At 65.7% G+C, this 53,504-nt stretch carries 54 protein-coding genes and 1 tRNA gene; 34 read left to right on the top strand and 21 right to left on the bottom strand.

Features of this window, described 5'->3' with window-relative positions; translation table 11 throughout:
• Both ACQKIE_RS18550 and ACQKIE_RS18545 read left to right on the top strand, forming a co-directional pair.
• Positions 1–199 (top strand): DUF1801 domain-containing protein (locus ACQKIE_RS18550; RefSeq protein ID WP_427461922.1); only part of this gene is annotated, 199 nt, incomplete at its 5' end.
• Positions 200–622: 423 nt separating this feature from the next.
• Positions 623–943: a hypothetical protein gene (locus ACQKIE_RS18545; RefSeq protein ID WP_427461920.1), complete on the top strand. Its 321-nt coding sequence runs from the start codon at positions 623–625 to the stop codon at positions 941–943.
• A gap of 323 nt (positions 944–1,266) precedes the next feature.
• On the opposite strand, the gene ACQKIE_RS18540 is transcribed toward ACQKIE_RS18545, so the two are convergent.
• The 4 genes from ACQKIE_RS18540 to ACQKIE_RS18525 all read right to left on the bottom strand — a co-directional run bounded on the left by ACQKIE_RS18540 (position 1,267) and on the right by ACQKIE_RS18525 (position 4,392).
• Complete coding sequence (locus tag ACQKIE_RS18540; RefSeq protein ID WP_427461918.1) at positions 1,267–1,638, bottom strand: VOC family protein; 372 nt, start codon at positions 1,636–1,638, stop codon at positions 1,267–1,269.
• 34 nt (positions 1,639–1,672) lie between these two features.
• Positions 1,673–3,196, bottom strand: coding sequence for a glycosyltransferase family 39 protein (locus tag ACQKIE_RS18535; RefSeq protein WP_427461916.1), 1,524 nt, complete (start codon positions 3,194–3,196; stop codon positions 1,673–1,675).
• 119 nt (positions 3,197–3,315) lie between these two features.
• Positions 3,316–3,945, bottom strand: coding sequence for a response regulator transcription factor (locus ACQKIE_RS18530; protein ID WP_427461914.1), 630 nt, complete (start codon positions 3,943–3,945; stop codon positions 3,316–3,318).
• A 75-nt stretch (positions 3,946–4,020) separates the two neighbouring features.
• Entirely contained in the window at positions 4,021–4,392 is a 372-nt protein-coding gene (locus tag ACQKIE_RS18525; protein ID WP_427461912.1) for a response regulator transcription factor, read from the bottom strand.
• A gap of 255 nt (positions 4,393–4,647) precedes the next feature.
• On the opposite strand from ACQKIE_RS18525, the gene ACQKIE_RS18520 reads away from it, so the two are divergent.
• The 6 genes from ACQKIE_RS18520 (at position 4,648) to ACQKIE_RS18495 (ending at position 14,642) form a co-directional block, all read left to right on the top strand.
• The gene (locus tag ACQKIE_RS18520) at positions 4,648–10,182 is read left to right on the top strand and encodes a trifunctional serine/threonine-protein kinase/ATP-binding protein/sensor histidine kinase (protein ID WP_427461910.1); all 5,535 of its coding nucleotides are present in this window, start codon (positions 4,648–4,650) and stop codon (positions 10,180–10,182) included.
• Positions 10,183–10,358: 176 nt separating this feature from the next.
• Entirely contained in the window at positions 10,359–11,735 is a 1,377-nt protein-coding gene (locus ACQKIE_RS18515; protein ID WP_427461907.1) for an epoxide hydrolase family protein, read from the top strand.
• Positions 11,736–11,790: 55 nt separating this feature from the next.
• Complete coding sequence (locus ACQKIE_RS18510) at positions 11,791–12,732, top strand: enoyl-CoA hydratase/isomerase family protein (protein WP_427461905.1); 942 nt, start codon at positions 11,791–11,793, stop codon at positions 12,730–12,732.
• 34 nt (positions 12,733–12,766) lie between these two features.
• Positions 12,767–13,570, top strand: coding sequence for an SDR family NAD(P)-dependent oxidoreductase (locus ACQKIE_RS18505; RefSeq protein WP_427461903.1), 804 nt, complete (start codon positions 12,767–12,769; stop codon positions 13,568–13,570).
• A 62-nt stretch (positions 13,571–13,632) separates the two neighbouring features.
• Positions 13,633–14,343, top strand: a complete 711-nt coding sequence (locus tag ACQKIE_RS18500; RefSeq protein ID WP_427461901.1) for an SDR family NAD(P)-dependent oxidoreductase — start codon at positions 13,633–13,635, stop codon at positions 14,341–14,343.
• A 26-nt stretch (positions 14,344–14,369) separates the two neighbouring features.
• Positions 14,370–14,642: a tautomerase family protein gene (locus ACQKIE_RS18495; RefSeq protein ID WP_427461899.1), complete on the top strand. Its 273-nt coding sequence runs from the start codon at positions 14,370–14,372 to the stop codon at positions 14,640–14,642.
• Here the strand turns inward: ACQKIE_RS18495 and ACQKIE_RS18490 are convergent.
• The gene (locus ACQKIE_RS18490; protein ID WP_427461897.1) at positions 14,602–15,492 is read right to left on the bottom strand and encodes a LysR substrate-binding domain-containing protein; all 891 of its coding nucleotides are present in this window, start codon (positions 15,490–15,492) and stop codon (positions 14,602–14,604) included. The genes ACQKIE_RS18495 and ACQKIE_RS18490 overlap by 41 nt on opposite strands.
• Before the next feature lie 86 nt (positions 15,493–15,578).
• Between ACQKIE_RS18490 and ACQKIE_RS18485 the strand changes: the two genes are divergently transcribed.
• The 8 genes from ACQKIE_RS18485 to ACQKIE_RS18450 all read left to right on the top strand — a co-directional run bounded on the left by ACQKIE_RS18485 (position 15,579) and on the right by ACQKIE_RS18450 (position 21,603).
• A complete protein-coding gene (locus ACQKIE_RS18485; protein ID WP_427461895.1) occupies positions 15,579–16,163 on the top strand; it encodes a LysE family translocator in 585 nt (194 codons plus the stop codon).
• A gap of 20 nt (positions 16,164–16,183) precedes the next feature.
• Complete coding sequence (locus ACQKIE_RS18480) at positions 16,184–16,816, top strand: NADPH-dependent FMN reductase (protein ID WP_427461893.1); 633 nt, start codon at positions 16,184–16,186, stop codon at positions 16,814–16,816.
• A 37-nt stretch (positions 16,817–16,853) separates the two neighbouring features.
• Positions 16,854–17,279, top strand: a complete 426-nt coding sequence (locus tag ACQKIE_RS18475; RefSeq protein ID WP_427461891.1) for a helix-turn-helix transcriptional regulator — start codon at positions 16,854–16,856, stop codon at positions 17,277–17,279.
• Positions 17,280–17,502: 223 nt separating this feature from the next.
• Positions 17,503–18,483 (top strand): tRNA dihydrouridine(20/20a) synthase DusA, encoded by a 981-nt coding sequence (gene dusA / locus ACQKIE_RS18470; protein WP_427461889.1) that lies wholly within the window; start codon positions 17,503–17,505, stop codon positions 18,481–18,483.
• Between the two features lie 27 nt (positions 18,484–18,510).
• Positions 18,511–19,017 carry a GNAT family N-acetyltransferase gene (locus tag ACQKIE_RS18465; RefSeq protein ID WP_427461887.1) on the top strand — a complete coding sequence of 169 codons (507 nt, stop codon included), beginning with the start codon at positions 18,511–18,513 and terminating at the stop codon, positions 19,015–19,017.
• Between the two features lie 168 nt (positions 19,018–19,185).
• Positions 19,186–19,473 (top strand): PepSY domain-containing protein, encoded by a 288-nt coding sequence (locus ACQKIE_RS18460; protein ID WP_427461886.1) that lies wholly within the window; start codon positions 19,186–19,188, stop codon positions 19,471–19,473.
• On the top strand, positions 19,473–20,165 hold the full coding sequence (locus tag ACQKIE_RS18455; protein WP_072321955.1) for a response regulator transcription factor: 693 nt from the start codon (positions 19,473–19,475) through the stop codon (positions 20,163–20,165). Before ACQKIE_RS18460 ends, ACQKIE_RS18455 begins: the two co-directional genes overlap by 1 nt.
• 52 nt (positions 20,166–20,217) lie before the next feature.
• On the top strand, positions 20,218–21,603 hold the full coding sequence (locus ACQKIE_RS18450) for an ATP-binding protein (RefSeq protein WP_427461883.1): 1,386 nt from the start codon (positions 20,218–20,220) through the stop codon (positions 21,601–21,603).
• Here the strand turns inward: ACQKIE_RS18450 and ACQKIE_RS18445 are convergent.
• Together ACQKIE_RS18445 and ACQKIE_RS18440 are read right to left on the bottom strand one after the other, a co-directional pair.
• A complete protein-coding gene (locus tag ACQKIE_RS18445) occupies positions 21,600–22,382 on the bottom strand; it encodes a zinc-dependent peptidase (protein ID WP_427461881.1) in 783 nt (260 codons plus the stop codon). The two genes, ACQKIE_RS18450 and ACQKIE_RS18445, sit on opposite strands and share 4 nt — an antisense overlap.
• 19 nt (positions 22,383–22,401) lie before the next feature.
• On the bottom strand, positions 22,402–22,734 hold the full coding sequence (locus ACQKIE_RS18440) for a hypothetical protein (RefSeq protein ID WP_427461879.1): 333 nt from the start codon (positions 22,732–22,734) through the stop codon (positions 22,402–22,404).
• Positions 22,735–22,936: 202 nt separating this feature from the next.
• Here ACQKIE_RS18440 and ACQKIE_RS18435 point away from each other — a divergent pair, with 202 nt between their 5' ends.
• From ACQKIE_RS18435 to ACQKIE_RS18420, 4 genes are all read left to right on the top strand, one after another.
• On the top strand, positions 22,937–23,917 hold the full coding sequence (locus ACQKIE_RS18435) for a biotin--[acetyl-CoA-carboxylase] ligase (RefSeq protein ID WP_427461877.1): 981 nt from the start codon (positions 22,937–22,939) through the stop codon (positions 23,915–23,917).
• Positions 23,914–24,672: a type III pantothenate kinase gene (locus ACQKIE_RS18430; protein WP_427461875.1), complete on the top strand. Its 759-nt coding sequence runs from the start codon at positions 23,914–23,916 to the stop codon at positions 24,670–24,672. The genes ACQKIE_RS18435 and ACQKIE_RS18430 overlap by 4 nt, the downstream gene beginning before the upstream one ends.
• Positions 24,673–24,738: 66 nt before the next feature.
• Positions 24,739–25,575, top strand: coding sequence for an SPOR domain-containing protein (locus ACQKIE_RS18425; RefSeq protein WP_427461873.1), 837 nt, complete (start codon positions 24,739–24,741; stop codon positions 25,573–25,575).
• A gap of 16 nt (positions 25,576–25,591) precedes the next feature.
• Positions 25,592–25,667, top strand: a tRNA-Thr gene (locus ACQKIE_RS18420).
• A gap of 39 nt (positions 25,668–25,706) precedes the next feature.
• Here the strand turns inward: ACQKIE_RS18420 and ACQKIE_RS18415 are convergent.
• Positions 25,707–26,603: a LysR substrate-binding domain-containing protein gene (locus ACQKIE_RS18415; RefSeq protein WP_427461871.1), complete on the bottom strand. Its 897-nt coding sequence runs from the start codon at positions 26,601–26,603 to the stop codon at positions 25,707–25,709.
• Between the two features lie 100 nt (positions 26,604–26,703).
• On the opposite strand from ACQKIE_RS18415, the gene ACQKIE_RS18410 reads away from it, so the two are divergent.
• The 4 genes from ACQKIE_RS18410 to ACQKIE_RS18395 all read left to right on the top strand — a co-directional run bounded on the left by ACQKIE_RS18410 (position 26,704) and on the right by ACQKIE_RS18395 (position 29,851).
• Positions 26,704–27,096 (top strand): rhodanese-like domain-containing protein, encoded by a 393-nt coding sequence (locus ACQKIE_RS18410; RefSeq protein ID WP_427461869.1) that lies wholly within the window; start codon positions 26,704–26,706, stop codon positions 27,094–27,096.
• A gap of 10 nt (positions 27,097–27,106) precedes the next feature.
• Positions 27,107–28,027, top strand: a complete 921-nt coding sequence (gene rocF / locus ACQKIE_RS18405) for an arginase (RefSeq protein ID WP_427461867.1) — start codon at positions 27,107–27,109, stop codon at positions 28,025–28,027.
• Positions 28,028–28,119: 92 nt separating this feature from the next.
• A complete protein-coding gene (locus tag ACQKIE_RS18400) occupies positions 28,120–29,523 on the top strand; it encodes a tryptophan--tRNA ligase (protein WP_427461865.1) in 1,404 nt (467 codons plus the stop codon).
• 1 nt (position 29,524) lies between these two features.
• Positions 29,525–29,851 carry a hypothetical protein gene (locus tag ACQKIE_RS18395; protein WP_427461863.1) on the top strand — a complete coding sequence of 109 codons (327 nt, stop codon included), beginning with the start codon at positions 29,525–29,527 and terminating at the stop codon, positions 29,849–29,851.
• 32 nt (positions 29,852–29,883) lie between these two features.
• On the opposite strand, the gene ACQKIE_RS18390 is transcribed toward ACQKIE_RS18395, so the two are convergent.
• The 5 genes from ACQKIE_RS18390 to pdhA form a co-directional block, all read right to left on the bottom strand.
• A complete protein-coding gene (locus ACQKIE_RS18390; protein WP_427461861.1) occupies positions 29,884–30,264 on the bottom strand; it encodes a VOC family protein in 381 nt (126 codons plus the stop codon).
• A 96-nt stretch (positions 30,265–30,360) separates the two neighbouring features.
• Positions 30,361–30,825 (bottom strand): DUF1456 family protein, encoded by a 465-nt coding sequence (locus ACQKIE_RS18385; protein ID WP_167031738.1) that lies wholly within the window; start codon positions 30,823–30,825, stop codon positions 30,361–30,363.
• Between the two features lie 101 nt (positions 30,826–30,926).
• Positions 30,927–32,315 (bottom strand): dihydrolipoamide acetyltransferase family protein, encoded by a 1,389-nt coding sequence (locus ACQKIE_RS18380; protein WP_427461859.1) that lies wholly within the window; start codon positions 32,313–32,315, stop codon positions 30,927–30,929.
• A 13-nt stretch (positions 32,316–32,328) separates the two neighbouring features.
• Positions 32,329–33,309 (bottom strand): alpha-ketoacid dehydrogenase subunit beta, encoded by a 981-nt coding sequence (locus tag ACQKIE_RS18375; protein ID WP_427461857.1) that lies wholly within the window; start codon positions 33,307–33,309, stop codon positions 32,329–32,331.
• Positions 33,310–33,321: 12 nt separating this feature from the next.
• Positions 33,322–34,401 (bottom strand): pyruvate dehydrogenase (acetyl-transferring) E1 component subunit alpha, encoded by a 1,080-nt coding sequence (gene pdhA, locus ACQKIE_RS18370; protein WP_427461855.1) that lies wholly within the window; start codon positions 34,399–34,401, stop codon positions 33,322–33,324.
• Positions 34,402–34,622: 221 nt separating this feature from the next.
• On the opposite strand from pdhA, the gene ACQKIE_RS18365 reads away from it, so the two are divergent.
• Positions 34,623–35,477: a tryptophan 2,3-dioxygenase gene (locus ACQKIE_RS18365; RefSeq protein WP_427461853.1), complete on the top strand. Its 855-nt coding sequence runs from the start codon at positions 34,623–34,625 to the stop codon at positions 35,475–35,477.
• A gap of 71 nt (positions 35,478–35,548) precedes the next feature.
• A complete protein-coding gene (locus ACQKIE_RS18360) occupies positions 35,549–37,054 on the top strand; it encodes a peptide MFS transporter (RefSeq protein ID WP_427461850.1) in 1,506 nt (501 codons plus the stop codon).
• Between the two features lie 37 nt (positions 37,055–37,091).
• Here the strand turns inward: ACQKIE_RS18360 and ACQKIE_RS18355 are convergent, their stop codons facing one another.
• On the bottom strand, positions 37,092–37,541 hold the full coding sequence (locus tag ACQKIE_RS18355) for a MarR family winged helix-turn-helix transcriptional regulator (RefSeq protein WP_427461848.1): 450 nt from the start codon (positions 37,539–37,541) through the stop codon (positions 37,092–37,094).
• Between the two features lie 91 nt (positions 37,542–37,632).
• On the opposite strand from ACQKIE_RS18355, the gene hppD reads away from it, so the two are divergent.
• The 3 genes from hppD (at position 37,633) to ACQKIE_RS18340 (ending at position 41,105) form a co-directional block, all read left to right on the top strand.
• Positions 37,633–38,721, top strand: coding sequence for a 4-hydroxyphenylpyruvate dioxygenase (hppD, locus tag ACQKIE_RS18350; RefSeq protein ID WP_427461846.1), 1,089 nt, complete (start codon positions 37,633–37,635; stop codon positions 38,719–38,721).
• Between the two features lie 78 nt (positions 38,722–38,799).
• Positions 38,800–40,110: a homogentisate 1,2-dioxygenase gene (gene hmgA / locus ACQKIE_RS18345; RefSeq protein ID WP_427461844.1), complete on the top strand. Its 1,311-nt coding sequence runs from the start codon at positions 38,800–38,802 to the stop codon at positions 40,108–40,110.
• Between the two features lie 14 nt (positions 40,111–40,124).
• Entirely contained in the window at positions 40,125–41,105 is a 981-nt protein-coding gene (locus tag ACQKIE_RS18340) for a fumarylacetoacetate hydrolase family protein (protein WP_427461842.1), read from the top strand.
• A 3-nt stretch (positions 41,106–41,108) separates the two neighbouring features.
• Here the strand turns inward: ACQKIE_RS18340 and ACQKIE_RS18335 are convergent, their stop codons facing one another.
• Positions 41,109–41,660: a hypothetical protein gene (locus ACQKIE_RS18335; RefSeq protein WP_427461840.1), complete on the bottom strand. Its 552-nt coding sequence runs from the start codon at positions 41,658–41,660 to the stop codon at positions 41,109–41,111.
• Positions 41,661–41,742: 82 nt separating this feature from the next.
• The gene (gene gap, locus ACQKIE_RS18330; RefSeq protein ID WP_427461838.1) at positions 41,743–42,759 is read right to left on the bottom strand and encodes a type I glyceraldehyde-3-phosphate dehydrogenase; all 1,017 of its coding nucleotides are present in this window, start codon (positions 42,757–42,759) and stop codon (positions 41,743–41,745) included.
• Between the two features lie 171 nt (positions 42,760–42,930).
• On the opposite strand from gap, the gene ACQKIE_RS18325 reads away from it, so the two are divergent.
• The 4 genes from ACQKIE_RS18325 to ACQKIE_RS18310 all read left to right on the top strand — a co-directional run bounded on the left by ACQKIE_RS18325 (position 42,931) and on the right by ACQKIE_RS18310 (position 46,899).
• On the top strand, positions 42,931–43,755 hold the full coding sequence (locus tag ACQKIE_RS18325) for a S1/P1 nuclease (RefSeq protein ID WP_427461836.1): 825 nt from the start codon (positions 42,931–42,933) through the stop codon (positions 43,753–43,755).
• Between the two features lie 31 nt (positions 43,756–43,786).
• The gene (gene pyk, locus ACQKIE_RS18320) at positions 43,787–45,256 is read left to right on the top strand and encodes a pyruvate kinase (protein WP_427461835.1); all 1,470 of its coding nucleotides are present in this window, start codon (positions 43,787–43,789) and stop codon (positions 45,254–45,256) included.
• A 73-nt stretch (positions 45,257–45,329) separates the two neighbouring features.
• Positions 45,330–45,770 (top strand): energy transducer TonB, encoded by a 441-nt coding sequence (locus ACQKIE_RS18315; protein ID WP_427461834.1) that lies wholly within the window; start codon positions 45,330–45,332, stop codon positions 45,768–45,770.
• A 106-nt stretch (positions 45,771–45,876) separates the two neighbouring features.
• Entirely contained in the window at positions 45,877–46,899 is a 1,023-nt protein-coding gene (locus tag ACQKIE_RS18310) for a class I fructose-bisphosphate aldolase (RefSeq protein ID WP_427461831.1), read from the top strand.
• Positions 46,900–46,998: 99 nt separating this feature from the next.
• Here the strand turns inward: ACQKIE_RS18310 and ACQKIE_RS18305 are convergent, their stop codons facing one another.
• Together ACQKIE_RS18305 and ACQKIE_RS18300 are read right to left on the bottom strand one after the other, a co-directional pair.
• Positions 46,999–47,583 (bottom strand): porin family protein, encoded by a 585-nt coding sequence (locus ACQKIE_RS18305; RefSeq protein ID WP_427461829.1) that lies wholly within the window; start codon positions 47,581–47,583, stop codon positions 46,999–47,001.
• Between the two features lie 204 nt (positions 47,584–47,787).
• A complete protein-coding gene (locus ACQKIE_RS18300) occupies positions 47,788–48,519 on the bottom strand; it encodes a porin family protein (protein ID WP_427461827.1) in 732 nt (243 codons plus the stop codon).
• 226 nt (positions 48,520–48,745) lie between these two features.
• On the opposite strand from ACQKIE_RS18300, the gene tkt reads away from it, so the two are divergent.
• On the top strand, positions 48,746–50,758 hold the full coding sequence (gene tkt, locus ACQKIE_RS18295) for a transketolase (RefSeq protein WP_427461825.1): 2,013 nt from the start codon (positions 48,746–48,748) through the stop codon (positions 50,756–50,758).
• A gap of 68 nt (positions 50,759–50,826) precedes the next feature.
• Here tkt and ACQKIE_RS18290 read toward each other — a convergent pair whose 3' ends face one another.
• From ACQKIE_RS18290 to ACQKIE_RS18280, 3 genes are all read right to left on the bottom strand, one after another.
• Complete coding sequence (locus ACQKIE_RS18290) at positions 50,827–51,348, bottom strand: hypothetical protein (protein WP_427461823.1); 522 nt, start codon at positions 51,346–51,348, stop codon at positions 50,827–50,829.
• Positions 51,349–51,488: 140 nt separating this feature from the next.
• Positions 51,489–52,139, bottom strand: a complete 651-nt coding sequence (locus tag ACQKIE_RS18285; RefSeq protein WP_427461821.1) for an HAD hydrolase-like protein — start codon at positions 52,137–52,139, stop codon at positions 51,489–51,491.
• Positions 52,139–53,320, bottom strand: coding sequence for a phosphoglycerate kinase (locus ACQKIE_RS18280; protein ID WP_427461819.1), 1,182 nt, complete (start codon positions 53,318–53,320; stop codon positions 52,139–52,141). The genes ACQKIE_RS18285 and ACQKIE_RS18280 overlap by 1 nt, the downstream gene beginning before the upstream one ends.
• Between the last annotated feature and the right edge of the window lie 184 nt (positions 53,321–53,504).

The following is a 53,504-nucleotide window of genomic DNA, read 5'->3' as shown; positions in this document are numbered from 1 at the left end:
AGTGAAGTTGACCTTCGCCAAGGGTGCCGCCTTGAAAGATCCCGCCAAGCTTTTCAACTCGAGTCTCGATGGAAACGTACGTCGCGCCATCGACATCGGGGAAGGCGAAACCATCGACGCCAAGGCGTTCAAGGCGCTGGTTCGCGCGGCTATCGAACTCAACGCGTCGGGGAAGAAGGCGTCGATCGAGCGAAAGTAATCGTCGTCTATCGACGCTCCGTTGGGACGGTGTGTTGTCGGGCGGGGGCCATTCCGCGGCCACGTCCCGTGCGGCGTGCGTCATATTTCGGAGCGACGGCCCGCGAACATGAAAGCGCCGAAGGTACGCCGTCGCGTCGTTGGTGACGTGAGTCGGGTCATGGCCGCTAAGACACCCGTGAGCAAGTCTTGGCCGGCCATTCATCCGCTCGCCAGACAGCCACCACAATTACAACTTGCGCCGCTTCCGCGCGCGTGCACCGCCGGCCATCAGCTGCTGCGCTCACCCCTACCCGACAATATGTCCGGATACGGATATAGGAAAAATACCTATACTAATTACCTGTCATGTAAGTTATTCGGTTGGCGCCGATCTATCCGTGTGGATGGATGGCGGTCAACTATTACGACAACGGAGAGTCTCATGAAACAGCTGATCAAGTTCGCTTTTGCTCTTGTTGCCTGCTGCTTCTTCAACGCGGCGATTGCGCAATATGCCCCCGACACGCTGCAGACGCAGGGTTCTGTTCCTCTCACCATCAAAAAGGTGAGTGGCACCGAAAACGTGTATCGCGATGACGCGGGGAACGCCTATGAGGTGAATGTCCAACCGCTGAACTCCACGAGCTGCGACAGCGGCGGTTGCACCGTGAAAGTTTGCCAGGGCGGGGCCGACACCTCGCCGTGCGTTTTCTACCGCTGCACCACTACGGGTGGTTGTGTGCGCCTGAGTCAATCCAGCTGATCGGTCACAACGATAATTTGAAGGAGGGAAGGTACGTGTCTATCAAATTTTCGATGGGAATGATGGGTCTTCTGATCGGCCTCGCTACCGCATCGTCACCGGCGATCGCGGATGGTAGCGGGACCTGCTCCACTACCGGTTGTGTTGTCACGGTGTGCGACAAGACAGCTTGTACGACCTACTGGTGTACTACCTCAGGTTGTACTAGAACACCCTCTCAGCCGGCGGGTTAGTTCGTCCGTGCAAGAAGGGGCAGCCGATGCAACGCATTGGCTGCCCTTTGACAGCATCGTTGTCTCTCCAGCCCAAGATACTTACAGCTATCAGTCATGAGCGAGGTTGCTCCCGATGCGCCAGAGTACGCCCGACGGATCGTGCAACGTAAAGTCCCTCATGCCCCAGGGACGGTTCTCTGGCGCCGACGCCGTCACATCATATCGATCGGATAGCCCTTGTGCCTGGACGTGTGCCCACCACGCATCCACGTCGGCGACGAGAAGGTGCATCATGAGGTTTTCAGCCAGCGCCTTCTCGTAGAAGTCCTGCAGCAGGAAACTACAGTCGCCGGCATGGAGGTAAGCCACGCCGTGCTCGGAGGACGCGAGGCGAAAGCCGAGGTCGATATAAAAGCGCTTCGATCGTTCGAAATTCTTGGCGGGAACGAAGGCCTTGAGCTCGATGGTTTCAAGCGACATTGAATATTCCAAGCAGTCCGGGTTCGTAGCTATTTCAACCGAAATCGGGCCCATGTTTCCAAAGCTCGTCCCATGGTTTGCGCGCCGGGCCGCAAACGTAGATATCCGGATGATCCCGGCTCTCCTCGTTGTCGACGCCCCAGGAATTGACCGTGTGTCCTGCAACTCGGCAATCGGTGAATAGCGCATCCGCGCGTTCTCGCGAATTCCCTAGCACGATGAGCGTGGTCGGTGGATTCTGGGGATAGCCCCTCAGCCATCCGGAATTAATGGTTGTTATCGGTGTAGGCAGGCGGTAGCGCGGGCCAAGCATGTTGATGGCGCCGTACTCGCCATAGTTGCCCACCGCAATCCCCACCGTCGCTTGTTGCGAGACGGGCAGCGTATCGCGGATCGTCGCTACCTGAGCGACGAGTTCCTCCCAGCCGATCTCTTCGCGAAGGTCGCCGTTGTTCGCGAGTGCGAAGTCCCGGAGCGGGCCGCTCGAGGCGATCGGGACGATGCGAAGCGACGCATATGTTCCGATGGCGACGACGCCGGCGAATACAAACACGGTCATCGCGAGTCGCCAAGCGGGGCGCTTGGTGCGCAACCAGCGTTCGCCTACGACCGAACCCATGGCAAGGAGCATCGGATAGGCGCCGCACGGGTAATAGAAGCGCCCCTTCGCGAGCAGGAAGAGAAGCACTGGCACCAGGTACATCCAGCCGAGCATGCGATAGCGCCGATCGCGGAAGCAGGCGACCGCGCCGAGCAGCCAGACGGGGGCCGCAAACAGATTGGCGTTCAGCAGGAACTGGTCACGGAGGAAGCCGTGCGCGCGCCCGAGACCCACATCGCGCGCATGGATTGCCTGCAGGAAATCATATGAGATGAAGTCGTGTCGTATGAGCCAGGCGAGGTTGGGAGCGAAGATGGCCAGGGCAATTGCACCCCCGGTCCAGAACCAACGACTGGTCATGTATCGCCGGGCGTCGGTGAGCAAGACCCCTGCCAGCACACCTGCGAGCTCGAACACAATGGAATACTTGGTTTGCAAGCCCAACCCCGCGACGATGCCAATGGCCACCCACCAACGTGGTTCGTCGTCGCGTAACAGGCGAACCGCGCACCAGGCGATAAGGACCCACCACAGCAGGTCGAAGGAGGAGTATTGGAACTCCGTCGACTCGAACATTGGCAACGGCGACAGGGCCACCGCGATGGCAGTAAAAACCTGTGCGAGACGCCCGCCGCCAAGATCGCGGGCCATGAGGCCGCCGGCGACGACGACTGCTGCTTGCGCAAGCACGGAAAACAAGCGAAGCCCCACGAGTGAGAGGCCGAACATCTTGAGACCAAGGTACTCAAGGGCCACGGTCAGGGGTGGGTAAGGCACGAAACCCCAGTCCATGTGCCGCGTGTCGCTCAGGAACTGCCATTCATCCCGGTGGAAGCCGTACTGCCCGTTGGTCGCAACGTGGCCTATCGCGACGAGCAAGGCAATGACGATGACCGGCACGGCGCTGTCTCGGTCACCTGGCCTGCCGCTCGGAATCGAATCATGGATGGCAAGCATGGGCGAATCCTTCAGGAGGAATAAGTGTCATCGAATTGACATGCCGAATCGTGGGCGGCTCCTGCGTCCATATCCGGCGACGCCGCCGTGCTGGTCCTTGGCCCATTCGGTCAGGACGCTCACCGCGGTGGCGGCGATTCAGCGTCCAGCACGGCGGCCATTTTCACAAGGTCCGGCACCGACTTGGCCCCCATCTTCTGCATCACCCGGCCGCGGTGCGCCTTGACTGTGATCTCGCTGATGCCCAGGTGTCCGCCGATCTGCTTGTTGAGCAAGCCCGACACCACCAACGCCATGACCTCGCGCTCGCGCCTTGTCAGTGCTCCGTGCGACTCGCGCAACGTACGCGTCCGCACGGCACCGCGAAGCGCGGCTGCGCTGTGCGCGATGGCTGCTCGGATAGCCTGCAGCAGCAGTTCGTCGTCAATCGGCTTGGTCAGGAATTCGATGGCGCCCGCGCGCATGGCGCGCACGGTCATCGGAATGTCGCCGTGGCCGGAGATGAAGATGATCGGCATGTCCGTGCGATCCGTCGCGATCAGTGCCTGCAGGTCCAGTCCGTTGATGTCGGGCAGGGTCACGTCGAGAACCAGGCATGACGGCCCCGGCTCGCGCGGGTGTGCGAGGAACTCGCCGGCGGTGGCGAATGTCCGGGTGGTCCAACCGGCGAACCACAGCAGCGAGCCCAGCGATTCCCTGACCGATATGTCGTCGTCCACGACGAAAACGATAGGCGCGGCTGGGTTCACGGAGGCCACCTCATGGGACGTCAGGCGTACATACGGTGAATAATCCTTTCGATGCGACGATGCAAGCGCCGGCCGTCAACGTCCAGCGATGGCTGCAGCGATCGCATCCAGAAGCGCATCGCCGTCGAAGGGCTTGAAGAGGCAAGCAACGGCACCGTGCGCGATAACCTCACGGCACACGCCGGCATCCATGTGAGCGCTCATGAAAATCAAGGGAAGCGGGTTACCTCGCCGCTCGAGTTCTTCCTGTAGTGCCGGGCCCGACATGCCGGGCATGTACACGTCGACCACCAGGCACGCAGCGCGCTCGGCGGCACCGGATGCAAGGAAGTCCTCGGCCGAGGCATAAGCGACGGTCGCGTAGCCACCTGTCTTCAACAGGTCCGGGAGCGATTCGCGCACCGACTCGTCGTCGTCCACGACCGCCACCAGGGGGGGCGCACTCATGGACGGTGGTCCCCGACGGGTGAACGGATGCCGCGGCGTATATCCCTGTCCATGCGGCGCCCTCCGAGGTGTGCCTGATACAAGGATGCAACGGCGGCCAGCGGCTGGACATGATACTTAAGTGTCGGTTTCGCGCGTTACCTGCGGCGCGTCGGACACGATTGCCCGCCATGGGGCCCGATAGTATCGTCACGGCACGCGTCACCCCCTGCTCGACACCCGGTAATTCCTTGGCGATCCTGGCCGGAGGCTTCGATGGTGCACACGCCCGCGTTGGAGCTGGACGGTTCGCTCGAGCGCTACGAGCTGCTCTGGGACGATGGCGAGCGTGGTTTCCATCGCGTCCACCACCGACAGGGCGACGGGCCGGCGCGCGAACACATTGCCGTGGTGCCGTTGGCGGAGCGTCCGCCCTCGTCCGTGCTGGAGGGGTTCCGGCACGAGTACGCCCTGAGGGATCACCTCGATGGCGAATGGGCGCTGCGTCCCACGGGGCTCATCCGGGATCGCGGACACACGGTGCTGTTGTTGGAGCATCGGCCGGTGGTGCCATTGGAAACCCTGCTTGACCCCAAACCCATGCCGCAGCGGCGGTTCCTCGCGCTTGCGATCTCCTTGGCCGATGCCCTCGCGAGCCTGCACGAGCGCGGCGTGGTGCATCGCGACATCAAACCAGCAAATGTGCTTGTGTTGCAGGGCCTCGACAGCGTGGTGCTTTCAGGCTTCGGCATCGCCTCTCGCCTGCCTCGGGAACGACAGGCGCCCGAGCCACCCGAATTCATCGCGGGCACCCTGGCGTACATGGCACCGGAGCAGACGGGGCGCATGAACCGCTCTGTGGATTCGCGCAGCGATCTCTATGCCCTTGGGGTACTGCTTTATCGCATGGCGACGGGGAGCCTGCCCTTCGCTGCCTCCGAACCGATGGAATGGGTGCATTGCCATATTGCGCGGACCCCGGCGCCCCCGGTGGAACGGGTGGCGGAAATACCTTCCGCGGTGTCCCGGATCATCCTGCGCCTGCTCGCCAAGACGCCGGAGCAGCGCTACCAGACGGCGCGCGGTGTCGCCCACGACCTCAGGCAATGCGTGGGCGCGCTCGATCGCGATGACCCCGCGGTGACCTTCGAGTTGGGCCGGCAGGACCGTAGCGACCGCCTCGTGATTCCTGAAAAACTCTACGGACGCGACGCGGAGATCACCGCGCTGGTTGCCGCGTTCAACGACATGGTCCAAGCCGCGGCGCCGGTCCTTGTCCTGGTGGCCGGCTATTCGGGCATCGGCAAGTCATCGGTGGTGAATGAACTGCACAAGGTGCTGGTGCCGCCACGCGGACTGTTCGCCGCGGGCAAGTTCGACCAGTACAAGGCCGACATTCCGTACGCCACCTTCGCCCAGGCGTTCCAACAACTGCTCAGACCGCTGCTGGGCAAGACGGAGGAGGAGCTGACGCATTGGCGCGAGGCGTTCGCCGAGGCGCTCGGGCCCAACGCCGCCCTGCTGTTGGAACTGGCGCCCGAGCTCCGGCTGATCATCGGCGAGCAGGCGCCAGTGGCCGAGCTTCCTGCGCAAGAGGCGCAGCGGCGCTTCCACCTCATCGTACGACGCTTCATTTCGGTCTTCGCACGGCCCGAGCACCCGCTGGCGCTGTTCCTGGACGACCTGCAATGGCTCGATTCAGCCACCCTGGACCTGCTTGTCGATCTACTCACCGCGAACGACGTGGGCCATCTCCTGCTGATAGGCGCCTATCGCGACAACGAGGTCACCGCGCGGCATCCGCTCATGCGCAAGCTCAACGAGCTCACGCAGAAAGGGGCGGACGTGCGGACGCTCAGGCTGAAAGCGCTGCAACCGGGCGACCTGCAGCAACTGGTCGCCGAGTCGCTTAACGAGCCACTCGCCGATGTCGCGCCGCTCGCGGAACTGATCCATGCCAAGACGGGCGGGAACCCGTTCTTCGGAATCCAGTTCCTCCAGGCGTTGGTCGACGAGCACATGCTTGCGTTCGATCGCGCAGCGATGCAATGGTCATGGGATCGACACCTCACGCTCGCGAAGAGCTACAGCGACAACATTGTCGACCTGATGGTGCGCAAGATATCGCGCTTGGCGCCGGCGGCGCGTGCCGCCCTTCAGACGTTCGCGTGCCTTGGCAACGAGAGCGACGTGCACGCGCTGAGCGTGGCGTGCGAAACTTCTGCCGAGCAACTCGAGGCGGACCTCTGGGAAGCGCTCAGCCACGAATTGGTCCTGAGGCATGAAGACGCTTATCGCTTCGCCCATGACCGTGTCCAGGAAGCAGCGTACTCGCAACTTCCGCCGGACACCCGCGCCGCGAGGCATCTGCGCATCGGCCGGCTTCTCCTCGAGCACACGCCACCGCACAGGCAGGAGGAGCAGATCTTCGAGATCGTCAGCCAGTTCAACCGCGCCGGCGGCCTGTTCGACACCCTGGGCGAACGGGAGCGCGTGGCTCGGCTGAACCTGTTGGCTGCGCAACGGGCCCGCGCGTCATCGGCGTACGTATCGGCACTGAGCTACCTGCGCGTCGGTCGTGCGCTTTTGGGGGACGAAAGCTGGGAACGCGAGTACACCCTTGTGTTCGCCATCGAATCGCTCATGGCTGAATGCGAATTGATGTCCGCCGAACTAGAGGTGGCCGAGGTGCGGCTGGCGACGCTCGCACGCCATGCGCGTAGTCCCCACGAGCGCGCCGTGGTGACGCGGCTTCGGCTCACGCTCTACACGGCGCGCTCGCGGGGCGATCTCTGCGTGGAAGTGTTCCTCGACTACCTGCGCCAAAGCGGGACGGACTGGCCGTCTCGACCGACGCGCGAACAAGTCATGCGGGAATACGATTGCATTTGGACATTGCTGGGCCAGCGCCGCATCGAGGACCTGATCGACTTGCCGCTGGCCAGCGATCCGGACGTGCTCGACATGCTGGACGTATTCACCGAAATCGTGACGCCAGCCTTCTTCTTCGACGAGAACCTGTCTTCGCTCGTGCTGTGCCGCTTGATCAACCTGAGCCTGGAGCATGGCCACGGGGACGGGTCCTGCTTCGGCTATGTGTTCTTCGCCACCATTGCCGGGCCCCGGTTTGGCAACTACCGGGACGGATACCGTTTCGGTCGCCTGGGCTATGACCTGGTGGAGATGCGTCACCTGACGCGTTACCAGGCGCGTACGTATATCGTCTTCGGTAACATGGTGATGCCTTGGTTCGAGCCATTCGCCAACGGGCGCGAGCTGATCCGGCGCGCCTTTGATGCCGCGTATGGTGTGGGCGATCTGACCTTCGCCGCCTACAGCTGGGATGCACTGATCACCAACTGCCTGGCGGCCGGTGACGAGTTGGCTGGCATCCAGAACGATGCCGAGAGCGGGTTGGCCTTCGCGCGCGATGCCGGCTTCGGCATGGTCGTTGACCTGTGCGCAGCGCAAATCGGGTTGATCCGTACCCTGCGCGGCCTGACTGCCACCTTCGGCTGCTTCGATGCAGCGGACTATGACGAAGCCAGCGCCGAGGCGCACCTCACCGGCAGTCCTGTCCTGGCGTTGGCGACGTTCTTCTACTGGACGCGTAAGTTGCAGGGGCGCTACTTCTGCGGCGACCTGGCTGAGGCCATACGGGCCTCGGACAACGCCGAGCGGCTGCTGTGGACCTCGCCGTCGCAGCTGGAAACGGCAGACTTCTTCTTTTACGGGGCCTTGGCGCACACCGGGCGCTGGCACACGGCGGCGGACAGGGAGCGGCCGCGGCATCTCGAAGTCGCCAGGCGCTACCAGCACCAGCTGGACATCTGGGCTGCTTGCTCGGAAGGGAACTTCGGCAATCGGGCCGCCCTGGTCGCCGCGGAGATTGCGCACATCGAGGGGCGCACGCTGGATGCGGAGCAGCTTTACGAAAGGGCGATCACGTCGGCGCAAGACAATGGGTACATCCACAACCAGGCGGTCGCCAACGAATGTGCCGCGCGGTTCTTCCTCGCACGCGGACTGGGCAAGGCAGCGCGGGCCTATCTGGACGAAGCGCAGGATGGTTATCTGCGATGGGGCGCGCAGGGCAAGGTCCACCAACTGCGGGAGCAACACCCCCACCTGGCCCAGGCGGCGCGGCGGCAGGACGCCAACGGCACGATGCTGGCGTCGGTGGAACAGCTTGACCTTGCGACGGTGATCCGCGTTTCCCAGGCGATCTCTTCGGAGATTGAACTCGATCGCCTGATCGACACGATCATGCACCTGGCTGTCGAGCACGCGGGCGCTCAGCGTGGCTTGCTCGTCCTGCCTAACGGCCCGGGCTACCGCATCGAAGCCGAGGCGACCACGCGGGGCGACGCCGTCGATGTTTCCGTGGCGCCGGCGTCGCTCAGTGGCGACTTGCTGCCGCTGTCGGTGTTCCATTTCGTGGTCCGTACCCAGGAGGCGCTGGTGCTGGGCGACGCCTCGCGGGAGGCGCCTGCTTCGTCCGATCCCTATCTGGCGGGACGCGCGGCGCGGTCCCTGCTCTGTTTGCCGCTGCTCAAGCAGGCTCGCCTGATCGGTGTGCTGTACCTGGAGAACGGTCTCGCAGTGGGCGTCTTTACGCCTGCGCGGCTGGCGGTGCTCAAGCTGCTGGCGTCGGAAGCGGCCATCTCCCTCGAGAACACCCGACTATACCGCGAGCTGCACGAGCGCGAGACGAGGGTGCGGCGGCTGTTCAACTCCAACATCATCGGCATCTTCACCTGGCACCTGGACGGGCGCATCCTGGACGGCAACGACGCGTTCCTCAGGATCATCGGGTACGACAGCGACGACGTCGCCGCTGGACGCATGCAGTGGAAGGCATTGCTGCCACCGGAGTGGAACGCGGACGACGACAGCATCATGGAAGCGATGCTGGCTACGGGCGTGGCTCCCCCGTTCGAAGGTGCCTACATGCGCAAGGATGGGACGCGAGTGCCGGTGCTGATCGGCGCGGCCCTGTTCGAAGGCACACCCTCCGAAGGCGTGTCCTTCGTGCTGGACCTGTCCGATCGCGTCGCCGCCGAGTCGGCGGCCAGCGATAGCCTGCGTCGTTTCCATGAGGTCCAGTTGCGCCTGGCCGACGCCAATCGCGTCGCCAGCATCGGGCAGTTGTCCGCGTCCATCGCACATGAATTGAACCAACCGCTCGCGGGGATCATGACCAACGCTTCGACCTGCCTGCGCATGCTCGCCGCCGATCCACCCGTGGTGAGCGGCGCGATCGACACGGCGCGGCGAACGATTCGCGATGCCAATCGTGCGTCGGAGGTGATAAAGCGCCTGCGCCAGTTGTTCACCGGCAGGGAGACCAGCGCGGAAAGCGTCGACTTGAACGAAGCGGCTGAAGAAGTGGTGGCGCTCGCGTCCAACGCGCTCGTGCGCAATCGCGTCAGGCTGCGCGCGGAGTACGCCGAGGATTTGCCTCAGATCACCGGCGACCGCGTGCAACTGCAACAGGTGATCCTCAACCTGCTGACAAATGCCTCGGAAGCCATGAGCTCGCTGTCGCAGGAACAGCCGCGCGAGCTCACGATCCGCACACAGCGCGCTGCCGACGGTGGGATCTGCCTGAGCGTGCGCGACTCAGGCACCGGCATCGATCCGAAAAAGCTGGAGCAGTACTTCGAATCGTTCTACACGACGAAGGAGGACGGCATGGGCGTGGGCCTGTCAGTCAGCCGAACGATCATCGAAAGTCACCGCGGTCGGCTTTGGGCGGAGCCGAACGCGTCCGGCGGCGCCACTTTCTTGTTCACGCTCCCTTGCGTGTGACCGCGAGGCGATCCGCGCGTCGCATTCATACCAAGGTATGGAGCGACACCTTCGTGTAATCGACGGCGGCAACGGCGCTTGGTGTGATGGCTCACGCGCACCGCTGACGGACGGCGATCGAACGACCGTCGATGGTGCTCCTGACCCGGACCCGAGCCACCGACCGAGGAACCGCCATGATCGCTCCCCATCCCACGCGTGCAGCGCAGGGCAACTCGTCGGTGATAGCCGTGCGCGCCGCGTCGGGCCGCCTGTGCGCGCTCGCCGTGCCGATGGCTGCCTTGCTCGTGTGTCGGGCCGTGTATGCATCACCCCTGCCGGAGTCCCCCATGAAAGCCACCCGCTCCGCTGCGTCGGCCGCCAATGCCACTATCGCCGATACGTCCATCCAGCCTTTCCGATTCCACGCGACACAGGCGCAGCTTGATGACCTCCGTCGCCGTATCGAAGCGACGAAATGGCCTGAGAAAGAGACGGTGGGCGACCAGTCCCAAGGCGTGCAGCTCGCCACGCTCAAGGCTTTGGCTACGTATTGGGCGAAGGATTACGACTGGCACCGATTCCAGGCCAGGCTCGATGCCACGCCGCAGTTCGTGACCAATATCGACGGCGTGGACATCCATTTCATCCATGTTCGTTCCAAACATGCCAACGCACTGCCCATCATCGTCACCCATGGTTGGCCTGGTTCGATCGCCGAGCAGATGAAAATCATCGGGCCCCTAACGGATCCCACCGCCCATGGCGGCACCGCCGCGGATGCCTTCGACGTCGTGATTCCGTCCCTGCCGGGGTATGGGTTCTCGGGAAAACCGACGCAGGTCGGATGGGACCCGGTTCGCATTGCCCGCGCCTGGGTCGTCCTGATGAAGCGGCTGGGTTACCACCGCTTCGTGGCCCAGGGTGGTGATTGGGGTAACGCGGTGACGGAACAGATGGCCCTGCTGAAGGCGCCGGAGCTGATAGGTATCCACACCAACATGCCGGCCGCGGTGCCACCGGACATCGATGCCGCTCTGGCCGCGCGCCAGCCGGCTCCCGCGAACTTGTCGCCCGACGAGAAGCGCGCCTACGAGCAGCTCGACTTCTTCTATCGCCACGGGCTGGGTTACGCCCAGGAAATGGCCGGCCGTCCGCAGACGCTTTATGCCCTCGCTGATTCCCCTGTGGGTCTCGCCGCGTGGATGCTCGATCACGACGCGCGCAGCTACGCGTTGATCGCCCGGGTCTTCGACGGGCAGTCAGAGGGCTTGTCACGGGACGACGTCCTCGACAACGTGACGCTGTACTGGCTGAGCAACACGGCCGTTTCGTCCGCGCGCTTGTATTGGGAAAGCAAGCTGGCTTTTTTTGCGCCGAAGGGCGTTCAGATCCCTGTAGGCGTCAGCGCGTTCCCGGATGAGCTGTACCAGGCGCCCAAGAGCTGGGCGGAGCGCGCCTATCCGAAGCTCATCCACTACAACCGCCTAGAAAAGGGCGGCCACTTCGTTGCGTGGGAGCAGCCGGACGTGTTTGTCGAGGAACTGCGAGAGACCTTCAAGCCACTGCGTTGAGTGCGCCCCAGGCACCGCAACGATCGACCTCCACCCTCAGCGTCATGGAGCCATCGTGAACCATCACTTTCTCGCCCGAACGATACTCGCGGTCGGCGTCGCGCTGGCCATGCCCACCTGGGCGCAGCAGGTGCCGTCGAACGTTGCGCCTCGGTCGGCCAGCGATGCCGACGGCCAGGTCCGCCTCACGCGCGTGACGCCGGAGTACTGGCGCGTGACTTTCCACAATCCGCCGTACAATATTTTCGGGCCGGTGACGATACCGCAGTTGAACAAGATCGTCTCCGAGATCGAGACCGATCCGCGCGTGCGCGTGGTTGTTTTCGAAAGTGACGTGCCGGACTTCTTCCTCACGCACTACGACTTCGTGCCACCCCTGACGGACACGACCGGATTGCCTCGCGGTGCTACCGGACTGCCGCCGCTCCCCGACATGCTCGTACGCATCAGCAAGGCGCCGGTGGTGTCTATTGCCATGATCCGTGGCCGCGCGACCGGCGTAGGCAGCGAACTCTCGCTGGCTAGCGACATGCGCTTCGCCAGCCGCGAGAAAGCGGTGCTGTCGCAGTGGGAAATCGGCGCGGGCCTGGTGCCTGGGGGCGGTCCGATGTCGCGCCTGCCGCGGCTGATGGGCCGTGGACGCGCCCTCGAGGTCTTGCTTACCGGAAACGACATCGACGGCCCGACCGCGGAGCGCTACGGCTATGTCAATCGTGCCTTGCCCGACGCCGAACTCGATGCCTTCGTCGACACGATGGCGCGCCGTATCGCGCGCTTCGACAAGCAGGCGATTGCCGATATCAAACGCATCGTGGACGAGAGCAGCCTGCCTTCGAACGAGCAGATCGGCGCGGAGTGGGACGGCTTTATCGGGTCCGTGCAGCGCGCCGCGGCGCAGCGCCGCGTCAAGCAACTGATGGAGCTCGGCCTGCAGGTGAAACCCGATGTCGAGAAGCGCCTCCCCGTATACACCGGCAGCCTCGGTGGCGCGGACTGAGCGGGTCGCACCGACCCCTGAACAGGAGACTTCCATGATCATCAACGATAGTGGCACTGCCCTGATCACCGGCGCGTCTTCCGGACTCGGTGCGATCTATGCCGACCGGCTCGCCCGCCAGGGATACGATCTCGTGCTCGTGGCGCGCAACATCGCCAAGCTGGAGATGCTGGGCGAGCGAATCGCGAGCGATACCGGGCGAACCGTGCGAACCATCGGTGCGGACCTCACGGATGGCGGAGCGCTGCAACGCGTCGAAGATGCGCTACTTACCGATCACTCGGTGCGCATGCTGGTCAACAATGCCGGTGCGGGATCTACCGTGCCTTTGCAGGACCTCGATGTCGTTAGCATAGAGCGCATCGTCGCCCTCAATGTCACCGCGCTGACGCGCTTGGCGCGCGCCGCCGCGACCGCTTTCCTCGAGCGGGGTGGTGGCACCATCGTCAATATGGGCTCCATCCTTGCACTGGCCCCGGAGGTGTTGAGCGGCGGGGTATACAGCGGCAGCAAGGCCTATGTGCTGGCCTTTTCACAGGCGCTTCGCAACGACTTCGGCGATCGCGGGGTTCGCGTGCAGGTCGTGATGCCCGGAGCAACGGCGACGGACTTCTGGGAATTGTCCGGCATGCCGGTCGAAGCGTTGCCCGCGAACATCGTCATGACGGCGGAAGACGTGGTGGATGCCGCGCTGTCGGGGCTCGCCCAAGGCGAGTTCGCGACCCTTCCGTCGCTGCCGGACATAGACCAATGGGACGCGTGGGAGGCGGCGCGGCGGGCGCTGCTGCCGGGCCTTTCCCGAACATCCCCCGCGTCGCGCTATCACATGGGCTCGTGACCAGTGCCCCCCCCGGGCGCGACGTCCTGTTGAGTTCTATCCCTTTCTCCCGGAGCCATACCATGAGCAGTTACCGCAAAGTCGTCATCATCACGGGTGCGTCGCAAGGCATCGGCGCCGGTCTCGTCCAGGCGTTTCGCGACCGCGATTATCGCGTCGTCGCCAACTCTCGCAACATCCGACCTTCGGGCGATCCCGACGTACTTGCCGTGGCGGGCGACATTTCCGATCGCGCGGTGGCCCAGCACGTCATGGAAGAGACCCTCACGCACTTCGGTCGTGTCGACACGCTGGTGAACAATGCCGGCATCTTCACGGCCAAGCCCTTCACCCAATTGAGTGCCAATGACTACGCGAGCAATATCTCCGTCAATCTGACCGGATTCTTCTTCCTCACACAGCTCGCGATCGAGCATATGGAGAAGCAGGGCAGCGGCCATGTCGTCAGCATCACGACCAGCCTGACGGACCACGCGATCGAGGGCGTTCCCTCCGTGCTGGCATCGCTGACCAAGGGCGGGTTGAACGCCGCGACCAAGTCGCTTGCCATCGAGTACGCCAAGCGCGGCATCCGCGTCAACGCGGTTTCCCCCGGGGTGATCCGGACGCCGCTGCACGCACCGGAAACGCACGAATGGCTGGCGGCGCTCCATCCTGTCGGGCGCATGGGTGACGTTTCCGATGTCGCGCAGGCCGTACTGTTCCTGGAGTCGGCAGGTTTTGTCACCGGCGAGATCCTCCACGTGGACGGCGGCCAGAGTGCGGGCCATTAAAGGCGATACTCGAACAGGAACACACCATGCCTATCGTGACCATACAAATCACCCGGGAAGGTTCCGGGGCCGGTCGTGACGCGGCCACCGCCGACGAGAAGGCCGCGCTGATACACGGCGTCAGTCAGCTGTTGCTCGATGTCCTGCACAAGCCGCTCGATTCGACGTTCGTCGTGATCGAGGAGGTGCCGCTGGAGAATTGGGGCTGGTACGGGATGCCCGTGCCGGAACTGCGGCGGCAGCGCGACGAGCGTTCGTTCAACCCGCCTGATCCTTCAGCCACGCCACCACAGCCGTGACGGCGTGGCGTTGCGATGGCGACGCCGCTTTCCGTTTCGGCCGCACAAGCCAGTACGCCTTGGGAAGATGGACAGCTTTGTCGCCAAACGGTCGTATCAGCGTACCGGCGACGAGTGCGTCCTCCGCCAGTCGGCCTCGCGCGAGGGCAATGCCTTGCCCCAATTCAGCGGCGCGCAGGACAAGGTCGGAGGACGTCAATCGCGCGCCGTGATCCAGCGGCAATGACGCAGGACCATGCACGCGCCGCCAGTGCTCCCAACTGGCGGACGGATCGCGATCGTGCAGCAGGCGTAGCCCGAGCAGGCTTTCTACGGCGTCGCTGCCGTTTGCCGCTCGCCAGAAGTCCGTGTTCACCACCGGGTACAGGTGGTCGTCCATCAGCGGTTCGCAGTCCAGGCCGGCCCACGGGCCGCTTCCCATCCGCACCGCCAGGTCCACGCCCTCGGACAGCGTGTCGAGCTGCTGGTTGACCAGCACCGACAACCCAATGCGTGGGTGCGCGCGCTCCAGTGTCGGCAGGCGGGGCAGCAGCCACCTGCTTGCGAACGACGGGGCCACGCCGATCGTCACGGTGAATGGCGAAGGCGCCTCGCGCGCGGCGGCTGTCGCTTCCGCCATGCCTTGAAGCAATTCGTGCACGCGCCGGGCCAGTGCCACTCCCTGCGGTGACGGTGTCCATGTGGCGGCACCGCGCTCGAATAGCGGGACGCCGATCCAGGTTTCCAGTTCGGCGAGGTGCCGGCTGACGGACGAATGAGCGACGCCGAGCTCTCGCGCGGCCGCGCGGACGCCACCATGCTCATGTGTCATGGCAAAAGCCCGGAGGGCATTGAGCGGGAGCGACTTCATGGCCTTGATAGTAGACCAGAGCGGTGCGTGAGCGCACCAGGGGCAGGCGGCAGAATCGCCGGGTCCTACTCGACTCGTGCCCCCACATGACCTCAACCCCCTTGCTGGCGGCCGGCACCCTGCTGCTGGTCGCATCGCTGACGCCGGGACCGAACAACCTGGTGGTGCTTCGTACCGCCGCCACGAGCACTTCGACCGCTTTGTCGCTTGCCATGGGCGGCATCGTGCTAGGCGGCATGACGATGCTTGCGCTGGTGGTCGCGGCGGGGTCCCTGATGCGGGACTTGCCCTTCCTGCGCACCATGATCGCGGTGGCCGGAGCCGTCTACCTGGCTTGGTTGGGGTGGTCGATGCTGCGCAGCCCGGTAACCCATGAACACGGGGCGGCGCTCCCGGCAGGTTTCGTCGGCCTGTTCGCGTTCCAGTTCTGCAACCCCAAGAGCTGGGTCATGGTGCTATCGCTGGTGGCGTCATTCCCGCAGCGGGACGCGACGACGATCCTCGTCTGGCTGGCTCCGCTCTTCCTGGCGATTCCCTCCACCTGCCTGCTGCTTTGGGCGCTCGCGGGCCGCCATCTCGCGCGGCATCTGCAGGCACCCGGCGCGAGGCGTCGGTTCGACCGGATCATGGGCCTGTCGTTGATCGCCAGCGCGGTGCTTTTGTTGCTTTGACCCTACCAAGGAAACCACCGATGTCCGAACCACAAGCTCCCCTCCGCATACTGGCATTCGCCGGCAGCTTGCGCAGGAACAGTCACAACGGGCGATTGCTCGATACGGCCGCCCAGATCGCGCCACCCGGCATGGTGCTGACGGTGCACGACACGATCGCCGATGTGCCGCTCTTCGACGAGGACGTGGAAGCGAGTACCCCTAGCCCCGACGGCGTAACGCGCCTGCGCATCGCCGTTGCGGCGGCGGATGGGGTGCTGATCGCTACACCCGAATACAACCAGTCCTTGCCCGGCGTGCTCAAGAACACCCTCGATTGGCTGTCTCGCGACGACGCCGAGCTTGGGGAAGTCCTGTCGGGCAAGCCCGTTGCGATTTTCGGCGCCACCCCTGGCAAATGGGGGACGCGGCTGGCGCAGTCGCAGCTCCGTCACGCGCTGGCTGCCATGGGCGCGCTCACGATGCCGGCGCCGCAGTTGTACATGGCCGAGATCGCATCCTCTTATGACGCCGCGTCGGACACGTTCGACGCCGCGACCCGGAAGCGTCTCCTGGCGTTTCTGGAGGGGTTTGAGGCATGGGTCGGCAAGCGGCTGGGACGCGCTCGAGCACCCTGCAGCTTGAGGCTGGTAAGCGGCGAAATCCAATATTAACTTGTTTTTCCCGCCGGGAACTGTAATTTAATTTGGTATGGCGAAGCGAATCCCCCCGACCCATCCCCGCGTACAGCGCCAGATCGAGGCGCTGAGCCAGCGCCTGCGCGCCGCCCGTATGCGTCGTTCGATGACCCAGAAGGTGATGGCGGAGCGCGTGGGAGTCAGTGTCCCGACCATCGCCAAGCTTGAGAATGGCGACCCGTCGACCAGTCTGGCAACCGTTCTGCGAGCGCTGACGGTGCTTGGTCTGGCCGGCGACATCGACCTGATTGCCGCGCACGACACCCTCGGTCGCGAACTGCAGGACGCCGCACTCCGGCGCACCAATGCCCCGGCCCGCACTAGGATCATCCCCGCGCCGCGGCCGGCGCCCATTGCCCAAACCCCGCCTGCGCCTGCCTTGCTTCCCACTCCGTCAGTGCCGCCGAAACCGCCACGACCGCGGAAGCCCAAGCCGTGAATCGTTTGGAAGTCTGGATCGACGACGAGTCTCTCGGCGGCTCGGCCTTTGTCGGTCACCTGTCGAAGACGGCAACGCTCGCGCGCTGGGTGCATCTGTTAGCGAGATCTCGCTGATGCAGGCAGTCATCGATCCGGACCGGTAAGCGGCCCAACGATGGCGTCACTTGATCCTCTGGCCGGAACCGCGAGCGCGCCGCCACAGGGGTTGCTAAAATCGTCCGATGCTTTCTGTCGATCCCAACGCCTTCCGCCTCACCGTCGCCCCGATGATGGACTGGACGGACCGCCACTGCCGGTACTTCCACCGGCTGCTGTCGCCCCACGCCCGGCTCTATACCGAGATGGTGACGAGCGCCGCCCTGGTGCGCGGGAACCAGCTGCGGCTGCTGGAGCACAGCCACGAGGAACACCCGGTGGCCCTCCAACTGGGCGGCAGCGACCCCATCGAACTTGCCAAGGCCGCGGTACTCGGTGCCCAGGCGGGGTACGACGAGATCAACCTCAATGTCGGGTGCCCCTCGGATCGGGTCCAGTCCGGCAAGTTCGGCGCGTGCCTGATGCGCGAGCCGGACCTGGTGGGGGAGTGCGTCCGGGCGATGGCCGATGCGGTCGACATACCCGTCACGGTGAAATGCCGCATCGGTGTCGACGACCAGGACGAGTACGCGGACTTGCAGCGCTTCACCACGACGATGATCGAGGCGGGCGTGCGCATCCTCGTGGTCCATGCGCGCAAGGCGTGGCTTGAGGGACTCAGCCCGAAGGAAAACCGGGAGATCCCGCCGCTCGACTACGAGCGGGTCTACCGCCTGAAGCGCGAGTTCCCCGAGCTCACCATCGTGATCAACGGTGGCATCACCACGGTCGAGGCGGTGCGCGAGCACCTGGCTCAGGTGGATGGGGTGATGCTGGGCCGCGCCGCCTATCACGATCCCTACGTGCTGGCCCGGATCGAGGCCGACCTCTACGGCGTGCCGCTGCCGGATCGCGCCGACGTCCTGGAGCGGATGCGCATCTACATCGACGCGGAGCTGGCTCGCGGCACGCAGTTGAAGCACATCACCCGGCATATCCTCGGCCTTTACCAGGGCGAACCAGGCGCGCGAGGATTCCGCCGCCAGCTTTCGGAAGGGGCGCACCTTCCCGGCGCCGACTGGCGCCTTATCGAAAGTGCGCTTTCCGCCTTCCGTCAGGCCGCCTGATCCCGCCCTCGCATAAGGTCGCAACGCATGATCGTTACAGAACGGTTGGTCCTCACGCCCAGTGCCATCTCCGACTTCGATGACTGCAATGCGATGAGGACCGATCCGAAGGTGATGGAATTCATCGGCGGTAGCTCCCTTCCCGAAGACACGTGGATCAAGCTGCTGCGCAACGTCGGACATTGGGCCGCCTTCGGCTATGGCATCTTCACGTTGCGCGAGAAGGACGGCGGCCGCTTCGTCGGCGAGGTGGGACTGGCTCATTTCCATCGCGGCATGGGCGAACGCTTCGATGACTTTCCGGAGGGCGCGTGGGCGCTGGCGAGCGCGGCGCACGGCAAGGGGTATGGGACCGAGGCCCTGCTGGCCGTGCACGACTGGTTCTTCGAACGTCGTGGGAAAGGCCGCACCGTCTGCCTGATCGACCCGGAAAACGTGCCCTCGGTCCGGCTTGGCGAGCGCCTCGGCTACCGGCCGTTCGGCCAGGCCGATTACCGGGGAAAGCCGATGACCTTGTTCGAACGCCTCCCCTGAGCGCCAAGCAGGCGAGGGCTTCGGCCCGGTATCGCGTGCGCGGAGGCCGGGCGGTGGGGAAGGGCAATGGTGGCCCGGACCGACCCAATCCGGGTTTCGTTCAGCTTCGGGCGGGTCGGTGCTCGGCATGATCGGCCGACCAGCTATCCGGCCTTCCCCGCGCCAGACATGAAAATCACGTTTCCTCCGCTACTTTTTGCCGCCTTCTGCCTTGCCTTGCCCGCCGTCGCTTCCGCATACCAGTCGATGTCGCTGGAGCAGGCGGTGAGCAAGGTGCAGAAGGACACCGGGGGGAAGGTGTTATCGGCGGATACGCGGCTCGTGGAGCGCGGCCGCATCACCGAATACCGGGTCAAGGTGCTCACCCTCGACGGTCACGTCAAGGTGGTGCCTATCCGTACCGAAACCGCCAAGCCCCTGGACGCCAGTGCAGGGGATAACAAGGAGAGACATTGATGCGAATCCTGCTCGTAGAGGACGAGGCCCCGCTGCGCGAGACCCTCGCCGCGCGCCTGAAGCGCGACGGTTTCGCCGTCGATGCGGCCCAGGACGGTGAAGAAGGCCTGTACCTGGGACGCGAGGTGCCGTTCGACCTCGCGATCATCGACCTGGGCCTGCCCAAGCTGTCGGGCATGGATCTGGTGAAGGCGCTGCGCGAGCACGGCCAGCGCTATCCCATCCTGATCCTCACCGCGCGCGGCAGCTGGCAGGACAAAGTCGAGGGCCTGAAGTACGGCGCCGACGACTACCTGGTAAAGCCGTTCCATGTCGAGGAGCTGCTGGCCCGCATCAACGCGCTCGTCCGCCGCGCCAGCGGCTGGTCGAAGCCAGTGCTGGCCTGCGGTCCGATCAAGCTCGACACCACGGCCCAGACCGTCACCGTCGAAGGTCGGCAGGTCGACCTCACCAGCTATGAGTACAAGGTGCTGGAGTACCTGATGCTGCATGCGGGTGAGCTGGTCTCCAAGGCCGACCTCACCGAGCACATCTACCAGCAGGACTTCGACCGCGATTCGAACGTGCTGGAAGTCTTCATCGGCCGCCTGCGCCGCAAGCTGGACCCGGAAAGCGCGCTCAAGCCGATCGAAACGGTCCGCGGCCGCGGGTACCGCTTCGCCATTCCGCGCAACGAGGCAGACGAGGATTGATCCTGCCGGCGGCGCGGCCGTAGGGCGCGCCGCCTCAAGGTAAGCTCGAAGCATGGAAAACGCTTCATCGACCAAACGCCGGCCCCTTTCGCTGGCCGCGCGTGCGGCGTTGGCGACCGGCTTCGCGCTGGCCGCCTTCCTCGGACTGACCGGCCTCGCGCAGAACAAGGCCAACTACGCGTCCGAACTGTCGGCCATGCACGACCGGCTGCACAACTACGCCATCGCGTACATCACGGGCACCGACATCACGCGCGCCGGCAAGGTCACCACGCCGGACAGCCAGCCGAACCCCGATTTCTCGCGGCCGGGTTCTGGCCTCTACGCGATCATCGTCGGCAACGATGGGTTCCGCTGGGAATCGTCTTCCGCGCTGGGCCGCGACTTCGATTTCGTACGGATGCTCTCGCCCGGCGAAACCGCGTTCGAACCGGTGGAAACGCGTAGCGGCAAACTCTACGTCTTCAGTTACGGCGTGTCGCTCGACAGTACGGAAAAGCGCAGCGTGCCGTTGACGTTCGCCGTCGCGCAGACGGAGGACCAGTTCGAGCGCCAGGTGGCCACGTATCGCCGCACGCAGTTCCTGTGGCTGGCGATGCTGGGCATGATGCTCATGCTCCTGCAGCTGTTCCTGCTGCGCTGGAGCCTCTTACCGTTGCGTCGTGTTTCGAGCGACCTCGCGCACATCGAGCGTGGCTCGCGCGACCATCTCGACGGGCCGTATCCCGTGGAGCTGACGGTGCTCACGCGGCGCCTCAACGCCTTCATCGATAGCGAGCGCGAACAGCGCACGCGCTATCGCGACACCCTGGCCGACCTGGCGCACAGCCTGAAGACGCCGCTCGCGGTGATTCGTTCGCAACTGGAGACCGGTGGCGACGCCGGCAACCTGCGCGGCGACATCCTCGACCAGGTCCGCAAGATGGACGAGATCGTGGCGTACCAGCTATCGCGTGCCGCGACGTCCGGTCGACGGACCATCGCTTCGGTGGAGCCCATCGCGGGTCATGCCGAGGATCTGGTGCAGAGCCTGGAAAAGGTCTACGCCGCGAAAAACGTGCTCTGCGAGTTCGAGATCGAGGACGGGGCGACCTTTCCGGGCGAGCAGGGCGACCTGCTCGAGCTGATGGGTAACCTTGTCGAGAACGCCTTCAAGTGGGCATCGCACCGCGTGCTGCTTACCGCGCGTTCGGTCGGCAAGATGGGCGGGCGCGGCGGCCTGGAGCTGGTGGTCGAAGATGACGGCCCGGGCATTCCCGACGAGAAGATCGAAAAGATCCTCCAGCGCGGCGTGCGTGGCGACGAACGCGTGCAAGGTCATGGCATCGGCCTTTCGATCGTCCAGGACATCATCAAGGCGTACCAGGGCGAACTGCACGTCGACCGCTCGGAAGAACTGGGCGGCGCGCGCTTCAGCGTGAAGCTCCCGCCTCCCTAACGGATGCCGGGCGCTCCCGCGGTGGGCGGAGGCCCGTAAAACGCTTCCAGCAACCTCGCCACATCCGGCTCCGCATCGCGCAAGAGTGCAGGTTGCGAGAAGTGCAGTTCGCTAGTCACCGCGAAGTATTCCTCGGGTGCTTCCGCCGCGTAGGGGTCGATGGCGGTACGCCGGCCGCGATCGACAGCCTTCGCCAGCCGGTCGAATCCACGCTGCATCGTGTCGATCCACTGCCTGCGATTTATCGACGACGGTAGCGGCGGCACGCCGTTGGCGGGGCCGGCGCGCATGTCCAGCTTGTGCGCCATCTCGTGGACGATGACGTTGAAGCCATCCCACGGCGCTTCCAGGTCGAGTGCCACGTCGGCCAACGACAGGACCATCGGCCCTCGCTCCCAGGCTTCGCCGATCAAGGTGTCGTCGCGGTCGGTGACGACGCCGGTAGGGGCGTCGTGGTGGCTCCGCCGCACGTTGAACTCGCCCGGGTAGACGAGCACGTTCGTCCAGCCCTTGAACGCCCTTGGACCATGCGGCAGGACGGGCAGGCTCGCCTGCATGGCGATCGCCAGCTGCCAGAACTCGTCGAGGACGGCGCCGCCGAGCGCGTGGAAACGCTTCGTGTGCAGGAAGATGGCCGCCAGTTGGCGCAGGTAGTGGGCTCGTGGCGCGTCGAGGGCGCGGGCCAGGGGCACACGGTCGAGCGCCTGCCGCCAGAGCGTGTCATCGATCGGCGGAACCGGGGCGCGGAAGCGCGCGATCAGCGACTGGACGAGACCCACGGAGAACGGCCGGAAGGGATCAGAGCATCGAACCCGGCAGCAGCGACTGCCAACTCGGCGTGCCAGACCGCAGGGGCAGGGCGTCCTCGTGGACACCGTCGCCGACGTCGACCGGCGACTCGACCGGCGGTGGCTTGGCGCCGCGGTGCGAGCCCGTGGCGCGGGAAGGCATGACGCCGCCCCCGCCACTGTCGTGATTGCCCTGGGACGACCGCGAACCTTCGAACGACGAGGACGAACCGGCTCCGCTCGGCGAGAGCAGGCCAGTGGCCGGGTCGATGTCGTAAGCGGCGGCGGTGCCGGCGGCACCGACGAGGCACAGACATCCGAAGATGTACGGTCTGGCGTTCATCGGTAAACCCTGAGGCCCCTTAGGGACGTAAAGGGGGACGTCCGATCCTCGCAGAAATTTCACGTGCCTGCCAGTGCTGGAGGTCTTCCGGCCGCCCCGCGGCCGAGGAACGGGCGAAAACCGCCCGGCTGCCCTAGAATCGCGGGATGTCCCGGCTCTTCCCCACCTCGACAGCGGTCGCCTGACGGCCGGAACGGTAGCCATGCTCGCACGCGATCTCCTCGAAGCCCTCGCCGGCGGCGACGCCGTGTCCGGCGCGGCCCTGGCCCGCAAGGCCGGGGTGACGCGCGCCGCCGTGTGGAAACAGATCGAGGCGCTTCGCCTCAAGGGCGTGCCGGTGGAGGCCCGGGTCGGCGGTGGTTATCGCTTGCCGTGGTGCACGGAACTGCTGGACGCGCAGCGCATCCGGGCCGGACTCGCCGCCGGGACGGCAGCCCGGGTCGGCATGCTCGAGGTGCATTGGGATATCGATTCCACCTCCAGCGAACTGGCCCGACGTATCCCGGTCCTCGACGACCTGGCCTTCGTCATGGCCGAGGCGCAGTCGGCGGGGCGCGGCCGTCGCGGTCGCACCTGGCTCTCACCACCGGGCATGAACCTCTATCTCTCGGTGCTCAAACGCTTCGACAGCGGCTTCGCGTCGCTCTCCGGGCTATCGCTGGCGGTGGGCGTCATGGTGTTGCGGGCGCTGGGCGAGCTCGGCATCCGAACGGCGGGACTGAAGTGGCCGAACGACGTGCTGGCGGGTAACGCCAAGCTGGCCGGTGTGCTCGTGGAACTCTCCGGGGAGTATTCCGGACCGTGCGCGGCGGTGATCGGTGTCGGCCTCAACATCCGTCTGCCGGACAGCCTGCACGAGCGCGCCGGCCAACCCATCACCGACCTCGCATCGCTGGTCGGTGGCGATCCTCCGGGCCGTAATCGCATCGCCACCGCGGTGGTGGCGGAGCTCACGGAGGGTCTGCTCGCGTTCGAGCGCCATGGTTTTGCCGCGTTCGCGCAGGAATACGATGCGAACGACCTGTTGCGTGGCGAGTCGCTGCGCATCATCGATCCGCGTGGCGAATACGACGCGACAGGCGATGGCGTCGATGAACGCGGTGCATTGCGCGTGCGCCGCGTTACCGGTGAGCACGTTACCGTCGACAGTGCCGAAGTATCGGTAAGAAGGGCCACGCCATGATCCTGCTGCTCGACCTCGGCAATACGCGGCTGAAGTTCGCGCTGCTCGATGGCGACGACTTCATCCGGCGCGGAGCATTCGCGTGGGATGCCGATATCGCGCACGAACTGTCGGCCCTCTGGAACGGCTGGCCCTCACCGCGGCGCATCGTGGGTGCGTCCGTGGTCGATGCGGCGCGCGAAACGGCGGTGGCTGTCGCCGCGGGCAAGGCATTCGACCTCGAACCGACCTGGGTGCGCACGCCGGCGCAAGCGTGCGGTGTCAGCAATGCCTACGCCGAGCCCCAGCGCCTCGGCGTCGACCGGTTCCTGGCGATGGTCGATGCCTTCGCCGCGGGGCGCGCCCCTTGCGTGCTCGCCAGCGTCGGCACCGCGCTCACGCTGGATGCCCTCGATGCCGACGGTCGCCACCTCGGTGGGTGGATCGCGCCCGGTCCGTTGCTCATGCAGCAGTCGGTGCTCGGCGCCACGGCGCAGGTGCGTCCCGAGCATCCGGGGACGGTGCGCGACCTCGCCGACAACACCGCCGACGGGCTCGCTTCCGGCTGCTGGCAAGCCTGCGCCGCCCTCGTCGAGCGCTTCGTGGACCGCGCGGCCCCCCAGCTTGGCGGCGCGCCGCGGCTCACCCTCGGCGGCGGCGATGCCGATGTGCTGGCGCCGATGCTCGACCGCGATGTGACCCTCGTCCCGGATGCCGTGCTTCGCGGGTTGGCGGTATGGGCGCGGACGCATGCTCCGGCGCCCGATATCGCCTAGAATCCGGACGCTGCCGGTTCTTACAGGGGAACGCGAGCAGGCCCCACCGGAAGCCTCAAGGTCGCCATGCTTTTGCGTTTGCTGTTCGTTCTGTTGATCGCCCTCAACATCGCGGTGGCCGCGTGGCTGCTGCTGGGTGATTCCGGAACGCACGCGGTCGATCCCAACGATGGCGGCGTGCCGAAGCTGAAGCTCCTCGCCGAGTTGCCGGAACCGGCCGCAAACGTCTCGGCACCTTTGCCTGCGCCCACCGCATCGGCACCCGCGGCGACGGCGCTCGCGCCCTTGCCGTCGACGAGCGCGCCGAAGCCCGCTGCTGTTGCTGTGCCTGCCGCTGCCGTATCCACGGGGGCACCCGCGAAACCCGAGGTCAAGACCAAGGCGAAGGCCGCTGGCGGCGACCCGCTGGCTGCCGCCGCCAGCGCCCCGACCAGTCCGCGTCGCAGCTACCGCTGCCTCGCGCTCGGCCCGTTCCCGAGCCAGGTCGACCTGCGCGCGGCTCGCAGCGCCATCGCCCCGCGCACCGTGCGCAGCCGGCAGCGCCAGGAGCAAACCAGCGAATCACGGGGCTGGCGCGTCTTCCTCCCACCCCAGGCCACGCGCGAACTGGCGCTGGCCCAGGCGCGCCGACTGGAAGCGAAAGGCGTCAAGGATTACTTCGTCGTGACCGCGCAGGGCGAGTTGCAGAACTCCGTGGCGCTGGGCCTGTTCCACGATCCCGCCAACGCCCGTAAACGCCGCGACCAGGTCGTCGCCGCCGGCTTCCCCGCGCGCATGAGCGAGCGCACCGAAACCACCCCCGTCTGGTGGCTCGACGTGGTCGTGCCCGACGAGGCCGGCACCGACATCCGCCAGGGCATCCGCACCCCCGGCATCACGGCTCGAACCACCGGCTGCTTCTGATAAACTCCCCGCCTTCGCCGGCATAGCTCAGTTGGTAGAGCAACCGCCTTGTAAGCGGTAGGTCCCCAGTTCGAATCCGGGTGCCGGCACCATCCGATATACCTCCCCGGCGTCCGCTGTCCTTCTCGACGCTATGCGACGTCCCTCGCGAGTCGTTCCCTAAGGAACTCCTTCAGCCGTTGCACGGCCGGCGTCAACTGCGTCCGATGCGCGCTCACGAGACTCAGCGGCGCGAGTTCGCCGAGGCCGGGAAACAGGTCGACCAATCGCCCAGTGGCGAGATCGTGCGCGATATCGGCGCGCGACTTGTAGATGACGCCATGTCCGGCGAGGCCCCAGCGATGCGTGACTTCGCCATCGTCGCTGACGCGGTTGCCCGTGACCTTGATCGTGCAGGACCCCTGCGGGAGTGCGAAGGTCCAGCGGTCGTGCACGAGTTCGCCAAGGACGAAGCACAGGCAATTGTGTTCACGCAGGTCATCGGGATGCGCCGGTGCGCCGTGACGGGCCACATAGTCGGGCGAGGCGCATGCCACGCGCCGGTTGTCCGGCAGCAACGGCTGGGCCACCAGGCTCGAATCCTCGAGCACGCCATAGCGAACGGCAGCATCGATCGGGTGCCGGTGGAGGTCGGCCGTGCGGTCACTGACGCGAAGTTGCAGCGTTATGCCAGGGTGCTCCGCCTGGAACGCGTCCAGCCAAGGCAGGAGGACGTTACGGCCCAGGTCGGAGGGCACCGCGAGGCGCAGCAGCCCGGTGATCTCACCGCGACCTTCCGCCAGTGAGCGTGTGCCTTCGGCCACCGATGCCAGCATGGCGCGTGCGTGCGGCAGGTAACGTTCGCCGTCGTCCGACAAGCGCATGCTGCGTGTGGAACGGACGAAGAGGCGGACGTTCAGTTCGCGCTCCAGGCGCTGCACGGCGTTGCTGGCCATGGCCGGCGTCACCCCGTTGAGGCGCGCGGCCGCAGAGAAGCTTCCTGCGTCCACCGTCTGTACGAATAGCTGGACATCGTCCAGTCGGATCATGGCTATGGCCTCGTCGGGGTCGCCGCCTATGGTGCCGGGTTTTCCCGCCGCATGGCGCGCTGCAACGTGGCCGTTTTAGTGCCCGGTGTAAACTTGCGGCATGACTGGTTTCCGTGCCTCGCTGTTGTTTATCGCCCTCGTGCTGCCTGTCGTGGCCTGGGGCCAGGACGTCTCCCGAAACGCCCTGGCGGCGCGCATGGCGGCGCACGAGGCACCTTTGCTGCTCGACGTCCGCACGCCGGCGGAGTACCGCGAGGGGCATCTCGCGGGAGCGCTGAACGTGCCCGTGGACGAGGTGGCGGCTCGGCACGGCGCCCTCGCCGTCGCGCACGATCGCGAGCTCGTCGTCTACTGCAAATCCGGCAAGCGTGCCGCGCGTGCACGGGAAACGCTCCAGTCCCTGGGCTACACGAATGTACGGCTGCTCGAGGGCAGCGCCGATGCCTGGCGCGCCGAAGGGCGGCCGCTCGTGCAAGAACATCCTTCTCCCTGAGTATCCCGTCATGAGTCCAACCACCCGTTCGGTCGCCCTCATCGGCGTCCCCACCGATATCGGTGCCGGTCACCGCGGCAGTTCCATGGGTCCCGAGGCCCTGCGGGTCGCGCGCCTGGGCGAGCGCCTCGCCGCGCGCGGCATGCACGTCATGGACCGGGGCAACCTCACCGGGCCACTGAATCCCTGGCTCCCGCCGACCGATGGCTATCGCCACCTCGAGGCGGTGGCGGCGTGGAACACGGCCGTCCACGAGGCCGTCCATGCGGTCCTCGGTGAGGGCCACCTGCCCGTGATGCTCGGCGGCGACCATTGCCTCGCCATCGGCTCGATCTCCGCCGTTGCCCGCCATTGCCGCGAAACGGAAAAGAAGCTTCGTGTGCTCTGGCTCGACGCGCACGCGGATTTCAACACCAGCATGATCACGCCGTCCGGCAATATCCACGGCATGCCGGTCGCGTGCCTTTGTGGTTACGGCCCGGAGCCGCTCACCCATATCGGTGGCACGGTGCCCGCCACCACGCCGGACGTGTTCCGCCAGATCGGTATCCGCTCGGTGGACGAGGGCGAAAAGCGCTTCGTGCACGAGGTGGGCCTGGATATCTACGACATGCGCTACATCGACGAGATCGGCATCAAGGCGGCAATGGAAGAGGCCCTGGCCGGCGTCGACGAAGACACCCACCTGCACGTGAGCTTCGACGTGGACTTTCTCGATCCGTCGATTGCGCCAGGCGTGGGCACGACGGTGCGCGGTGGCCCCAACTACCGCGAAGCGCAGCTGTGCATGGAAATGATCGCGGACACCGGTCGCGTCGGCTCGCTGGACATCGTCGAACTGAACCCGGCCTTCGACAAGCGCAACCAGACGGCGAAGCTGGCCGTCGACCTCGTGGAATCCCTGTTCGGGAAGTCCACCCTGATGCGCTGAGGCGGCGCGGCAACCTGCCGCACGGGCGGTTCGCCGTGGAGTCGCCACGCGGGCTACACTCGGACGGTTTCCGTCCGCCAGGCTTCGTTTCCATGCATACCCGCGTCCTCACCGGCATCACCACCACCGGCACGCCGCACCTCGGCAATTACGTCGGCGCCATCCGGCCGGCCATCCAGGCCAGCCGTGACCCGAACGTCGACGCGTTCTACTTCATGGCCGACTACCACGCGCTGATCAAGAGCGACGACCCCGACCGCGTGGAGGCATCGCGCCTGATGATCACGGCCAGCTGGCTGGCGGCCGGGCTGGATCCGGATCGGACCACCTTCTACCGTCAGTCGGACGTGCCCGAAGTGCCCGAACTGACGTGGCTGCTGACCTGTGTGACGTCGAAGGGCATGCTCAACCGCGCGCACGCCTATAAGGCGGCCGTGGACCGCAACATCGAGAACCAGGAAGACGCCGATGCGGGCGTCACCGCCGGTCTCTACATGTATCCGGTCCTGATGGCCGCGGACATCCTCGCCTTCAACGCGAACAAGGTGCCGGTGGGCCGCGACCAGATCCAGCACATCGAGATGGCGCGCGACATCGCGCAGCGCTTCAACCATACGTACGGGCGCGACTTCTTCGTCCTGCCGGAGGCGTTGATCGAGGAACAGGTGGCGACGTTGCCCGGGCTCGACGGACGCAAGATGTCCAAGAGCTACGACAACACCATTCCGCTGTTCGAAGGCGGCCCCAAGGCGCTGCGCGAGGCGATCATGAAGATCGTCACCGACTCGCGCGCGCCGGGCGAAGCGAAGGATACGGACGACTCCGCGTTGTTCACCATCTACAAGGCCTTCGCCTCGCCGGCCGAGACCGCGGCGTTCGCCGACGCCCTGCATGGCGGCCTTGCCTGGGGCGACGCCAAGCAGGTGTTGTTCGAGCGCGTCGACGCCGAGGTAGGGCCGATGCGCGAGCGCTACAACGCGTTGATGGCACGCCCCGAACAGATGGAGGACATCCTGCTCGCCGGTGCCGCCAAGGCACGAGCCATCGCGGGTCCGCTGGTGGAAACGCTGCGCGAGGCCGTCGGACTGCGCAGCGCGCGTCGCACGCCCAAGACCGCGGAAGCGGTCACGCCCGCGCCGGTCGTGGCGAAGGCGAAACCGCCCCGCATCGCCAGCTTCCGCGACACCGACGGGAGCTTCCGCGTCCGCCTGTTCGCCGCCGACGGGGAGGAGCTGCTCCTCTCTGTCCCGTTCGCCGATCCGAAGGCGGCGGGTGCCTTGCGCCAGGCGTTGTCGACGATGGGCGGTACGAACGCCATCGTCGAAGCGAAGGAAGGCCGCCTGGTGTTGTCCGTCGACGGACAGGTCGTGGCCACAGGCAGCGAATCGTCGGATGACTCGGCCCTCCCGCGGTTGCGTGCGTCGCTCGACGCCCTGGCGGCGGCGACAGCCGAGGAAGCGGCCGCGAAGGCCGCGCACGCGGGGCAGGGAGCCTGACATGCGCTACCTCGCGATCCTGCTGCTGGCGCCCTGGCTGATCGTCCTCGGTTGGGCCTACTGGGCGTACCCGAAGTCCCTCCCCAGGAACGCCACACGCCGAGCCTTCGACGTGCTGGCGCTGCTAGCGTCGGTGGTCGCGGCCATCCAGGCGGCCTTGATCGCCTACGATGCCGTCGAGCTTCCGCCCGCGGACCAGTTCGGCCCGAAGAGCGGCGCGATCTGGCAACAGGTCGTGCCGGCGCTCTATGGCTACGGCGCTTTCGTGGCGGTGCTGGTGCTGGCTCTCGTCGTCCGCCAGATCGTCTGGAAAAAACGCTCGCCGTAAGAACGCTCTGCTACACCCATCGTCGCGCGCTTTCAGTCCCAGGTATTCAGGTGCGGCCCGAAGGCGTCGGCCTGCTTGCGCACCACGCAAAAGCGATGCCCCGTGGGCGCTTCCATCACCCACCAGCGCCTGACGAAGCCGATGCGCTTCGCGCCCAGCGCCTCCAGGCGGTCGGCTTCGGCATCGATGTCGTCCGATTCGATGTCGAGGTGCACACGGCTCGGGTGATCCACCCGCTGGAGCAGGACCTGCAGTTCGTCGGGCGCCGTCTTCAGCGTCGCGTATTTTCCGTCACCCTCTTCGTCGGTCGTCTTGACCGGCTTGCCTAGCGCGCGGCTCCAGAACTCGGAGGCGGCGACGAGGTCGCCGTCCTGGCAGTCGATGACGAGGGCACAGAGTCTGCTGTGGTGCATGGTGCGGGCCTCCCATGAAGGAGTCCGTACCGTAACGCCATCGGCGCGGGTACGACGTGAGGCTTTCGTGGAGGTCGCGGTGCGGGCCCGGGACGCTCAGGCGCCGCGCAACCGCTGCGTGAGGCCCTTGAGGAAGTTACGCAGGAACTGGTCGCCGCAGAGGCGGAAGTTGCTGTGCTTCGGCTGGCGGAAGAGGGCGTTGATTTCGCCACGCGAGACGCGGAAGCCCGCCTCGGTCATGATCGCGAGGATGTCGTCTTCCTTCAATTCGAACGCGACGCGCAGCTTCTTCAGCACCACGTTGTTGTTGACCCTGGTTTCCACGGGACGCGGCGGCTGGCTTTCGTCGCGCCCGCGACGATGGACGATGAGGCCGTCGAGGAAATGCGCCATCGCGGCATCGGGCATCTCGACGAAGCCGGGCTCGTCTTCCTTGCGCAGCCAGGGTTCGACCTGTTCGCGCGTGGCGGGGAAACCGGCGAGCTTCATGATCTCGACGACGTGGACGTCGCCGAGGTCGAGCATGTAGCGGATGCTGCGGAGGGTGTCGTTGTTGAGCATGGCGCTAGGGTACCACCCCGCGAAAAGCGCTCGCCGCGATAGCGGCTCCTACAGTGTATGCAACCGTGTAGGAGCCGCTACAGCGTCAAGGCGGGCTTGCCTCAGTTCGGCAGGCCCAGGTCGTCGATCATCGCCTTCAGGAAGCGCGCGGCTTCGCCGCCGGTGGCGGCGCGGTGGTCGAAGGTGAGCGACAGCGGCATACGCCGATGCACTTCGATGCCACCCATCACGGCCACCACGTCGTGGCTGAGCTTGCCGGCGCCGACGATCGCCACCGTCGGCGGCACGACCACCGGGGTGGCGTAGCGGCCGGCGAACATGCCGAAGTTCGACAGGCTGATGGTGTAACCGGCGAGTTCCGAGGCGGGAATGCTGCGGTCTTCCACCGAGCTGCGCAGGCGCTTGATGGCGGCGCGGATGCCGGCGCCGTCGAGCACGTCGGCGTTGCGCAGGGCCGGCACGAACAGGCCGTCCTCGGTATCCACGGCGATGCCGATGTCCACGTGCGGATGCAGCGTGCGGCTCAGGTTCTTGCCGTCGAACCACGCGTTGAGCGCCGGGACCGTCTTGCAAGCCACAACGATCGCGCGGATGAGGCGTGCGGTGATGTCCTGCTTGCCGATCCACGCATGCAGGTCCGCGTCGTCGACCAACGTGGTCGGGACGACCTGGGCGTGCGCATCGGCCATGACGCGCGCCATGTTGCGGCGAACGCCCTTGAGCTGCTCCGGCTGGCCCATCGCGTCCTTGCCCGGAGGCGCGGTGCGGACGGCCTTGCCGGCCTGCGACACGGCGGTGCGCTGCGGTGCCGGACCCGGCTCGGGGAGCGTCGGGGCGAGGTGCTGGGCGGACGCCGGACGGGCCGGCGCGGCGCCGAGCGCGGCGCTGCCGTTGGCGGCGGCGTTCTTCACGTCGGCCATGGTGATCACGCCGCCGGCACCCGTCGGCTGCACGCGGGTGAGGTCGACCTTGAGCTTCTTCGCCGCGGCGCGCACGGCCGGAACGGCCTTCACGCCACCGGCGCTGCTGACCTGCTCGGTGTGCACGGCGTTGCCGCTGACCATGGCGCCGACGACGGTGCCTTCGTCTTCACGCTGGGCCGGTGCGGGACCATCGGAGTCGATCTCGCCGCCGTCGTCCGAGGCGATGACCTTGCTGGCGTCGTCCGGCGCCTGGCTGCCCACGCCCTTCTTCGGGCCGTGGTGGTGACCGGTGGATTCGGCCTCGGCACGCTGGCGCGCATTCGGATCGATCTCGAAGTCCGCGAGGGCCGCGCCTGTCTCGATGATGTCGCCGGTGGCGCCGTGCAGCTTCTTCACGGTGCCGGAGTAGGGCGACGGCACGTCGACGACGGCCTTGGCGGTTTCCATCGACACCAGCGGGGCGTCGAGCTTGATGGTGTCGCCTTCCTTGACGTGCCACTCGACGACGGTCGCGTCGGGCAGGCCCTCGCCGAGGTCCGGCAGGAAAAAGGTCTTGATGTCGGCCATGTCTATCGGTTCCTCAGGAGGCAGCGAGCGTGCGCTCGGCGGCTTCGACGATGCGTTCGACGCTGGGGAGGTACTTCATCTCCAGGCGGAACAGCGGAATGTGCGTATCGAAACCGGTGACGCGTTCCACCGGCGCGAGCAGGCTGTAGAGGCATTCCTCGGACAGGCGGGCGGCGATTTCCGCGCCGAAACCGGCGGTCTTCGGTGCTTCGTGCACGATCACGCAACGACCCGTCTTCGTCACCGACTCGGCGATCGTGTCGAAGTCGAGCGGCGTGAGCGTCGCGACATCGATCACTTCGGCGCTGATGCCCTTCTCGGCCAGCTCGTCGGCTGCCTCGAGGCATTCCTTCACCTGCGCACCCCAGGTCACCAGGGTGACGTCGGTGCCGTCGCGCAGCACGAAGCAGACGTCGAGCGGCAGGGCCTCGCCGTCGTCGGGCACTTCTTCCTTGTACTGGCGGTAGATGCGCTTCGGCTCGAAGAAGATGACCGGATCCGGGTCGCGGATCGCGGCCAGCAGCAGGCCGTAGGCACGTGCCGGCGAGGACGGCATGACCACGCGCAGGCCGGGGATGTTGGTGAACAGGTGCTCGTTCGCCTCGGAGTGGTGCTCCGGCGCGCGGATGCCGCCGCCCCAAGGGGCGCGCCACACGGCCGGCACGGTCATGCGGCCGCGGGTACGGTTGCGCATGCGTGCGGCGTGGCAGGCGATGTGCTCCATCATCGGGTAGATGAAGCCCTCGAACTGCGCTTCGGCGACGGGCTTCATGCCCTGCGCGGCGAGGCCGACCGTGAGGCCGGCAATGGTGCCTTCGTCCAGCGGCGTGTCGATGACGCGCATCTCGCCGAACTGTTCCTGCAGGCCCTGGGTGGCGCGGAACACGCCGCCGTTCACGCCGACGTCCTCACCGAGCACCACGACGCTTTCGTCGTTGCGCATCTCGTAGGCGAGCGCCTGGGTCACCGCTTCGATAAGAGTGATTTGTGCCATGGGAAGGGATCCTTACGACTTGCGATCGAGGGAAGCGACGAGCTCGCGCTGTGCTTCGAGGTCGGCCGGGAGTTCGGCGTACAGGTAGTCGAACATCGCCGTCGCCGGCTGGTTCTTCGTTTCCAGGTACGCGTTGACCTCGTTATCCATCCAATCGTCGCACTCGGCCTTCCAGGCCTCTTCCTTCGCGTCGTCCCACTTGCCCTTCGCTTCGAGCCATTTGCGCAGGCGCGGCACCGGGTCGCGTTCCCAGGCGTCCTTCACTTCCTGCTCGCCGCGGTAGCGGCGGGCGTCGTCGGCCGTGGTGTGGTCGCCGAGGCGATAAGTGACCGCCTCGATCACGCTGCCGCCCTGGCCGGAGCGAGCGCGCTCGAGCGCGTCCTCCATGGCCTTGCGCACGGCGATGATGTCGTTGCCGTCCACCTGGATGCAGTACAGCCCGGCGGCGATGCCCTTCTGGGCAAGCGTGCCGGAACCGCTCTGGATGCGGCGCGGCACCGAGATCGCCCACTGGTTGTTCACGATCACGGCCACCAGCGGCAGCTGCTGCGCGCCGGCGACGTTGATGGCACCGTAGAAGTCGCCCTTGGACGAGCCGCCGTCGCCGATCGTGCAGACGGCGACGCGCGGTTCGTTGCGGATCTTGAAGGCCAGGGCCGAACCGGCGGCGTGCAGGCACTGCGTGCCGATCGGCACGCACCACGCGAAGTCGTGCGCGGGCGCCTCGGCGAAGTCGTTGCCGCGCTCGTCGCCACCCCAGTAGGTGTAGACCTCGCGCGGCTTCACGCCGCGATACAGCTGCGCGCCGTACTCGCGGTAGGACACGGCCAGCGAGTCCTCGCGGCGCATGGCGCTGCCGATGCCCACGTGCGCGGCTTCATGGCCGAGGCAGGAGGCGTAGGTGCCCAGCTTGCCGGTGCGCTGCAACGCGATCGACTTGGCGTCGAACACGCGGGTGGACACCATGAGCTTGTAGAGCTCGACCATGTGGTCGAGGTCCTTGGCGAATTCGGGGAGTTCCTTACCGGTTTCCTTGCCGTCCTGGTCAAGGTATTGCAGGTATTCGATTTCGAACTTGGCGGCGATGGACACGACTCGCTCCCAGGGGATGGTTAGAAACGACACGCACGATGGGGGAAGCGGCCGGGCCCATCCAGCGGGGCGCGACACGGCTTTTGGGTTCTTGCGAGCCGGACTAGATATCAGGGGTATTATCACCCGGCAAGGTACGGCGCAGCATGACAAATCCTATCGCTGCGCCCGTAATGGCTTTGCGGCGCGGCTTTCGAGCCTTGTCAACCCCTTTATCGTGAGTGCTCATGGCTAATCCGCAGCGCGATCTCGAACCCGGTATCCGCACCGACCTCGACGGGCGCCTCACATATGGGGAGTACCTGAAGCTCGACCAGGTGCTCACCGCGCAGCACCCGCGCAGCCAGCCGGCGCACCACGACGAGATGCTCTTCATCATCCAGCACCAGACCTCGGAGCTGTGGCTGAAGCTGATGATCCACGAACTGGAGGCCGCGCTGGGCCGGCTGCGGGCGGACGACGTGGGCGGCACCCAAAAGATCCTCGCCCGCGTGAAGCAGGTGCAGCGGCAGCTCTACGAGCAGTGGGGCGTACTGGAGACCCTGACGCCCGCCGAGTACCTCCAATTCCGTGATGTGCTGGGCCCTTCGTCGGGGTTCCAGTCACTGCAATACCGCGTCGTGGAGTTCCTGCTCGGCAACAAGCACGCCGACATGCTGCGGGTCTTCGAACACGATCCGGTCGCCCACCAACGGCTGCGCACGGTCTTCGAAGCGCCCGGCCTGTACGACGAGTTCCTTCGCTACCTCGCCCGCCGCGGCCATCCCGTGCCGGTCGAACTGCTCGAACGGGACGTCACCCAGCCCTGGCGAAGCCAGCCCGCGTTGCTGCCCGTGTTCAAGCGCATCTACGAAGACACCGCCCAGTATTGGTCCGAGTACCACCTCAGCGAGGAACTGGTGGATATCGAGGAGTCCTTCCAGCTGTGGCGCTTCAGGCACATGAAGACCGTGGAGCGCATCATCGGCTTCCGGCAGGGCACCGGGGGCTCGTCCGGCGTCGCATTCCTGCGCAAGGCACTGGAGCAGAGTTTCTTCCCGGAGCTGATCGAAGTCCGGACCGTCCTCGGGACGTAGGGACCCGTAAGATTTGACGCATTGGGCGGGTCCAGCTAAACACCTTGCACGAACCGTTCACAAGGGAAGCCATGACACCGACCGCCCCAGCCACCGCCAGGCCCGTGCCCGACTACCCGCAGACCCTCGGTCATCCGCGTCCCCTGTGGATGCTGTTCATGACCGAATTCTGGGAGCGCTTCGCCTTCTACGGCATGCGCTGGGCCCTCACCCTGTACATCGTCGCCGAGTTCTTCAACGGCGATCAGTCGGGCCAGGGCTACGCCAGCCGCACCTATGGCGCCTATCTCGCGCTCGTCTACGCTTCGGCCATCTTCGGCGGCTGGGTGGCGGACCGCATCCTCGGTTACCAGCGATCCATCCTGGTCGGCGCGGTGGTGATGGGGTCGGGCCTCTTCATGGTGATGGTGCCCAACCAGCAGGTGTTCCTCGCGGGCCTCGCCACGGTGATCGTCGGTAATGGCTTGTTCAAGCCGAATATCTCCTCGCTGGTGGGCCAGATTTATCCTGTCGGCGACGACCGGCGCGATCGTGGCTTCACCATTTTCTACATGGGCATCAACATGGGCGGCTTCCTCGCGCCCTTGATCACCGGCTGGCTCGCCTCGGTGATCACCGATACGCCCCTGCAGCAGAACTACAAGGTGGTCTTCGCCGCGACCGGCATCGGCATGGTCATCTGCTTCTTCTGGTTCCTGCTCGGCAAGAAGCAGCTGCAAGGCGTGGGCGTTCCGCCGCCGGAGCGCCACGAGGGCAAGAACCTGCTCGGCGTGATCGTGGGCATCCTCGTCGCGATTCCGCTCGTCTACCTCCTGATGGCGCAGGCCGGCGCGGCCTTCATCGCGTGGTTGCTGGGCGCGCTCTTCATCGGCGTGGCCGTGATGCTGGTGATCGAGGCCGTGCGCCACGACCGCATCCAGATCCATCGCGTGATCGCGATGCTGTTGCTCTTCGCGTTCAACGTGCTCTTCTGGATGTTCTTCGAACAGGCCGGCAGCTCGTTCAACTTCCTGGCGCAGAACATCGTGGACCGCCAGATGTTCGGCTGGGAGTTCCCCACCGGATGGTTCCAGTCGGTGAATTCGGCCGCGATCCTCGTGTTCGCGCCGATCGTGGCCCTTGCCTGGGGCTGGTCGGCCCGGCACAGGAAGGAGCCGTCGATCCCGCGCAAGTTCGGCCTCGGCCTGATCTTCAACGCGCTGGGCTTCCTGGTGCTGGTGTACGCGCTGAAGAGCCTGGTCGGCGGGAACGGCCTGATTCCGTTCTGGCCGCTGGCGGCGTGCTACGTACTGCAGACCATCGGCGAGCTCTGCCTGTCGCCCATCGGCCTGTCGATGGTGACCAAGCTCGCACCCATCCGCGTGGTAGGCCTGGCCATGGGCGGCTGGTTCCTCTCCACGGCCATCGGCAACAACCTCTCCGGCCTCCTCGCCGGCCACATCAGCGGCGAAACCGGCATGACGGTGGAGTCCGCGCTATCCGGCTTCGGTTTCAGTTTCGAGCTGCTGGTGGGCGCCGGCATCGTGCTGTTCCTGATCGCGCCGCTGATCAACAAGTTGATGCACGGCGTGAAGTAGCCTTGCTTCTGTAGGAGCCGCCACGGCGGCTCCTGCCTCACGGTGCCAGCAGCTTGTCCAGTATCCGGTTCAGCTGAGCCTGCTCGCCCTCGTCCAGGCGGGCCAGTAGCTCCCGCTCGTGCTCGCGGGCCAGGGGCGCCACTTCGTCATGGATGGCCCAGCCCGCCTCGGACAGCTTGAGCACCGAGCGGCGCTTGTCGCCGTCGTGCGTGCTGCGGTCCACCCGGCCCGCTTCGACCAGCCGGGCCAGGGCCCGGCTCACCGCCACCTTGTCCATCCTCGTGCGCTCGGCCACCTCGCGCGCCGACAGGTCCGCGAACCGGGCCAGCACGGCCATCACGCGCCATTCCGTCATGCTGAGCTGGAATCGACCGGTGTACTCGTCGGCGATCGACTGGCTGACGGTGTTCGACAGGATCGAGAGCCGGTAGGGCAGGAAATGCTCCAACTCTAATGGGGCATGCGCGGGAACGGCATCGAGGGTCATGCTGCACTGGTCCTTGCAAATGGTTACAAGTGAAACTATAAATCCCGGGTCCACGGCGCAAAGCCGTCCCCCGTCGCCAGGAGTATCGCCCATGAGCGCCCAGCCCAATATCGGCATGCAGGTCACCACCTTCGAAAATCCCCAAGGCGTCGACGGTTTCGAGTTCGTCGAGTTTGCCGCGCCCGACCCGGCGCTGCTCCATACGCTGTTCCCGCGGCTCGGCTTCACCCCGGTGGCGAAGCACAAGACGAAAAAGATCACCTTGTACCGCCAGGGCGACTGCAACTTCCTGGTGAACGAGGAGCCGGATTCCTTCGCGGCCGACTTCGTCGCCAAGCACGGCCCGTGTGCGTGCGGGTTCGCCATCCGCTTCAATCGCCCGGCGGCCGACGTGCAGGCCACGGCGCTGTCCAACGGAGCCACGAAGGTGGCGTTCAAGCCGGAGACGCTGGCCCTCCAGGTACCGAACATCGAGGGTATCGGCGGCGCGGCCCTGTACCTCATCGATACCTACGGCGCGAAAGGCGAAGTGTACGAGGCGGAGTTCGAGTGGTTGCCGGGCGTGGATCGCCACCCGAAGGGTTTCGGCCTCACCTTCATCGACCACCTGACCCATAACCTGCACTTCGGCAACATGGAGAAGTGGTCGGAGTACTACGAGCGCCTCTTCAACTTCCGCGAGATCCGCTACTTCGACATCAAGGGTGCCAAGACCGGCCTGGTCTCGAAGGCGATGACCGCGCCGGACGGCCTCGTGCGCATCCCGCTCAACGAATCGTCGGACGAGAAGTCCCAGATCAACGAATACCTCCGCGAGTACAACGGCGAGGGCATCCAGCACATCGCGCTGTTCACCGACAACATCTACGAGACCGTGGAAGCGATGCGCGCCCAGGATGTCGCCTTCCTCGACACGCCCGAAACCTACTACGAAGTGATCGACGCCCGCATGCCCGAGCACGGCGAGGACGTGCCGCGCCTGCAGAAGAACAAGCTCCTGATCGACGCCGACGACGAGACCAAGAAGAAGTTGCTGCTGCAGATCTTCACGCAGAACACTATCGGACCGATCTTCTTCGAGATCATCCAGCGCAAGGGCAACGAAGGTTTCGGCAACGGCAATTTCAAGGCGCTGTTCGAGTCGATCGAACGCGACCAGATGCGTCGCGGCGTGCTCTGACACATCCGCCGGCGATAGGATAAGCGCGGCGCGGCCCCTGGGTCGCGCCGCGATGCGTTCATCCAAAGGACCACCCCGATGAGCCACACCGACGATACACGCGGGTACCAGACCGGGTTCGGCAACGAATTCGCCACCGAGGCCGTCGAGGGCGTGCTGCCCACCGGCCAGAACTCGCCGCAGTGCGTGGCGAAGGGACTCTACGCCGAGCAGTTGTCGGGCAGTGCGTTCACCGCGCCGCGGCATCGCAACCTGCGCAGCTGGTTGTACCGGATTCGACCGGCCGCGCAGCATTCGCCGTTCGCTGAAGTCACCCAATCCCGCTTCCACAATCGCTTCGACGAGGCACCGGCCACGCCGAACCAGCTGCGTTGGGACCCGTTGCCGATGCCGGACGAGCCCTGCGACTTCCTCGATGGGCTGTTCACGATGGGCGGCAACGGTGGCGCGGCCGAGCAGGCGGGCGTGGGTATCCACGTTTACGCCGCGAATCGCTCGATGGAAGGTCGATACTTTTACGACGCCGATGGCGAGTTGCTGATCGTGCCGCAGCAAGGCCGTCTGCGCATCCGTACCGAGCTCGGCGTGCTCGACGTGGCACCCCTCGAGATCGCGTTGGTGCCGCGCGGCATCCGCTTCCTGGTGGAACTGCCGGACGGCGAGGCCCGTGGTTACGTCGCCGAGAATTTCGGCACGCCGCTGCACCTGCCCGATCTCGGCCCCATCGGTGCGAACGGGCTGGCGCATCCGCGCGACTTCCTGACGCCGGTCGCCGCGTACGAAGACCTCGACGGCGATTTCTCCCTCGTCGCCAAGTTCCAGGGCCACCTCTGGTCCGCGCGCATCGATCACTCGCCACTGGACGTCGTGGCCTGGCACGGCAACTACGCGCCGTACAAGTACGACCTGCGGCGCTTCAACACGATCGGCTCCATCGCCGTGGACCACCCCGACCCGTCGATCTTCACCGTGCTCACGTCGCTAAGCGACACGCCGGGCGTGGCGAACATGGATTTCGTGATCTTCCCGCCGCGCTGGCTGGTGGCCGAGCATACGTTCCGGCCGCCGTACTTCCATCGCAATGTGGCCAGCGAGTTCATGGGACTGATCGACGGCGCCTACGACGCGAAGGCCGGTGGCTTCGTGCCAGGCGGTGCCAGCCTGCACAACTGCATGAGCGGCCACGGGCCCGACGCGGCCAGTTTCGAGAAGGCCTCGGACGCCGACACCTCGCGTCCCGACCACATCGTGGGCACCATGGCCTTCATGTTCGAGACCCGCAAGGTCATCCGTCCGAGCCGGCAGGCCCTCGATGCGAAGACGCTGCAGGGCGACTACTACGAATGCTGGCGCGGATTGAAGAAGCACTTCGATCCGTCGGCCCACTGACGAAAAGGAACCGCATGAAACTCGCTTCACTCAAGGAAGGCGGCCGCGACGGCACGCTGATCGTCGTCAGCCGTGACCTTAGCCGCGCCGTGAAGGCGTCCGGCATCGCGCCGACCCTGCAAGCCGCGCTGGACGACTGGCGCTCGATCGCACCGCGCCTCAACGCCTTGTCGGAAGACCTCAACGCGGGCAGGGCGGAAGGCAGCTTCGACGTCGACATGGCGAAGCTCGCCGCGCCGTTGCCGCGGGCCTATGAGTTCGTCGACGGCAGCGCCTATCTTCCGCACGTGGAACGCGTCCGCAGGGCGCGGGGCGCGGAAGTGCCGGCCTCGTTCTACACCGACCCACTGATGTACCAGGCCACCAGCGCGGGCTTCCTCGGTCCGCGCGACCCGGTGGTCGTGTCCAGCGAAGCGTTCGGCATCGATCTCGAAGCCGAAGTGCTGGTGGTGACCGACGACGTGCCGATGGGCGTGACGCCCGCGCAGGCGGCGGATCACATCCAGCTCGTCGGCCTCGTCAACGACGTCTCGCTGCGCGGCCTGATTCCCGCCGAACTCGCGAAGGGCTTCGGCTTCCTGCAGTCCAAGCCGCGCTCGGCCCTCTCGCCCGTCTTTGTGACGCCCGACGAACTGGGCGATGCATGGCAGGGCGAGAAGCTGCACCTCCCCATGCGCACCTGGATCAATGGCGCATGGTTCGGCGAGGCGGAGTGCGGTGTCGACATGCAGTTCGATTTCGCGCAACTGGTGGCGCACGTCGCGAAGACGCGGCCGCTGACCGCGGGCACGCTTGTAGGGTCGGGCACGATTGCCAACGAGGACACGTCGAAGGGCGCCTCCTGCCTCGCGGAACAGCGCACGGTGGAAACCCTGCGCGAAGGCAAGGCCTCGACGCCGTTCCTGTCATTCGGCGACACCGTGCGGATCGACGTGACCGACAAGGGTGGCATGTCCATTTTCGGAGCGATCGAGCAGGTGATCGCGAAGGGTTGACGGTCATTGCCGCGGGGTATTCTCCGCGGCCATCGCCTCCCGTATCTCCCTCAGCTTCAGCCAGACGTCCGTGTCGAGCCGAGAGTCCCGCGTGACGTCGGCGAGCGCGCGGCGATGTAACTGGTCCACCGAGGGTTTGGGCGGTCCGTGGAGCTCCCGCTCCACACGGGCCCAGAGCGCGGCATCGTAGGAGTGTCCGTCGTCGATTTCCAACTGGGTAAGGCGATGCATTGCATGCTGCCGCCCATGGTTGGCGGCGGCGGTGAGCAGGCGGCGCGCCCGTGCGATATCGCGAGGCAGCACATTGCCGCGCCTGGAACGACCCTGGAAGTAGAGGGTTCCAGCCAGCTCCTGGCTCGCCGCGTTGCCCGCCAGCGCGGAGCACAGCAATGCGTCGGCCAGGTGCCGGCGCCACTCGATGGGATGGGACGGATCGAGTAATCCGTGATCGACGATGTCGCTGGCAGCCGGGTTCGCTGCCGGGCAATAGGCACCTGCCGTTGGCGAGGCCAACGACAGGAGCATGAAAGCTATGGGGGTGGCGCCTGGGCGCATGGCTATCCTCCGGGCAAAGAAAAAGGGGGCCCGCATTGCTGCGGACCCCCCATGGCCGTACCTATTCCGTTGTCGGCGCGGCTTACTTCGCCGTCATGAGCGCCTTCGCCATGTCCAGCATGCGGTTGGAGAAGCCCCACTCGTTGTCGTACCAGGAGAGCACCTTCACCAGCGTGCCTTCCATGACGCGCGTCTGCGTCGCGTCGTAGATCGACGAATGCGGGTTGTGGTTGAAGTCGATGGAGACCAGCGGCTGCGTGTTCACCGAGAGGATGCCCTTCAGCGTGCCGTTGGCCGCCTCGTTGATGGCGGCGTCGATCTCTTCCTTCGTGGTCGCGCGCGCGGCCGTGAAGGTGAGGTCGACCACGGACACGTTGATCGTCGGTACGCGCATGGCGAAACCGTCGAGCTTGCCATTGAGTTCCGGCAGCACGAGACCGACCGCGGCGGCGGCACCGGTCTTGGTCGGGATCTGGCTGTGCGTGGCGCTACGGGCGCGGCGCAGGTCCGAGTGGTAGACGTCCGTCAGCACCTGGTCGTTGGTGTAGGCGTGGATCGTCGTCATGAGGCCGTGGACGATGCCGATCTTCTCGTGCAGGACCTTGGCCAGCGGCGCCAGGCAGTTCGTGGTGCACGACGCGTTCGAAATGACCTGGTGCGCCGAGGTCAGCTTGTCATGGTTCACGCCCATGACGAAGGTGCCGTCCACGTCCTTGTCGCCCGGGGCGGAAATGATGACCTTCTTCGCGCCGCCGGCGATGTGCGCGCTGGCCTTGGCCTTCGAGGTGAAGAAGCCGGTCGACTCCATCACGACGTCGACGCCATGCTCGCCCCATGGGAGCTTGGAGGGGTCGCGCTCGGCGAAGACCTTGATGCGGTCGCCATTGACGATCAGGTCGCCACCGTCGACGGAGACCTCGCCCGGGAAGCGGCCGTGGGCCGTGTCGTACTGGGTGAGGTGGGCATTGGTTTCGGCGTTGCCGAGATCGTTGACCGCGACGATCTGGATGTCCTGCCCGTTCTTCTTCGCTTCGTAGAGCGAGCGCAGGATGTTGCGACCGATACGACCGTAACCGTTGATGGCGACCTTGATGGTCATGGATAGCCTCCGGAAGGATGTACTGACGAGGTAGGGACGGGTGTCTCAAACGTCCATGGTAGCCGAAGCTCCCCGGCCCGGGCTTGCTGCGCCGCCGCGACGTGTCATCCGTGTCTCAGTCCGGCTGTGGCACACTTGAGCGTTCCACCGCCCGGAAACGTTTACTGTCCCATGAAAGCCGCCCTGAAGCGCCGCAGCATCGCCGCCTTGCTGGCCCTGGCCATTCCCGCCTTCGCCAGCACCGTCCAGGCCTGGGGCGACATCGGGCACCGCATCGTGGCCGAACTGGCCTGGCGGCAGCTCGACCCCGCAGCCCGGGCTGAAGTAAACCGGCTGCTCAAGGTGGACGGTTCCGACTCGCTTCCCGACATCGCCAGCTGGCCGGATCACCTGCGCGACATGCCGGGCCAGGAAGCGTTGGGCAAGGCCACCGGACCCATGCACTACGTGAACTTCCGGGACGACACGTGCCACTACGTGCCGCCACGCGACTGTGCCGACGGACGCTGCGTCATCGGCGGGCTCGAGAAGTACGTCGCCATCCTCGGCGACCGGCACGCTCCGGAGGCTGCCCGGGCCCAGGCCCTGAAGTTCGTCGTCCACTTCGTCGGCGACGTGCACCAGCCCTTGCACGCAGGCAACCGAGACGACAAGGGCGGCAATGATTTCCAGGTGCGCTTCGACGGCAAGGGCACGAACCTGCATCGCGTCTGGGACTCGCAGATGCTGTACACCCGCGACCTGAAGTGGAAGGCCTATGCCGACCGCCTCGCCGCCGAAGGTCCGGTGAAGCTGCCGCGGGCCATCGCGCCGTTCGACAACGCCTACGCCCAGTGGGCGGAAGAATCCTGCAAGATCGTGGCCCGTCGCGGCTTCTACCCGGATGCGCACCGGGTGGACGACGCTTACGTGGCGCAAAACCTTCCCGTCGCGGAGACACGCCTGCGTGAAGCCGGCAAACGCCTCGCCGACCTGCTCAACAAAACGCTGGACTGATCCGCGCCGCTTTCAGACAAGGTAGACATCGATGACAGATATCCAGGTACGCCGCACCAAGATCGTCGCCACGCTCGGCCCCGCCACCGACGCGCCGGGCATGCTCGAGCAAATCCTCGAGGAGGGCGTGGACGTTGTCCGGTTGAACCTCTCTCACGGGCAGCCCGACGACCATCGCGCCCGCGCCGCCGCCGTGCGTGCCGCGGCCGATGCCGTCGGTCGCGAGGTGGGCATTCTGGCGGACCTGCAGGGTCCGAAGATCCGCATCGAGAAGTTCGCCGGTGGCCCGGTGGACCTCATGAACGGCGACAGTTTCGTGCTCGACTGCCGCCCCGACGCGCCCCCCGGCAACCAGACCCGCGTGGGCGTCAGCTATTACGACCTCCCGAAGGACGTCGCGGCGGGTGACATCCTCCTGCTGGACGACGGCCTCGTAGCACTCACCGTAGTGGAAGTGGTCGGCAGCGAGATCCGTTGCCGTGTCGCCATCGGCGGCCGCCTCTCCGACCGCAAGGGCCTGAACCGCCAGGGTGGCGGTCTCAGCGTGGCCGCCCTCTCCGACAAGGACCGCAACGACATCAAGCTGGCCGCCGAAATGGGCGCCGACTTCCTCGCCGTGTCCTTCGTCCGCTCGGCCGCCGACCTCAACGAAGCCCGCCGCCTGCTGCGCGAGGCGGGCGGCGACGCCGCCATCGTCGCCAAGATCGAGCGTGCCGACGCGATCCCCGTCCTGGGGGAGATCATCGATGCCTCGGACGTCGTGATGGTCGCGCGCGGCGATCTTGGCGTCGAGATCGGCGATGCCGAGCTCCCGGGCCTGCAGAAGAAGATCATCCGCGAGTCGGTGATGCGCAACCGCTCCGTGATCACGGCAACGCAGATGCTGCAATCCATGGTCACGGCGCCGATCCCGACCCGTGCCGAAGTCCTCGACGTCGCCAATGCCGTCATCGACGGCACCGACGCGGTGATGCTGTCGCAGGAAACCGCCGCGGGCGCGCATCCGGACAAGGCCGTGGCAGCCATGCGCCGTATCTGCCTGGGTGCCGAGCGCCAGTTCGAGCCGCGCGACGAACTTCGTCCCGGTGTCCACTCGCTGGATCGCTCCGACCAGGCGATCGCCCTGGCGGCGATGCTCCTTGCGGCGCAGGTGGGCGTGCGCGCCATCGTCGCGCTGACCGAGTCCGGCGCCACGGCACAATGGCTGTCGCGCTACCGTTTCGCCGTGCCGATCTACGCGATGTCGCCGTCGGCCATGGCGCGCCGGCGCATGCTGGTGCTGCGCGACGTGCAGCCCGTGGACTTCGAGCAGAGCAACCTCGACCCGGCGCACACCGCGCGCGCCGCGCTCCAGCACCTTTTCGCGCTGGGCAAGCTGGTCAAGGGCGACCGCGTGATCCTCACCCACGGCGACCATATCGGCCGCGGCGGTGGCACCAACACGCTGAAGCTGCTGATGATCGGCGAGGACGGCATCGCGGACAGCCTGCGGGACCTCTGACGGTACGATTTCACACGCACCCCGGCCCCGGCCGGGGGTAAACTCGACGCCCGGCTTCCATTACGAGGGCGTCATGATCCACAAGAGCTTCCTTACCGGCGCTATCGCCGCCGTCGTCCTTCTCGCCGCGGGCACGGCGGAGGCGCAGACCCTTCGCAAGGTGTCCCCGGAACGGCTCACGGGCTACTGGTTCCTCACCAACAAGTCCCTGGACGTGGACGTGCCCAATACGGGGAAGAACCTCAATCAGCCCGGATGCGCTGCCGTCAGCTACATGATCGGCTCCGACGGTCGCACCCAGAACCCGAAGATCGAAAAGGTCGTGCCCGACGGCGACCTCGGCCAGGTCGGCGTAAGCATCGTCAAGCAGCTGGTCTACGTGAAGGGAGCGCAGAACGGCACCGCCGCACCCGTGCAGACCTACTACGTCGCGGGCTTCAACCTGCCCGAGGACCCGGCCGCCAAGGCGAAGATCCTCGGCCAGTGCAAGCTGCCCGGCTACCAGACCACTTGACCGCGCCGCACAACGGCTTTTTCGGAGTATTCCCCTATACTCCGCCGGTTTTTGCATACGTACCACGTTGCCTCGCAGGGCATACCACTACTTCCACGGAGTTGTCATGAGCATCGAAAACCTCGAACAGATCGCGCAGGCGATGGTGGCCACGGGCAAGGGCATCATTGCCGTCGACGAATCGACCGGCACGATCAAGAAGCGCTTCGACGCCGCCGGTGTCGAGAACACCGAGGAAAATCGCCGCGCCTATCGCGAACTGCTGCTGACCACCCCGAACCTCGGCGAACACATCTCCGGCGCCATCCTGTTCGACGAAACGATCCGTCAGAAGACCAAGGACGGCGTGCCGCTGGTCGAGGCGATGAAGAAGGCCGGCATCATCCCCGGCGTCAAGGTCGACAAGGGCCCGGTGCCGCTCGCCGGCTTCCCGGGTGACGTGGTCACGGAAGGCCTCGACGGCCTGCGCGACCGCCTGAAGGAATACGCCCAGCTCGGTGCCCAGTTCGCCAAGTGGCGTGCCGTGATCAAGATCACCGAAGACAACCCGAGCTCCACCGCGATCGAAGCGAACATGCACGCGCTGGCGCGCTACGCGGCACTCTGCCAGGAAGCGGGCCTCGTGCCGATGGTCGAGCCGGAAGTCCTGATGGACGATCCGGAGAGCAAGCACGACATCGACGTGAGTTACGAAGTGCACGAAGCCGTGCTGCGCAGCCTCTTCAATGCGTTGTACGAGCAGAACGTGATGCTCGAGGGCACGATCCTGAAGGTCAGCATGGTCATCCCGGGCAAGTACGCCCCGAAGGAAGCGCAGGTCACGGCGGAAGACGTCGCCGACGCCACCGTGCGCGTGCTGAAGTCGACCGTGCCCGCCACCCTGCCGGGCATCGTGTTCCTCTCCGGCGGCCAGAGCGACGAGCAGGCCACCGAGCACCTTAACCTGATCAACCAGATGGGCCCGCATCCGTGGCCGGTCAGCTTCTCCTACGGCCGCGCGCTGGTGGCCGAGGCGCTGAAGATCTGGTCGAAGGACCAGCAGAAGAACGTCGCCGAGGCGCAGAAGGCCGTGTATGCCCGTGCCCAGGAAAACGGCGCGGCGGCACTGGGGCAGTGGAAGAAGCGCTGATCACCCCGTTGTGGGAGCCGCTGTAGCGGCGAGAAGCCCACGAAGCCATGAAGCGGCGAGGGATGTACCCCTCGCCGCCATGGCGCAACGACAAGCGACTTAGAAGCGGTATTCCGCCGAAACCGACGTCATGTTGGTCGACAGGTCGAGGCCGTGCTTCTTCGCGTCGTAATGGTCGTAGTTGATGCCAAGGCTCCAGTTGTTGCTGAAGTCGTAGCCCACGCCCGCACCGGCGTACCAGCTGGTCTTGTCGAGGTCGTGGCGATTCAGGTCGTCGTTGCTGGTGCCGTGGCCCTTCCACGCGTAGATGCCGGCACGTCCGCTGATGTACCACTGCGGATCGATGTTGAAGTGACCGTTCACGCCAGCGGTCCAGCCGTGCAGCTCCGACTTCCTGCGGTCGACGACGCGGTCGTCGTTGAAGATGTTCTTCGCGTGGATGTTGCCCAGGTCGTTATAGCCCGCCTCGACGCCGAGCGCGGCCCACGGGCTCACCGTCCACCGATAACCGCCATTGATGGCATACCCGGTGTCGTGCCCGTCGTAACGGCCCTTGTCGACCGAGGTGCGACCGACGTTACCGTTGACGAACCAACCGCCCGCGCCGTTGGCGTCCTGCGCGAAAGCGGGCGCCGCGGCAGCGCCGGCAGCGATAAGGGCGAGGGCGAAAAGGGTCTTCTTCATGGTGGAGCTCTCCTGCTTATTGTTCTTCACGGCGCGCGCGGCCATTGGGGGAATGCCGGGCGCGCTGGCGCACGAGCGGGGGTGCCGTGCGTGAAGGGAAAGATTGGGCGGCGGTCGGAAGATTCAATACCCGCTAGTTCAGTATTAAGAAACGATTAAGCCACGGCAGGCGGAGTGCCGTGGCTTAGCCGTTCGACTTAACACTTAGAAGCGGTATTCGCCCGCGAGGGATACGATGCCGGTCGAGCGCTTGAGACCGCGCGAGACTTCGCCCGTGGCGTTGTTGCGAACCTTGCCGGCGTCGGCATGGAAGTAGTCGTAGCTGACGCCTACGCCGAAGTGCTCGTTGACGTCCCAACCGGTGCCGAGGCCGGCGTACCAGCTGCCGCGATCCGCACGACCCCCGTTGGAGAAGCCGAGATCCTGGCCCACGCTGTTGTTGTAGTTCTGGTTGTTGTCGTTGGCGCGGAAGTAGCCGCCGTGCGCGCTGATGTACCACTGCGGCACGAGGTTGATCTTCCCGTTCACGCCGACCATCCAACCGCGCAGCGCATTGCGCGTCGACTTCTGGTTCACGTCCTGGTCTTCTTCGAAGACGTTCTTGACCCGGTAATTACCGAGGTCCGCGTAGCCGGCTTCGACGCCGAGACCGAGATCCGGACCGACCTTCCAGCGATAGCCGCCGAGCACGCCGTAACCGGTGCGACGGCCCTTCTCGCCGTGCAGGAAGTTGAAACCGTTGGAGTTGCTGCCGAAGCCACCGTTGTCGCTGCCGTTGGTGCGGCCGACGTTGGCGCCGATGAACCAGTTACCGCTACCGACGGCCTGGCTGGGCTGGTAGTTGCCGGACACAGCGGGGTTGCTGTCCTGGGCGAAGGCCGGAATGGCCGAAAACGAGACGCAAGAAACTGCAAGGGCAAGAGCTGCCTTTTTCATGGGGATGTTCCTCTTCTTTTCGGGGCGGCCACCATCCGTTGAAGGGAGGGGAAGGTTGGTGGCCGTGGTCGATTAGAGCTGCCCTTACCTGAAGAAATTCAAAAAACGCGCTCAAAAGATTAAGGTGTGGTTAACGTCGCGGGCCATGGCAGGTTCTTCCACGACAAGCAGGCAGGCAATGCGCGACAATTGCATTTTTGCCGCCGCCCTTTACTGGAGAACGCCGATGACGACACGCCGCGAACGCGCCAATGCGATCCGCGCCCTGGCCATGGATGGTGTGGAAGCCGCCAAATCCGGTCATCCGGGTATGCCCATGGGCATGGCCGACATCGCCGAAGTCCTCTGGGGCGACTTCCTGCATCACAACCCGTCGAACCCGCATTGGCCGAACCGCGACCGCTTCGTGCTCTCCAATGGCCACGGCTCCATGCTGCAGTACGCGCTGCTGCACCTCACCGGCTATGACCTCGGCATCGAGGACCTGAAGCATTTCCGCCAGCTCGGGTTTCGCACGGCCGGCCATCCCGAGTTCCACCACACGCCAGGCATCGAGACGACCACCGGACCGTTGGGGCAGGGCCTGGCCAATGCCGTGGGCTTCGCGCTCGCCGAGAAAGTGCTTGCGGCTCGCTTCAACCGCCCGGGCCATGACGTCATCGATCACCACACCTATGTGTTCGTGGGCGACGGCTGCCTGATGGAAGGCATTTCGCACGAGGTGTCGTCGCTGGCGGGCACGCTGAAGCTCGGCAAGCTCGTCGCGATCTACGACGACAACGGCATCTCGATCGATGGCGAAGTGCATGACTGGTTCACCGACGACACGCCGGCGCGCTTCCGCGCGTATGGCTGGAACGTCGTCATGGGCGATGACGGCAAGCCTGTCGACGGTCACGACGCCGACGCCATCAAGAAGGCCATCGCGGCCGCCACATCGCAGAGCGAAAAGCCCTCGCTGGTCATCTGCAAGACCGTGATCGGCTTCGGCGCCCCGAACAAGGAAGGCAAGGAGTCGTCGCACGGTGCGCCGCTCGGCGCGGACGAGGTGAAGGCTGCGCGCGAGAAGCTCGGCTGGAAGTACGGCCCGTTCGAGATCCCGCAGGAGATGTACGCCTCGTGGAATGCGAAGGAAGCCGGTGCCAAGGCCGAGGCGGCCTGGAACCAGGCCTTCGACGCTTACGCGAAGGCGCATCCGGAACTGGCGGACGAGCTGAAGCGCCGCCTCGCCGGCGAGCTGCCGGCCAGCTGGAAGGAAGGCGCCGCCGCCTACATCAAGAAGATGCAGGCCGAAGGTCCGGTGGTTGCGTCGCGCAAGGCCTCGCAGATGGCGCTCGACGCGTTTGGCCCGCTGCTGCCGGAACTCATCGGCGGCTCCGCCGATCTCGCCCCCTCGAACCTCACGATCTGGAAGGGCTCGAAGAACGTCGCCACCGCGGGTGCGGAAGGTAACTACATCCATTACGGCGTGCGCGAGTTCGGCATGAGCGCGATCTCGAACGGTCTCGCGTTGCATGGCGGTTTCATTCCTTACGACGCGACGTTCCTGGTGTTCTCGGACTACGCACGCAATGCCGTGCGCATGTCCGCGCTGATCCCGGCGCATGCGATCCACGTCTACACGCACGATTCCATCGGTCTCGGCGAAGACGGCCCGACGCACCAGCCGGTGGAGCACCTGGGTTCGCTGCGCCTCATTCCGAACAACCGCGTGTGGCGCCCGGCCGATGCCGTTGAATCGGCGGTGTCGTGGAAGAAGGCCATCGAGCGCGTCGGCAATCCCTCCTGCCTCGTGTTCTCGCGCCAGAACCTCAAGCACAACGAGCGCACCGAGCAGCAGGTCGCCGACATCGAGAAGGGCGGCTATGTCCTCTTTGAGCCGGCGGAGAAGTTCAAGGCGATCATCATCGGTACCGGTTCGGAAGTCGGCATCGCGGTCGAGGCGGCGCACGCGCTGGGTGACCAGGGCATTCCCGTCCGCGTCGTCTCCATGCCGTGCACGGAAGAATTCGATGCGCAGCCGGTGGAATACCGCGAGGGCGTGCTGCCTTCCTGGTGCCGCGCACGCGTCGCGGTGGAAGCGGCCAGTGAGGACTTCTGGGCCAAGTACATCGGCCTCGACGGCAAGGCCGTGGGCATGACCACGTTCGGTGCGTCCGCTCCGATCGACAAGCTCTACGAGCACTTCGGCATCACGACCACGGCGGTGGTGGATGCGGTGAAGAGCGTTATCAAGTAAGTGGCGACAGGAGGCCCCCGGAAGGGGGCCTCTTTACGTCGGGGGAAGAAAGGCTCGGCACGGAGGGGTTACTTGATCGCACCCTGGACGCCGTGTCCCTGTGACGCGTCGCGAATCCCGAGCGGGGGTTTGCCGATATCTCCCGTCGTGTCGCGGCCGGTTCCCGAAATCTTGCCGGCTCCACCCAGCACCAGCAGCGCAGTCTCGGTGATCCAGCGCGCAGCCGTCGATGGTTGTCTCGGACTGGCGGCGGTGCTTTCAGGGCCTCGGTCGCTCGCCCGATAGGCGTCCGGCAGGTCACGGGCAAGTGGCGGGGTCCACGCACGGGGTTCCATTCGCACTTCGTGCCGATCGACCTGTTCCGCAGCACCCTCAGCAAGATCCAGACGGGCCTCGGACCAGCGAGGTGCGAGGCGTGGGTGGCTTGCCTGATACGCGTCAAGCGGGTGCGCGTCGGTGGCAGACGCCCAGCCGGCTGCCGGTCTTGTCACCGCGGCGTGGTCAGTCACTTCTGCCGACATGGCGGGCGGGGCGATAAAAAGGAGCACGCCGCTTTCGAAGGCGGCAGAGAAGGCGAGGCGTAGACGCATGATGTTCCTCCTGAACGGCACGAACCGTGCGCGACGCATGACACTAGGTAAAGAAGTGTTGGCGGAACATCGTCTAGTGCGGGTTCTCTTCGTAAGTCGACACCCTGCCGCGCGGCTGCCGACGGACGCTGGCGGTAGTCCTATCCCGCGATGACTTCACCAGCCAGCAATACGATCTCGGCAGGTGCCTCGACGACCTTCCAAGCACCGGCGCCTTCCAGTTCTTTCCGGTCGCCAAACCCCCAAAGAACGCCGACACCACGCACGCCATTGGCCACCGCACCTTCCATGTCGAACAGACGATCGCCCACCATGATCGTGTCGTCGGCGGACTGCCCGAAATCCGCCAACGCGGCAGCGATCATTTCCGCCTTCTCGCTATGGGCGGTGGACGGCGGTGGCGCGTAGAGGCGCTCAAACAGGTGACCGAAGGGCAGGTGCGCGAGGATCGGTTCGGCGTGTGCCCGTGTCTTGCTAGTGACGACGGCAAGGCGGTGACCGGCGTCGGCCAGGGATGCGACCATGTCCGCCACACCGTCATAGACGGTGTGCTCGGACCAGCCGATCTCGCGAAAGCGCTGCGAGTACGCGACGACGGCAGCCTCGACGCGCTCGCTGTCGCCATTCAGCACCGCACCGAAACTCACGCGCAGCGGCGGCCCGATCCAGGAACGGAGGGTCGTGTCGTCGGGTGCTTCCGCGCCAACGCTCGCCAGCGAATGGCGGACGCCGGCGAGGATGCCGATTTCGGAGTCGATGAGCGTGCCGTCGAGGTCGAACAGGACGAGCATCAGTGGTTATCCGCTCGTGCCTTGAGTGCAGCCACGGCCGGCAGTTCCTTGCCCTCGAGGAATTCGAGGAACGCACCGCCGCCGGTGGAGATGTAAGACACGCCGTCTTCGATGCCGTACTTGTCGACCGCCGCGAGGGTGTCGCCGCCGCCGGCGATGGAGAATGCCTTGGACGACGCGATAGCGCGGGCGAGGGTTTCGGTGCCCTTCCCGAAGGCGTCGAACTCGAACACGCCGACCGGGCCGTTCCAGACCACTGTGCCGGCGCTCGCGATCAGCTCGGCATAGCGCTTCGCCGTGTCGGGCCCGATGTCGAGGATCATTTCATCGTCGGCGACCTGGTCGACCGGCTTCACCGTCGCCTTGGCGGTGGCGGCGAATTCCGTGGCGACCACGACATCGGTGGGGACCGGCACGTCGGCGCCGCGCGCCTTGGCGTCCGCCATGATCTTCTTGGCGGTGTCGAGGAGGTCGGCCTCGACGAGCGATTTGCCGACCGTATGCCCCGCGGCCAGGATGAAGGTGTTGGCGATGCCGCCGCCGACGATCAGCTGGTCGACGCGACCCACGAGATTCTGCAGCAGCTCTAGCTTGGTCGACACCTTCGAGCCGGCGACGATGGCCAGTAGCGGGTGGGCCGGGTTTTCGAGCGCCTTGCCCAGCGCATCGAGTTCCTTTGCCAGCAGGGGGCCGGCGGCGGCGACCGGCGCGAAGCGGATGACGCCGTGGGTCGAGGCCTGGGCGCGATGGGCTGTGCCGAAGGCGTCCATGACGAAGATGTCGCAGAGCGCGGCGTACTTCTTCGCGAGGCCTTCGTCGTCCTTGCCCTCGCCGACGTTCATGCGGCAATTCTCGAGGACCACGACTTCGCCGTCGGCCACGTCCACGCCGCCGATATAGTCGCGGACCAGACGTACCTCATTGCCCAACTTCGCCCCGAGCCATTCCGCCACCGGCTTCAGCGAGGACGCCTCGTCGAATTCGCCTTCCTTCGGCCGACCCAGGTGCGAGATGACCATGACCTTGGCGCCGGCGTCGCGTGCGGCGACGATCGTCGGCAAGGACGCGTCCAGGCGCTGGGTCGAGGTGATTTTTCCGTTCTCCACCGGGACGTTGAGGTCCTCGCGGATCAGCACGCGCTTGCCGCGCAGGTCGAGGTCTTGCATGCGGATGACGGACACGTTGGACTCCAGCTCAGGGACGGAAGACCGCTATTGTCCGTGGCGGGGCCGGACCGGCGCAAATGGCCCGTTGTGGGAAGCGCGCTGGCGCGCGAAGGCCTTGCCGCCCCGCCTCACGGCGGGGTTTTTTTATTTCAGGATGTCGAGGTAGGCGCGGACTGTACTCGCCAGGCCCTGGTACAAC

The organism is Luteibacter sp. NPDC031894 (genome assembly GCF_050273135.1).
Taxonomy (GTDB): Bacteria; Pseudomonadota; Gammaproteobacteria; order Xanthomonadales; family Rhodanobacteraceae; genus Luteibacter.
Note: the sequence above shows the minus strand (reverse complement) of the source record. Positions and strands in the feature narration are given on the sequence as shown.

What these genes read in the sequence shown, in the direction of transcription:
- ACQKIE_RS18460 (WP_427461886.1), top strand. Translation starts at nt 19,186, where the DNA reads ATGAAAATCACGTTTCCTCCGCTACTTTTTGCCGCCTTCTGCCTTGCC.
- ACQKIE_RS18325 (WP_427461836.1), top strand. Translation starts at nt 42,931, where the DNA reads ATGAAAGCCGCCCTGAAGCGCCGCAGCATCGCCGCCTTGCTGGCCCTG.
- ACQKIE_RS18375 (WP_427461857.1), bottom strand. Translation starts at nt 33,309, where the DNA reads ATGGCACAAATCACTCTTATCGAAGCGGTGACCCAGGCGCTCGCCTAC.
- ACQKIE_RS18315 (WP_427461834.1), top strand. Translation starts at nt 45,330, where the DNA reads ATGATCCACAAGAGCTTCCTTACCGGCGCTATCGCCGCCGTCGTCCTT.
- ACQKIE_RS18440 (WP_427461879.1), bottom strand. Translation starts at nt 22,734, where the DNA reads ATGAACGCCAGACCGTACATCTTCGGATGTCTGTGCCTCGTCGGTGCC.
- ACQKIE_RS18485 (WP_427461895.1), top strand. Translation starts at nt 15,579, where the DNA reads ATGACCTCAACCCCCTTGCTGGCGGCCGGCACCCTGCTGCTGGTCGCA.
- ACQKIE_RS18305 (WP_427461829.1), bottom strand. Translation starts at nt 47,583, where the DNA reads ATGAAGAAGACCCTTTTCGCCCTCGCCCTTATCGCTGCCGGCGCTGCC.
- ACQKIE_RS18395 (WP_427461863.1), top strand. Translation starts at nt 29,525, where the DNA reads ATGCGCTACCTCGCGATCCTGCTGCTGGCGCCCTGGCTGATCGTCCTC.
- gap (WP_427461838.1), bottom strand. Translation starts at nt 42,759, where the DNA reads ATGACCATCAAGGTCGCCATCAACGGTTACGGTCGTATCGGTCGCAAC.
- ACQKIE_RS18505 (WP_427461903.1), top strand. Translation starts at nt 12,767, where the DNA reads ATGATCATCAACGATAGTGGCACTGCCCTGATCACCGGCGCGTCTTCC.
- ACQKIE_RS18525 (WP_427461912.1), bottom strand. Translation starts at nt 4,392, where the DNA reads ATGAGTGCGCCCCCCCTGGTGGCGGTCGTGGACGACGACGAGTCGGTG.
- ACQKIE_RS18290 (WP_427461823.1), bottom strand. Translation starts at nt 51,348, where the DNA reads ATGCGTCTACGCCTCGCCTTCTCTGCCGCCTTCGAAAGCGGCGTGCTC.
- ACQKIE_RS18535 (WP_427461916.1), bottom strand. Translation starts at nt 3,196, where the DNA reads ATGCTTGCCATCCATGATTCGATTCCGAGCGGCAGGCCAGGTGACCGA.
- ACQKIE_RS18360 (WP_427461850.1), top strand. Translation starts at nt 35,549, where the DNA reads ATGACACCGACCGCCCCAGCCACCGCCAGGCCCGTGCCCGACTACCCG.
- ACQKIE_RS18495 (WP_427461899.1), top strand. Translation starts at nt 14,370, where the DNA reads ATGCCTATCGTGACCATACAAATCACCCGGGAAGGTTCCGGGGCCGGT.
- ACQKIE_RS18285 (WP_427461821.1), bottom strand. Translation starts at nt 52,139, where the DNA reads ATGCTCGTCCTGTTCGACCTCGACGGCACGCTCATCGACTCCGAAATC.
- ACQKIE_RS18465 (WP_427461887.1), top strand. Translation starts at nt 18,511, where the DNA reads ATGATCGTTACAGAACGGTTGGTCCTCACGCCCAGTGCCATCTCCGAC.
- ACQKIE_RS18450 (WP_427461883.1), top strand. Translation starts at nt 20,218, where the DNA reads ATGGAAAACGCTTCATCGACCAAACGCCGGCCCCTTTCGCTGGCCGCG.
- ACQKIE_RS18475 (WP_427461891.1), top strand. Translation starts at nt 16,854, where the DNA reads ATGGCGAAGCGAATCCCCCCGACCCATCCCCGCGTACAGCGCCAGATC.
- hppD (WP_427461846.1), top strand. Translation starts at nt 37,633, where the DNA reads ATGAGCGCCCAGCCCAATATCGGCATGCAGGTCACCACCTTCGAAAAT.
- ACQKIE_RS18520 (WP_427461910.1), top strand. Translation starts at nt 4,648, where the DNA reads ATGGTGCACACGCCCGCGTTGGAGCTGGACGGTTCGCTCGAGCGCTAC.
- rocF (WP_427461867.1), top strand. Translation starts at nt 27,107, where the DNA reads ATGAGTCCAACCACCCGTTCGGTCGCCCTCATCGGCGTCCCCACCGAT.
- ACQKIE_RS18500 (WP_427461901.1), top strand. Translation starts at nt 13,633, where the DNA reads ATGAGCAGTTACCGCAAAGTCGTCATCATCACGGGTGCGTCGCAAGGC.
- ACQKIE_RS18425 (WP_427461873.1), top strand. Translation starts at nt 24,739, where the DNA reads ATGCTTTTGCGTTTGCTGTTCGTTCTGTTGATCGCCCTCAACATCGCG.
- tkt (WP_427461825.1), top strand. Translation starts at nt 48,746, where the DNA reads ATGACGACACGCCGCGAACGCGCCAATGCGATCCGCGCCCTGGCCATG.
- ACQKIE_RS18415 (WP_427461871.1), bottom strand. Translation starts at nt 26,603, where the DNA reads ATGATCCGACTGGACGATGTCCAGCTATTCGTACAGACGGTGGACGCA.
- ACQKIE_RS18355 (WP_427461848.1), bottom strand. Translation starts at nt 37,541, where the DNA reads ATGACCCTCGATGCCGTTCCCGCGCATGCCCCATTAGAGTTGGAGCAT.
- ACQKIE_RS18400 (WP_427461865.1), top strand. Translation starts at nt 28,120, where the DNA reads ATGCATACCCGCGTCCTCACCGGCATCACCACCACCGGCACGCCGCAC.
- ACQKIE_RS18380 (WP_427461859.1), bottom strand. Translation starts at nt 32,315, where the DNA reads ATGGCCGACATCAAGACCTTTTTCCTGCCGGACCTCGGCGAGGGCCTG.
- ACQKIE_RS18385 (WP_167031738.1), bottom strand. Translation starts at nt 30,825, where the DNA reads ATGCTCAACAACGACACCCTCCGCAGCATCCGCTACATGCTCGACCTC.
- ACQKIE_RS18435 (WP_427461877.1), top strand. Translation starts at nt 22,937, where the DNA reads ATGCTCGCACGCGATCTCCTCGAAGCCCTCGCCGGCGGCGACGCCGTG.
- ACQKIE_RS18515 (WP_427461907.1), top strand. Translation starts at nt 10,359, where the DNA reads ATGATCGCTCCCCATCCCACGCGTGCAGCGCAGGGCAACTCGTCGGTG.
- ACQKIE_RS18480 (WP_427461893.1), top strand. Translation starts at nt 16,184, where the DNA reads ATGTCCGAACCACAAGCTCCCCTCCGCATACTGGCATTCGCCGGCAGC.
- ACQKIE_RS18335 (WP_427461840.1), bottom strand. Translation starts at nt 41,660, where the DNA reads ATGCGCCCAGGCGCCACCCCCATAGCTTTCATGCTCCTGTCGTTGGCC.
- ACQKIE_RS18490 (WP_427461897.1), bottom strand. Translation starts at nt 15,492, where the DNA reads ATGAAGTCGCTCCCGCTCAATGCCCTCCGGGCTTTTGCCATGACACAT.
- ACQKIE_RS18300 (WP_427461827.1), bottom strand. Translation starts at nt 48,519, where the DNA reads ATGAAAAAGGCAGCTCTTGCCCTTGCAGTTTCTTGCGTCTCGTTTTCG.
- ACQKIE_RS18540 (WP_427461918.1), bottom strand. Translation starts at nt 1,638, where the DNA reads ATGTCGCTTGAAACCATCGAGCTCAAGGCCTTCGTTCCCGCCAAGAAT.
- pyk (WP_427461835.1), top strand. Translation starts at nt 43,787, where the DNA reads ATGACAGATATCCAGGTACGCCGCACCAAGATCGTCGCCACGCTCGGC.
- hmgA (WP_427461844.1), top strand. Translation starts at nt 38,800, where the DNA reads ATGAGCCACACCGACGATACACGCGGGTACCAGACCGGGTTCGGCAAC.
- ACQKIE_RS18310 (WP_427461831.1), top strand. Translation starts at nt 45,877, where the DNA reads ATGAGCATCGAAAACCTCGAACAGATCGCGCAGGCGATGGTGGCCACG.
- ACQKIE_RS18410 (WP_427461869.1), top strand. Translation starts at nt 26,704, where the DNA reads ATGACTGGTTTCCGTGCCTCGCTGTTGTTTATCGCCCTCGTGCTGCCT.
- ACQKIE_RS18455 (WP_072321955.1), top strand. Translation starts at nt 19,473, where the DNA reads ATGCGAATCCTGCTCGTAGAGGACGAGGCCCCGCTGCGCGAGACCCTC.
- dusA (WP_427461889.1), top strand. Translation starts at nt 17,503, where the DNA reads ATGCTTTCTGTCGATCCCAACGCCTTCCGCCTCACCGTCGCCCCGATG.
- ACQKIE_RS18390 (WP_427461861.1), bottom strand. Translation starts at nt 30,264, where the DNA reads ATGCACCACAGCAGACTCTGTGCCCTCGTCATCGACTGCCAGGACGGC.
- ACQKIE_RS18545 (WP_427461920.1), top strand. Translation starts at nt 623, where the DNA reads ATGAAACAGCTGATCAAGTTCGCTTTTGCTCTTGTTGCCTGCTGCTTC.
- ACQKIE_RS18430 (WP_427461875.1), top strand. Translation starts at nt 23,914, where the DNA reads ATGATCCTGCTGCTCGACCTCGGCAATACGCGGCTGAAGTTCGCGCTG.
- ACQKIE_RS18340 (WP_427461842.1), top strand. Translation starts at nt 40,125, where the DNA reads ATGAAACTCGCTTCACTCAAGGAAGGCGGCCGCGACGGCACGCTGATC.